43 protein-coding genes and 5 pseudogenes are annotated in these 55,448 nt (G+C 37.5%); 27 read left to right on the top strand and 21 right to left on the bottom strand.

What is annotated here, in order from left to right:
- Positions 1-142: 142 nt before the first annotated feature.
- The 3 genes from H5157_RS18245 to H5157_RS18235 all read left to right on the top strand — a co-directional run bounded on the left by H5157_RS18245 (position 143) and on the right by H5157_RS18235 (position 2,786).
- Positions 143-358: an SIP domain-containing protein gene (locus H5157_RS18245; RefSeq protein ID WP_310736857.1), complete on the top strand. Its 216-nt coding sequence runs from the start codon at positions 143-145 to the stop codon at positions 356-358.
- A gap of 141 nt (positions 359-499) precedes the next feature.
- Positions 500-1,489, top strand: a complete 990-nt coding sequence (locus H5157_RS18240) for an LLM class flavin-dependent oxidoreductase (RefSeq protein ID WP_024597585.1) — start codon at positions 500-502, stop codon at positions 1,487-1,489.
- Between the two features lie 283 nt (positions 1,490-1,772).
- On the top strand, positions 1,773-2,786 hold the full coding sequence (locus tag H5157_RS18235) for a patatin family protein (protein ID WP_024598179.1): 1,014 nt from the start codon (positions 1,773-1,775) through the stop codon (positions 2,784-2,786).
- A gap of 200 nt (positions 2,787-2,986) precedes the next feature.
- On the opposite strand, the gene H5157_RS18230 is transcribed toward H5157_RS18235, so the two are convergent.
- The gene (locus H5157_RS18230; RefSeq protein WP_024598180.1) at positions 2,987-3,418 is read right to left on the bottom strand and encodes an Lrp/AsnC family transcriptional regulator; all 432 of its coding nucleotides are present in this window, start codon (positions 3,416-3,418) and stop codon (positions 2,987-2,989) included.
- A 172-nt stretch (positions 3,419-3,590) separates the two neighbouring features.
- On the opposite strand from H5157_RS18230, the gene H5157_RS18225 reads away from it, so the two are divergent.
- From H5157_RS18225 to H5157_RS18210, 4 genes are all read left to right on the top strand, one after another.
- Entirely contained in the window at positions 3,591-4,664 is a 1,074-nt protein-coding gene (locus H5157_RS18225; protein ID WP_024598181.1) for an ornithine cyclodeaminase, read from the top strand.
- Positions 4,661-5,572, top strand: a complete 912-nt coding sequence (gene ctlX, locus H5157_RS18220) for a citrulline utilization hydrolase CtlX (RefSeq protein ID WP_024598182.1) — start codon at positions 4,661-4,663, stop codon at positions 5,570-5,572. Before H5157_RS18225 ends, ctlX begins: the two co-directional genes overlap by 4 nt.
- A gap of 121 nt (positions 5,573-5,693) precedes the next feature.
- Positions 5,694-7,100, top strand: a complete 1,407-nt coding sequence (locus tag H5157_RS18215; RefSeq protein ID WP_182725216.1) for a sodium:alanine symporter family protein — start codon at positions 5,694-5,696, stop codon at positions 7,098-7,100.
- A gap of 128 nt (positions 7,101-7,228) precedes the next feature.
- The gene (locus tag H5157_RS18210) at positions 7,229-8,281 is read left to right on the top strand and encodes a patatin-like phospholipase family protein (RefSeq protein WP_182725215.1); all 1,053 of its coding nucleotides are present in this window, start codon (positions 7,229-7,231) and stop codon (positions 8,279-8,281) included.
- A 105-nt stretch (positions 8,282-8,386) separates the two neighbouring features.
- Here H5157_RS18210 and H5157_RS18205 read toward each other — a convergent pair whose 3' ends face one another.
- From H5157_RS18205 to H5157_RS18195, 3 genes are all read right to left on the bottom strand, one after another.
- A complete protein-coding gene (locus H5157_RS18205; protein WP_024605636.1) occupies positions 8,387-10,003 on the bottom strand; it encodes a glycerol-3-phosphate dehydrogenase/oxidase in 1,617 nt (538 codons plus the stop codon).
- Between the two features lie 799 nt (positions 10,004-10,802).
- The gene (locus tag H5157_RS18200) at positions 10,803-11,771 is read right to left on the bottom strand and encodes an IS30 family transposase (RefSeq protein WP_182725214.1); all 969 of its coding nucleotides are present in this window, start codon (positions 11,769-11,771) and stop codon (positions 10,803-10,805) included.
- Between the two features lie 639 nt (positions 11,772-12,410).
- Positions 12,411-13,172: a DeoR/GlpR family transcriptional regulator gene (locus tag H5157_RS18195; protein WP_165743954.1), complete on the bottom strand. Its 762-nt coding sequence runs from the start codon at positions 13,170-13,172 to the stop codon at positions 12,411-12,413.
- A gap of 168 nt (positions 13,173-13,340) precedes the next feature.
- On the opposite strand from H5157_RS18195, the gene glpK reads away from it, so the two are divergent.
- From glpK to H5157_RS18175, 4 genes and pseudogenes are all read left to right on the top strand, one after another.
- Positions 13,341-14,822, top strand: a complete 1,482-nt coding sequence (gene glpK / locus H5157_RS18190) for a glycerol kinase GlpK (RefSeq protein WP_024591023.1) — start codon at positions 13,341-13,343, stop codon at positions 14,820-14,822.
- A 229-nt stretch (positions 14,823-15,051) separates the two neighbouring features.
- On the top strand, positions 15,052-15,783 hold the full coding sequence (locus tag H5157_RS18185; protein WP_024591022.1) for an MIP/aquaporin family protein: 732 nt from the start codon (positions 15,052-15,054) through the stop codon (positions 15,781-15,783).
- A gap of 186 nt (positions 15,784-15,969) precedes the next feature.
- A pseudogene (locus tag H5157_RS18180) lies at positions 15,970-16,308 on the top strand (patatin-like phospholipase family protein); the annotation flags it as partial.
- A 134-nt stretch (positions 16,309-16,442) separates the two neighbouring features.
- Complete coding sequence (locus tag H5157_RS18175) at positions 16,443-17,087, top strand: hypothetical protein (RefSeq protein ID WP_182725213.1); 645 nt, start codon at positions 16,443-16,445, stop codon at positions 17,085-17,087.
- Between the two features lie 144 nt (positions 17,088-17,231).
- Here H5157_RS18175 and H5157_RS18170 read toward each other — a convergent pair whose 3' ends face one another.
- On the bottom strand, positions 17,232-17,795 hold the full coding sequence (locus tag H5157_RS18170) for a YSC84-related protein (RefSeq protein WP_024596516.1): 564 nt from the start codon (positions 17,793-17,795) through the stop codon (positions 17,232-17,234).
- 149 nt (positions 17,796-17,944) lie between these two features.
- On the opposite strand from H5157_RS18170, the gene H5157_RS18165 reads away from it, so the two are divergent.
- Together H5157_RS18165 and H5157_RS18160 are read left to right on the top strand one after the other, a co-directional pair.
- Entirely contained in the window at positions 17,945-19,156 is a 1,212-nt protein-coding gene (locus H5157_RS18165; protein WP_182725212.1) for a tyrosine-type recombinase/integrase, read from the top strand.
- Complete coding sequence (locus H5157_RS18160) at positions 19,156-20,355, top strand: sodium:proton antiporter (RefSeq protein WP_182725211.1); 1,200 nt, start codon at positions 19,156-19,158, stop codon at positions 20,353-20,355. The genes H5157_RS18165 and H5157_RS18160 overlap by 1 nt, the downstream gene beginning before the upstream one ends.
- A 140-nt stretch (positions 20,356-20,495) precedes the next feature.
- Here H5157_RS18160 and H5157_RS18155 read toward each other — a convergent pair whose 3' ends face one another.
- Positions 20,496-23,543 (bottom strand): FAD-binding and (Fe-S)-binding domain-containing protein, encoded by a 3,048-nt coding sequence (locus H5157_RS18155; protein WP_182725210.1) that lies wholly within the window; start codon positions 23,541-23,543, stop codon positions 20,496-20,498.
- A 145-nt stretch (positions 23,544-23,688) separates the two neighbouring features.
- Here H5157_RS18155 and H5157_RS18150 point away from each other — a divergent pair, with 145 nt between their 5' ends.
- Positions 23,689-23,889: a PGPGW domain-containing protein gene (locus tag H5157_RS18150; RefSeq protein ID WP_182725209.1), complete on the top strand. Its 201-nt coding sequence runs from the start codon at positions 23,689-23,691 to the stop codon at positions 23,887-23,889.
- Positions 23,890-23,966: 77 nt separating this feature from the next.
- On the opposite strand, the gene ppsA is transcribed toward H5157_RS18150, so the two are convergent.
- The gene (gene ppsA, locus H5157_RS18145; protein ID WP_182725208.1) at positions 23,967-26,342 is read right to left on the bottom strand and encodes a phosphoenolpyruvate synthase; all 2,376 of its coding nucleotides are present in this window, start codon (positions 26,340-26,342) and stop codon (positions 23,967-23,969) included.
- 157 nt (positions 26,343-26,499) lie between these two features.
- Here ppsA and H5157_RS18140 point away from each other — a divergent pair, with 157 nt between their 5' ends.
- Entirely contained in the window at positions 26,500-27,309 is an 810-nt protein-coding gene (locus H5157_RS18140) for a pyruvate, water dikinase regulatory protein (RefSeq protein ID WP_007583184.1), read from the top strand.
- Positions 27,310-27,372: 63 nt separating this feature from the next.
- On the opposite strand, the gene H5157_RS18135 is transcribed toward H5157_RS18140, so the two are convergent.
- The gene (locus tag H5157_RS18135; protein ID WP_024596521.1) at positions 27,373-28,722 is read right to left on the bottom strand and encodes a class II 3-deoxy-7-phosphoheptulonate synthase; all 1,350 of its coding nucleotides are present in this window, start codon (positions 28,720-28,722) and stop codon (positions 27,373-27,375) included.
- A 953-nt stretch (positions 28,723-29,675) separates the two neighbouring features.
- Between H5157_RS18135 and H5157_RS18130 the strand changes: the two genes are divergently transcribed.
- Entirely contained in the window at positions 29,676-30,551 is an 876-nt protein-coding gene (locus H5157_RS18130; protein ID WP_182725207.1) for a DNA replication terminus site-binding protein, read from the top strand.
- Between the two features lie 70 nt (positions 30,552-30,621).
- On the opposite strand, the gene H5157_RS18125 is transcribed toward H5157_RS18130, so the two are convergent.
- Entirely contained in the window at positions 30,622-31,836 is a 1,215-nt protein-coding gene (locus H5157_RS18125; RefSeq protein WP_024596523.1) for a hypothetical protein, read from the bottom strand.
- A gap of 773 nt (positions 31,837-32,609) precedes the next feature.
- Between H5157_RS18125 and H5157_RS18120 the strand changes: the two genes are divergently transcribed.
- From H5157_RS18120 to H5157_RS18095, 6 genes are all read left to right on the top strand, one after another.
- Positions 32,610-33,848 (top strand): AAA family ATPase, encoded by a 1,239-nt coding sequence (locus H5157_RS18120; protein ID WP_182692735.1) that lies wholly within the window; start codon positions 32,610-32,612, stop codon positions 33,846-33,848.
- Positions 33,849-33,863: 15 nt separating this feature from the next.
- The gene (locus tag H5157_RS18115) at positions 33,864-34,826 is read left to right on the top strand and encodes a transcriptional regulator (RefSeq protein ID WP_182725206.1); all 963 of its coding nucleotides are present in this window, start codon (positions 33,864-33,866) and stop codon (positions 34,824-34,826) included.
- A gap of 406 nt (positions 34,827-35,232) precedes the next feature.
- The gene (locus H5157_RS18110; protein ID WP_182725205.1) at positions 35,233-38,379 is read left to right on the top strand and encodes a DEAD/DEAH box helicase; all 3,147 of its coding nucleotides are present in this window, start codon (positions 35,233-35,235) and stop codon (positions 38,377-38,379) included.
- A gap of 877 nt (positions 38,380-39,256) precedes the next feature.
- Positions 39,257-40,723 (top strand): DNA recombination protein RmuC, encoded by a 1,467-nt coding sequence (gene rmuC / locus H5157_RS18105; protein ID WP_182725204.1) that lies wholly within the window; start codon positions 39,257-39,259, stop codon positions 40,721-40,723.
- Positions 40,724-40,773: 50 nt separating this feature from the next.
- A complete protein-coding gene (locus H5157_RS18100) occupies positions 40,774-40,965 on the top strand; it encodes a DUF3185 family protein (protein ID WP_165743964.1) in 192 nt (63 codons plus the stop codon).
- 616 nt (positions 40,966-41,581) lie between these two features.
- Entirely contained in the window at positions 41,582-42,742 is a 1,161-nt protein-coding gene (locus tag H5157_RS18095; RefSeq protein ID WP_182725203.1) for an aldo/keto reductase, read from the top strand.
- A gap of 67 nt (positions 42,743-42,809) precedes the next feature.
- On the opposite strand, the gene H5157_RS18090 is transcribed toward H5157_RS18095, so the two are convergent.
- Positions 42,810-43,535, bottom strand: coding sequence for an aspartate/glutamate racemase family protein (locus H5157_RS18090; RefSeq protein WP_182725202.1), 726 nt, complete (start codon positions 43,533-43,535; stop codon positions 42,810-42,812).
- Between the two features lie 115 nt (positions 43,536-43,650).
- Between H5157_RS18090 and H5157_RS18085 the strand changes: the two genes are divergently transcribed.
- On the top strand, positions 43,651-44,532 hold the full coding sequence (locus tag H5157_RS18085; RefSeq protein WP_182715973.1) for a LysR family transcriptional regulator: 882 nt from the start codon (positions 43,651-43,653) through the stop codon (positions 44,530-44,532).
- An 86-nt stretch (positions 44,533-44,618) separates the two neighbouring features.
- Here the strand turns inward: H5157_RS18085 and H5157_RS20970 are convergent, their stop codons facing one another.
- Together H5157_RS20970 and H5157_RS18075 are read right to left on the bottom strand one after the other, a co-directional pair.
- Positions 44,619-44,786, bottom strand: a complete 168-nt coding sequence (locus H5157_RS20970; RefSeq protein ID WP_310736858.1) for a LysR family transcriptional regulator — start codon at positions 44,784-44,786, stop codon at positions 44,619-44,621.
- Positions 44,787-44,793: 7 nt separating this feature from the next.
- Entirely contained in the window at positions 44,794-45,699 is a 906-nt protein-coding gene (locus H5157_RS18075) for a LysR family transcriptional regulator (protein WP_182725201.1), read from the bottom strand.
- A 105-nt stretch (positions 45,700-45,804) separates the two neighbouring features.
- On the opposite strand from H5157_RS18075, the gene H5157_RS18070 reads away from it, so the two are divergent.
- Together H5157_RS18070 and H5157_RS18065 are read left to right on the top strand one after the other, a co-directional pair.
- Complete coding sequence (locus H5157_RS18070; RefSeq protein ID WP_182725200.1) at positions 45,805-46,581, top strand: class III extradiol ring-cleavage dioxygenase; 777 nt, start codon at positions 45,805-45,807, stop codon at positions 46,579-46,581.
- Positions 46,582-46,661: 80 nt separating this feature from the next.
- Positions 46,662-47,339 (top strand): haloacid dehalogenase type II, encoded by a 678-nt coding sequence (locus tag H5157_RS18065; RefSeq protein ID WP_182725199.1) that lies wholly within the window; start codon positions 46,662-46,664, stop codon positions 47,337-47,339.
- 61 nt (positions 47,340-47,400) lie between these two features.
- Here H5157_RS18065 and H5157_RS18060 read toward each other — a convergent pair whose 3' ends face one another.
- A complete protein-coding gene (locus tag H5157_RS18060) occupies positions 47,401-48,276 on the bottom strand; it encodes a LysR family transcriptional regulator (protein ID WP_024596534.1) in 876 nt (291 codons plus the stop codon).
- Between the two features lie 114 nt (positions 48,277-48,390).
- Here H5157_RS18060 and H5157_RS18055 point away from each other — a divergent pair, with 114 nt between their 5' ends.
- Complete coding sequence (locus H5157_RS18055) at positions 48,391-48,891, top strand: lactoylglutathione lyase family protein (RefSeq protein ID WP_002959229.1); 501 nt, start codon at positions 48,391-48,393, stop codon at positions 48,889-48,891.
- 198 nt (positions 48,892-49,089) lie between these two features.
- Entirely contained in the window at positions 49,090-49,533 is a 444-nt protein-coding gene (locus tag H5157_RS18050; RefSeq protein WP_182721306.1) for a GNAT family N-acetyltransferase, read from the top strand.
- A gap of 303 nt (positions 49,534-49,836) precedes the next feature.
- Here the strand turns inward: H5157_RS18050 and H5157_RS18045 are convergent, their stop codons facing one another.
- The 8 genes and pseudogenes from H5157_RS18045 to H5157_RS21110 form a co-directional block, all read right to left on the bottom strand.
- Positions 49,837-51,102: a hypothetical protein gene (locus H5157_RS18045; protein ID WP_182725198.1), complete on the bottom strand. Its 1,266-nt coding sequence runs from the start codon at positions 51,100-51,102 to the stop codon at positions 49,837-49,839.
- A gap of 733 nt (positions 51,103-51,835) precedes the next feature.
- Positions 51,836-52,283 (bottom strand): annotated as a pseudogene (locus tag H5157_RS18040) (hypothetical protein).
- A gap of 1 nt (position 52,284) precedes the next feature.
- On the bottom strand, positions 52,285-53,025 hold the full coding sequence (tatC, locus tag H5157_RS18035; protein ID WP_008467379.1) for a twin-arginine translocase subunit TatC: 741 nt from the start codon (positions 53,023-53,025) through the stop codon (positions 52,285-52,287).
- A 48-nt stretch (positions 53,026-53,073) separates the two neighbouring features.
- Positions 53,074-53,406 carry a Sec-independent protein translocase protein TatB gene (gene tatB, locus H5157_RS18030; protein ID WP_008467380.1) on the bottom strand — a complete coding sequence of 111 codons (333 nt, stop codon included), beginning with the start codon at positions 53,404-53,406 and terminating at the stop codon, positions 53,074-53,076.
- A 5-nt stretch (positions 53,407-53,411) separates the two neighbouring features.
- Positions 53,412-53,660 (bottom strand): Sec-independent protein translocase subunit TatA, encoded by a 249-nt coding sequence (gene tatA, locus H5157_RS18025; protein ID WP_008467382.1) that lies wholly within the window; start codon positions 53,658-53,660, stop codon positions 53,412-53,414.
- Positions 53,661-53,740: 80 nt separating this feature from the next.
- A pseudogene (gene ubiB, locus H5157_RS18020) lies at positions 53,741-53,953 on the bottom strand (ubiquinone biosynthesis regulatory protein kinase UbiB); the annotation flags it as partial.
- Positions 53,946-55,139, bottom strand: a pseudogene (gene tnpC / locus H5157_RS18015) (IS66 family transposase); the annotation flags it as partial. The pseudogenes ubiB and tnpC, both read right to left, overlap by 8 nt.
- Positions 55,140-55,142: 3 nt before the next feature.
- Positions 55,143-55,262, bottom strand: a pseudogene (locus H5157_RS21110) (DUF6444 domain-containing protein); the annotation flags it as partial.
- Positions 55,263-55,448: the final 186 nt, after the last annotated feature.

Genomic DNA, 55,448 nt, shown 5'->3' with positions numbered 1-55,448 from the left:
AAAAGTTGCTATTATTGCCTGTATAAGAAAGCTTATAGTAATCATAAATTCTATGGTGAGGGATGGTGTCATGTGGGATCCTAAAATGGTTTGAAATTAGGAATTGACACCATAGTCACTTGTTACCGACAACGCTGACGAAGTGCTACTAAGCGCGCTTCAAAATTTGCACATTACAGCAGAGCCTCCCATTGTATTTATGGCATTGGAAGCTGGGCTTGTGCGTAAAGCAAAGACATTGTTAACAGAGCAATTTAATATACCACGCGGTAATATTGTTTCCTCAGGGTATTGGAAAAAAGGCGTGGATTCAGAAGGCTATAAAAAGCTGCGCCAACGTGATGCACAGCTTGCTTGAATACCTTAGAGCAAAATAACATATACCTATTTTGCTCTAATACCACTGCGTAACTTGAATTGACCTAATAGAAGACCCATTTAAGTGTTTTATGCTAGTGATGTAATACATTGTTAGCATGCATTTTTAGGAGCTGCTATTTTGTTAAATTCCATTCCTTTTTCGTTATTAGAACTTGCCCCCATGATCAAAGGGGACAGCGTTACTAACACTCTTCATAAAAGTACTAAATACGCTCAACGTGCAGATGAGCTTGGCTTTAACCGTTTTTGGCTTGCTGAGCATCATAATATGCCAGGTATAATTTGTGCGGCCACTTCAATTTTGGTTGGTCACATTGCAGGTAATACCAAAAAGATACGCGTTGGGTCAGGCGGTATTATGCTGCCAAACCACTCCCCATTAGTTGTTGCTGAACAATTTGGTACATTAGAGAGCTTATATCCAGGGCGAATAGATTTAGGGCTAGGGCGTGCCCCAGGTAGCGATCCTGTAACGAGTCGTGCATTAAACAACGATATGAGCCGCGCAGAAAATTTCCCAGGTGAGGTAACTGAACTGCAAACATTGTTAGGTCCTTACAATGGTACGCACCTTATACGTGCTATACCGGGGGAGGACACAAACGTTCCGATTTGGTTATTAGGCTCGAGTTTATTTAGCGCGCAACTAGCGGCGCAAAAAGGGTTACCGTATGTATTTGCAGGGCATTTTGCACCGCGCTTTGTGCACGATGCAATAGCGTTGTATAAGCGCGAATTTAAAGCATCAAGCGTACTTGATAAGCCATACGTAATGCTTGCACTGCCTTTAGTGGCTGCAGATACCGACGATGAAGCGCAATATTTATCGACTACTTCTAAGCAACGTGTACTCGAACTTATACGCGGTAATGAGCTGTGGCTAAAACCGCCTGTTGAAAGCATGGACGGGTTGTGGAGCGAACAAGAACGCGCTCATGTAGAGAACTTTTTAAGTCTAAGCGTAGTAGGCGGACATGTAAGTATTAAACACAAGTTAGAGATGATAGCTAAACAGCTAGAAGTGGATGAGTTTATATTTACCAATGATGTATTCGATAGTGAAAAACGCCACCGTGCACTCGAAATTTTAATGGAAATAAAACACTAAAATATAGTTAGTTAAGCAAGCGTACACTCTGGGCTTGTTAATATACAGACATCATCAAAAGTTAAACTTTTTTAACTCATTTTATTAACTTTAAGTGATGTCTGTATTTGTTATTTAAATATTCAAAGTAAATTTGATTGCTATTTTTAGTAAATATTTTGCTTTATATACCGTTCTGTTTTTTCAATTGAACTGATTTAAACAATCAATTTTAAGATATCACTTTTGTTTTTTATAATGTAGCTATTAAACCAGACATCATAAAATTAAAGGCAGGTACACCGTGAACTCTCTAAACACCGCAACAGCTAATTCAGTTAACAAAACAGCGCAGCCAAAAGTTGCTCTGATTGCTGAAGGTGGCGGGCAGCGAGGGATATTCACAGCTGGCGTACTTGATGCTTGGTTAGAGCAAAGCTATGACCCTTTTGATTTATTCATTGGTACTTCAGCGGGTTCGCAAAACTTAACTAGCTACTTAGCGCGCCAAAAAGGCTACGCTAAACGCCTGATCAGAGGGCTTTCGCGTAATAAGCGTTTTTTTCAGCTTGGTCGTGGATTAGTGGGTAAGCATATAGTTGATTTAGATTGGTACTTTGACAAAACCACTGAAGTAAACAGAGCTATAGATTTCAAAACAGCGAAAACTAGTTTAGGTGAGCGTGAACTACTTATAACAGCCACAAATGCACGAGATAGAAAAGCTTATTACTTATCGCCTACAGGTGATAGTGGTCAATGGCGTGATCTGTTAAAGGCTTCTAGCGCACTTCCGTTTTTATACAAACAAGGTGTAAAGTTAACACCTTGGTTAAACGCAAAAGCAGCGAATGAAACACATATTGTTGAAGAGCAAGCACAGAGCGATTTTTATCTAGACGGCGGTTTAGCCGCTCCACTCCCCGTGCGTGAGGCTTACAACCGAGGTGCTCGTAAAATTGTTGTAATAAGAACGGTTGACGCTAATTTTCAAGCGCAATCTGCATGGGTGCAAAAGCTAAGAACATTTGCTATAGCATCAGGCTATTGTCCAAAAACATTGGACTACTTGATACAGCACGAGAAAGCGTATTTAGATGAGCTTGAGTTTATTGCAAATCCACCAAGTGATGTGGAAATAATACAAATTTTTGCAGACGAAAAACTACATAGCAAATTATTAGGTAGTTCAAATAACGATTTACGTTTTGATCATAAATTAGGCTTAGCTGCAGGTCGCTCTTATTTAGCGCAGCAAAGCCAATTTGAGATCAGCAATACGCATAACTACTCACAAAGCGAGTATCGTTACAATTAAGCAAATTGGATACCCAAATCATGAATAATACTGCGACTTAAAGTTGCAGTAATATTTATTTAAATGCCTTTTATTTAAATGACACCCACCCTAATTTGTACATTTATTGACCCCTGGATTCTAATTGGAAGTGCCTTGTGAATACTTAAAACATTATAAATGGGTGTCATTTAAGTATTCTTTTAAATATTAAAAATAACTTAAGTTGATGAGAGTAATATGCTCGTTTCACTATTTAAAATACCGTCTATTTCTCTTACTTGCCTAAGTACGCCATCAAACTCACTTAAATTCGCGGCCTGTATCTCTGCTACCAAATCCCAAGCACCATTGGTAGTGTGCAATTTTGTAAGTTCGGGTATACCACGCATAGTTTTAATAACTTGAGAAGTTGATTTACCAATCACTTCCACCATCATAATTGCACGAACGGCTTCGGTTTCTATGTGTTCATGCACTCTTATAGTAAACCCCAAAATAGCGCCTGAACTCACTAATCGATCTAATCTATTTTGCACTGTCCCGCGTGATACATTTAAAGAACCGGCTAAAGCTGAAACCGAAGCGCGGCCGTCTTTTCGTAATTCAGCTATTAAAGCATTATCAAGAGAGTCATAAATATAAGGAGTCATAAATCAAACCTTTAAAAGAAGTTACTGACCAAAATACATAAATTGTACATAACTGCATAGCAAAATGATAAAAATTAGTACTATTTGTGTAATTAATTGCCATATTAAATAGCATGAAGCCTCGCTAAACTTGTTTTAAATTAACTAATACATTTATTCAAGAGGTTTTATCATGAGTCATTTTATAGCACAGCCAAAACAAGGCGTTCCATTTGTTAGCGTTCAGGCAATGGTTAAGCTTATAAATAGCTTAGGGGTCGAAAACGTTTTGCTAGATCTAACACATAAATTAGAAACCGACTTTGCCCGTTGGACTGAGTTTGATAAGTCACCTCGCTATGCAGCACACTCACCAGAGGGTGTAATAGAGCTAATGCCAGTGAGTGATGGCCAAATGTTCAGCTGTAAATATGTAAATGGTCACCCAAAAAACACCTTTAGAGAACTTCAAACAGTCGCTGCATTTGGTATTTTAGCCGATGTAGATAGTGGTTATCCGGTAATGATCAGCGAAATGTGCCTACTAACAGCGCTACGTACAGCGGCTACATCGGCGCTGGTGGCTAAGTATTTAGCACCAAAAAACTCAACAACACTTACATTAATTGGTAATGGGGCACAGTCTGAGTTTCAGGCACTGGCATTTAAAGCTGTATTGGGCATAACACATATTCGTTTATACGATATAGATGCAAACGCGTCTAAAAAAGCATTTACTAATTTAAGTGCTTACGGGTTAAACGTAACTATTTGTAATAGCGCACAGGAAGCTGTGCAAGGTGCGCACGTTATTACAACCTGCACTGCCGATAAAACCAATGCTACAATTTTAACAAACGACATGATCCCACAAGGTGTGCACATTAATGCCATAGGTGGCGATTGCCCAGGTAAAACAGAGTTAGATGCTAAATTACTCGAGCGCGCTAATGTATTTGTAGAGTACGAGCCACAAACTCGAATAGAGGGCGAAATACAACAAATGAGTGAAAGCTTTGTTGTAACTGAGTTTCATAAAGTCGTTAATAAGCAATCGCTTGGCCGTACTAGCCAAGACGAATTAACTATTTTTGATGGTGTAGGCTTTGCGAGCGAAGACTTTACAGCGCTTGTATTTATACGCGATCAACTTATTAAAAGCGGTGAATTTACATTGCTCGATTTAATTACACAGCAAGCCGATCCGCGCAACTTGTTTTCGGTACTTAATACAGAGCAAACATCAGCACAAGAGCACGTAGCATGAGCCACGTAAATCAAGCTCCGAGTGCGGTTGTTATGGTACGTCCGCATCACTTTACGTCTAACCCACAAACAATGCTCGACAATGCATTTCAAAGTGAATGCTTAGCACCAAATCAAAGTGAACAAGCATATAGCGAAGTCACAAATGCAGTAAAATTATTAAAAAATGAAGGGGTAAAAGTTCACCTTTTTGAAGATGAGCAAACACACACTCCCGATTCAGTTTTTCCTAACAATTGGTTTTCAACTCATCAAAGTGGGGAATTAATAATCTACCCAATGTTTGTAGAAAACAGAAGGTTAGAATATCGAAAAGATATTATTGATTTTTTAACGGATCACTATAAAGTGACGGTTGTGACTGATTATGCGCATTTAGCGAAAGAAAATTCATTCCTAGAAGGCACTGGTTCACTGGTTATCGATCATCAAAATAAACTCGCTTACGCGGTAGAATCAAAAAGAACTACCAAGTCGGTGGTTAATACAATATGTGAGCAATTAAAACTATCACCCATAGTGTTTAACGCATATGACGAGCAAGGAACTGCGGTTTATCACACTAATGTTTTAATGTGTATTGCTACAAAATTTGTAATGATCAGTTTAAATATGGTGCCAATTGAACAACATGCACAGTTAGCTAAACATTTTTTGAAAAGCCATCATCAAGTTATCGATTTAACGCTTGAGCAAATTAATAACTTTTGTGGCAATGCTATTGAACTACAAGGTAAAAATGGTCGTATTTTAGCCTTATCGCAAACTGCGTTTAATGCACTTACACCGGCACAAATAACAGTTATACAAAAAACGGCTAAGCTTGTGCCATTACCTATACCTACTATTGAGTCGGCTGGTGGCTCAGTTAGGTGCATGATTGCAGGAGTTCATTTGCAAAATAAATAATGTATAGTTTTAAGGCAGCTTAGCTGCCTTATTTACATTAAATTTTTAGTCGATGTCGCAAGCAAAAGCCGTTATACCCAAAAAAGGGTATTAATATAAAAAATATAAGAAGGAATTAGCAATGTTCGATACCGTCGTCAAAAGCGTAAACAACCTTTTGTGGGGAGAAGGCCAGGTACTTATTTATATACTCTTGTTTACGGGGGTATGGTTTTCAGTACGACTAAAAGCAATTCAAATACTTAAATTTAAACATATGTTTAGCCTTTTAAAAGGCAGTAGCAAATGTAAAAAAGACGACATTTCATCATTTCAAGCGTTGTGTACAGGGCTTTGTGCACGGGTAGGTACCGGTAATTTAGCCGGTGTGGCGGTTGCAATTTCACTTGGCGGCAGCGGCGCTATATTTTGGATGTGGGTAATAGCCATATTGGGTATGGCTACAGGCTTTGCCGAAAGTGTACTTGGGCAAGTATATAAAGTGCGCGATAGTGGCGGCGAGTTTAGAGGGGGCCCTGCGTATTATATTCAACAAGGTTTGGGTAGCCGGGCGTTTGCAATTGTGTTTGCTGCGTGTTTGTTTTTAGGTTACGGCTTTACGTTTAGCGCAATGCAAACGAACACAATTACCGACGCACTTAATTACGCGTTTGAAGTTCCTACATTTTATTCAGGCATGGTTATTACCGTGCTAGCCGGCTCAATTATACTCGGTGGCTTTAAAGCAATTGCCCGGTTTGCAGAGCGTGTTGTGCCAATAATGGGCATTGTGTTTGTACTTGCTGCGGTAATTATTACGATTATAAATTTCCCGCAAGTACCCGCCATGCTTAAAGATATATTTTTATCAGCGTTTGGTTTACAAGAAGCAGGCGCCGGTGCAATGGGCGCTGCCATTAAAAACGGTATTCAACGTGGTTTATATTCTAATGAGGCCGGTGCAGGTAGTGTGCCGCATGCTTCAGCAAGTGCCAGCCCAATACCTAATCACCCTGTAACGCAAGGTTACATACAAATGCTAGGCGTATTTTTCGATACAATAGTACTGTGTAGCTGTACCGCGGTGATCATTTTATTAGCCGATATAGACATAAGCGGTGAAATGGAAGGCATTCGTTTAACACAAAGCGCGATGACCGCTCATTTAGCACAAGGTGGTGTTTACTTTGTAGCAGCCGCTATAACCTTATTTGCTTTTACATCGGTAGTGGCAAACTACGCCTATGCAGAGAGCAACTTGCACTTATTTAAGCTCGACAACAAAGTAGGGCGCGGCATTTACACTTTGCTTTATTTATCAATGATGTTGTGGGGCGCATCGGCCACATTAAAAGAAGTCTGGGATTTAGCCGATATTGCCTTAGGGTTAATGACAGTGGTTAACGTTATCGCTATTATACTATTAACGCCGACTATTTTGTCTGTTACGAGCGATTACCACGCACAAAGAGACAAAGGTCTAGAGCCCGAATTTAAAGTAAAAGATGTAAAAGTACAGGGCAAATGCGAAGACGGCATTTGGGACTAGTTCAGCACACTTAACTATAAAAAGCGGTTTTATGGCAACATAAAGTCGCTTTTTAATTTGCATAAATATTCACTTTCAGTGTTGTAAAATAACAGAAGCAACCAAAATAAAAGGGCACAATTTTTTAGATGATCGAGATTCACGCAGGGAAAACAGCGGCTAAAATTATTAACGAACAGGGCTTTAAACCTGAACTTTTCACCTCTTTTTTAGGTGCAAGTGGCGGTCCTAAATGGTTTACATTATTTGGCTTAGATAAATATATTTTTGGTGAATTTTTTAAAAACCGCACCCAACCACTTAATTTAATTGGCTCATCTGCTGGCGCTTTTCGCTCTGCGTGTTTTGCACAAAACGATCCTGTTGCTGCGATTGAGCGATTAGCAAAATCGTATTCGCAAACCCGATATTCAAGTAATAAACCAACACCAAATGAAATAACAATAAAAGCGCGCGCATTACTTGAAGATGTTTTTGGCGACAACGGCGTCACCGAAATTATAAATAACCCAATATTTAAAGCGCACTTTATAGTAGCTAAATCGAATGGCTTTATTGCCAGCGAAAATAAATTAATACAGTTAATGGGTTTATCAAAAAGTTATATGTTAAACCGCGTTAACCGAAAATTATTAGGCTCGCAATATGAGCGTTTTATATTTGGCCCAGCAACAAGTGACTTATCAATTACCGACACCTACAATTTTAAAACGCAAAACATAGCGCTTACTCAACATAATTTAAAAGATGCGTTACTGGCATCGGGCTCTATACCACTTGTTATGCAAGGCATAAAAAATATTGCAGGCTCACCGCAAGGTATATATCGCGATGGCGGAATAATTGATTACCACTTTGATTTAAAAATTAATAACCCAGGCTTAATTTTATATCCGCATTTTAATAGCGATCCGAAAGCAGGGTGGTTCGATAAAAATTTAAAACGTAAAGTGTCACCACTTAATTATGACAATGTAGTGATGATCACCCCATCAAAAGAATTTGTAGCGAGCTTACCCTACGGAAAAATTCCAGATAGAAACGATTTTACCGATCTTGATGCAGACACGCGTATTAAATATTGGAATATAGTTTTTAGTGAAACAGAAAGGCTAGCTGAAGCGTTTGATAAAAAGTTAAAAATGTTATTAATTTTTAAAAATAAAACTATATTTTATTAGTTGCTATAAGAAGTCAGTTAACATAATTAATTTTAATCGTGTTAACAGACTTCTTCTATAACATTTAACCCAAGCTTTTAAAGTCGTAAGAATAGATGTAAATGGTTATTTAGATATCTCTTCAATGTACTCCTGAAGTTTATTTTCAGCATTATCCTTACCAAATAGAATTTGGCAGACTTCATGTAAACCAGGATCTGAAAGAATATCTTCTTTTCTTACAACCAGTGAAATTTTAGAACGTCGACGTAAAAAATCACTGAGTTTAGTTATCATTTCCCGCTCAGCAGCGTGTTCAATTTCCACACGTAAGTACTCCGAATTCTTAATAAGGAGTTCGCCTTTTTCAGGTGCTTCACGAATTTTTTCTAGCATGTTAATCGCATTTCTGCCGTAACGTCTCCAAAACCGCTTACTAAGTACCTCTGTAGATGTTTTAGGTGTTAAACCATCCAAATTCATTAATTTTGCACGATGCATGAACTCATTTTTAACGGTGTCGTCAGGTTCACCGTACCATTTGTAATCTTCATAAGGTAACTTAATACCTAATCCAGTGACTAAATCAGCCACTTCATCGCCTACATTAATACAATCTGTTAGTTTTCCGCCAAAGATAGAAAGATATTTTTGATCACTATTTGTATCTATAGCGTGCTTGCGTGATAATTGCACCCAGTCAGCCTTACCATTACCGTCTTTTTTAATTGCTAATGGTCTAACTCCACAGCGCTCGGCTATAATATCACTTTTTGTAATTGGCTTTTCTAACTCTAATAATTTGTTAGCATTATCAAGCACAAAGTTTCGATCCTCATCAGTCACTTGTGAGTGCGGACTATGAACTTGTGTATCGGTTGTACCAATACACGTTTTTGGGCCCATGGGGATCACAAAAAACAACCGACCATCATCTGCAAAAAACGTCAGTACTTTGTTACTGTTAGTTACCTTATCAACAATAAGGTGAATACCTTTTGAAAATACATGGTGATGTGCTGTGGTTTGACTATTTGTATTGTTAATAGGATCAACAAATGGGCCTGCTGCGTTAATAATAACTTTAGAGCGGATAGTAAACTTCTCTTTAGACATCTCGTCTACTGCATTTGTAGTCCAAATATCATTAGAGCGAGTAGAGCCCTGCGAACTTACGTAGTTAGCGGCAATACACCCATGGCTCATACTAGAGCGAATAAAATTGAAAACAAAACGAGCATCGTTATCCAATAAAAAGCTGTCTGAATATTCAAATCCAGCCTCTACATTTTTTGTGTTAATGACTGGCTCTGATGATTTTATTTTTTTTGCATTGAGGTATCTAGGAGATTTAGTAAAAAAACGTCCCATAAACCAATAGAGAATAGTACCTAAATAAACAAAGAATGCCGGAAATCTAAAGCCTTTTTGGATACTTGTAAAAAAGCGAATTTCTTTAACAGTAGAAGGATAGCTACGCATTAAATGGTTTCTACTTTTACAAAGTTTATTAACCAAATTATATTCATGACTTTCTAAATATTTTATGCCACCCCAAGCTAAATTTGATGAGTTTGAACTAGTGAAACCGGCAAAATCACCTTTGTCTATCAAGGCAACTCTAGCGCCCTTAGCGGCTAAAGCGGCAGCAGATACAGCACCGTTAATACCCCCTCCAATAATCAAAACATCATAAATATCTTGGGGAAGTTTTTTAATATTGTTGTCTCTAAGTTGACTCATTTGTTGAATTACCTATTTTAATATCAAGCTATTTAGACCAGCTCAATTAAATTTAAAGTATTAATGTCCTAAACGGTATTTATCGTGCTATCAAAACTTATACTAGGCATGCAGGTAAGTAAGTATACGAGTAATAATAAAAATACTTTCGATATTTTTATTATTTAACTCAAGATTTGTTACCCAACATTTAAGTACTTGATACAAGTAAGCCTTCAAACGAAATCAATTGATCTGATTAACAAGGATGACCAAGCTACTGCAGATAACTATTGTATTTTAAGACTCTGAATAGCTATAACAGTACGAAGTTATTATTTACTTCGGTTTTCTTTTTATTAAAAATAACATTTAATAACGAACATTTGCAAACATTAAAGTACATAAATGAAAATTAGTCTAGCTATATCAAACCCACCGTAAAGCAATAAAAAACTTAGGAGTTTAATTTTTTCCGCTATAGTTTTTTGACACCCCATTAAATCAATAGTTACTACGGCGTTTTGATATCCGATAAATCAAGCAAGGCTGGGCCAGTTGGAGGTATATTGTTAGCTATCTTTATTTTTCTTGATACAACAGCTATTGCCGGCTGAAAAGCGCTTGTTATATCGATTGTATGTCTCTTTGGTTTCTTATCATTAAAGCCACAAATAGTTTTACCATCTATGGCTATAACGCCAACGTTTGTTGCTATATGTGCAGCCTGTGTCCAACGTATAAAATTTTGTTGTAATATCTATCCTATTAAAAGCATGATCATTTTATCTCGCGGATTCAAATCTGAAGTGCATAACGTTTAGGCGGCTTTAGCCGCCAAGTGATCCTGCATCAATTTTGCAGGCGTTTCAAATCCAAGTGTCTTCCTCGGACGATTATTAAGTTGCTCAAGTACTGGTATAACTTGCGCTGGTGTTACCGCCTTAAAATCTGTGCTCTTCGGCCAATACTGGCGTAGTAATCCATTCGTGTTTTCATTCAATCCGCGCTCCCATGAGTGATAAGGGTGAGCAAAATAAACAGGAACACTTAAAGCCTCTGTGATTTGCTCGTGATAAGCGAACTCTTTTCCATTGTCAGCCGTGATGGTATGAAGCGCTGACCTATATGGCCTTAATAGTTCTATCGTCGCCGCAGTGACGGCTTGTGCTGTTTTGCCTGCCACCTGCGTTGATACAGTGAATTGGGTGACCCGCTCTACAATGGTAACAAGGGCGCCTCGATGACCTTTACCTATGACGGTATCTATTTCCCAATCTCCGATACGACCTTTCTCATCAACTATTTGTGGGCGTTCTTCAATGCTAACGCGATTTTTTATTTGCCCTCGGTTTGTTTTACCATGACTGCGCTTGTGATATTTCTTACCGTGTCGGCACAGATGTAGGTATAACTCACCACCTGCTTTTTTATCTTCCCAGATATACAGATAAATGCATTCATGGCTGACAGACCGTTCACTTTCTTTACGCAACCATCCCGTTATTTGTTCAGGGCTCCACTTCTCATTAAGCTTCTGGGTAATTAAAGCCATCATTTCAGGTGTCATCTTAAGCGGTTTTCTTACACTTCTTCGGCGAAACAAAGCCCGCTCATGAGCTTGTTTGTGTCTGTAACCTCGCTTACCTGTATTTCTAGAAAGCTCTCTTGAAATCGTAGATTGCGATAAATTAGTTAGCTCAGCAATACTTTGTTGCGTAAAACCACTTTTCTTTAGAACGGCGATCTGGCATCTTTGCGCATAGGTCAGTTGTTTGTAATGTCTCATTGTAAAATCTCTTGCCGGAGAAAAAGTAGTTAGCTTATGAGCAACTGACCACTTAATCTACCCAAAACAAGTTATGCACTTACAATTTGAATCCAGGTCTTCTTAAATAACTCTCTACGTTAAAAATTATTAATAGCTGACAGAATAGGGGCAGGAGGGGGAGCAATACAGGAAAATGCAGAGAGCAATTGGAGATAACAACTCTATGTCATAATTTTTCTTTGTCATCGCGCTATTTCCTCAGCGCTATAATAGATCACTAATTTAATACAATAGGTATGACTTTTCAGATGATATAGGTGAATAGTACCATCTATAGTGTTGTGAACTGGAAGACTACTTTCAAATGAGACATATTTTTCAAGCAAATCAATCTCATTATTAGCAACGTATTCAATGTTTTTCATCCATCTTCGGTGCAGATCACACCTACAACGAGAATGAATAAGATAGCATGAAGCTTATATTCGACTTTAGATTGCAGTTATTCGTCGGATATTATTGAAAAATGTTCATCAAAAATTAATTGTATGGGACTTCTATTTATAAGAAACCTATTCGATCATGCTGTAGCTAAAATGGAAAGCTCATGATTTCCCCATGATGAGGGAAAATCTATTTAACTGTTATGTTAAGCTTTTACCGAGCGATATGCAGTTCGACATCGTGCTCATTGAGTAAAGTAAGTATACTTTCGGGTGGCTGAGCATCGGTAATAAAGTTATCTGCCTGTGAGATATTACCTAATTTTACCATCGCATACCGACCGAATTTAGAGTGATCTGCAGCAAGTAAAACTTTACGTGAATTTTCAATGATTGCCTGGGCTACGCGCACTTCACGATAGTCAAAATCAAGTAACGCACCATTTTCTTCTATGCCACTAATACCTATAATGCCAAAATCCATACGAAATTGTTTAATAAAATCCTCTGTGGTCTCACCAATAATCCCGCCATCTCTGTGCCTAACTTCTCCACCTGCGATAAGTACAGAAAAATCTTTCTTAACACCTAATATAGCCGCAACATTAAGATTATTAGTTACAACTTTCAAATTTTCATGACCAAGAAGTGCTTTCGCGATTGTTTCTGTTGTAGTGCCTATGTTTATAAATAAGGAAGAGCCATTAGGTATCATACGAACTACATGCTGTGCTATTTTTTGTTTAGCTTCTAAGTCCATGATTTTTCTAGTTTGATATGCTGTATTCTGAATGCTTGAAATGGCACTAGCGCCGCCATGATGACGTCTCAATTTATTTAAATTAGCAAGATAAGCCAGATCTCGTCTTATTGTTTGTGGTGTAACTTCATAATGACTTACTAGTACTTCAATAGAAATTGAATCTCTTTCTTTTAATAATTTTAGTATGGATTCGTGTCTTTGGTCTTGAGTCATTTTTTTCGCATTTTAAATTTAGTTAATAGTAAATTATAGGTTAAGAGCTAACAAATGAAAATCACATATAAATAATTATATATTAAAGTTGTATTTTTGTTGTATGTAGCAATTAATCCATGTAATAGTACAAAAACGAAAATAACCGAAAGTAAAAGTGAAAAAATAATGAATAACTATATCCTTTCAATTGATCAAGGTACGACTAGTTCTAGAAGTGTGCTATTTGATTTAAATGGTAATATTGCATACCTAGAACAACAAGAATTTGACCAGCACTTTCCAAAAGATGGTTATGTAGAACATAAACCAGAAGATATTTGGGCTTCTGTACAGCAAACAATGACAGCTGTAATGAAACACCTAGACCCTCAACACGATAAGGTTATTGCCATTGGTATTACTAACCAACGTGAAACGACAATAGTATGGGATAAAATTACTGGTGAGCCCGTTTATAACGCGATTGTATGGCAAGATAGACGTACGTCAGAGTTATGTAATGATTTAAGGGCCGCAGAAAAAGAAGAGTTAATTAGAAAAAAAACCGGCCTTTTAATAGACCCATATTTTTCTGCAACTAAAATAAATTGGATTTTAGAAAATTGTCCCGATGCTAGAGAAAAAGCAGAAAAAGGCGATTTAATCTTCGGTACTGTCGACACTTATTTATTGTGGAAATTGACAGGCGGAAAAGAGCACCGCACAGACGCAACGAATGCTTCGCGAACTATGCTCTTTAATATTCATACCCAAGAATGGGACGTGGAATTACTTGAACTTCTGAATGTGCCAATAGAGATGTTACCAGAAGTAATGGATTCATCAGATGATTTTGGTGTAACAGATGAACGCTATTTAGGTTACGAAGTACCTATTCTTGCAATGGCAGGAGACCAACAGGCAGCGTTATTTGGGCAAACTTGTTTTCAACCAGGAATGGCTAAAAGTACCTATGGTACAGGATGCTTTATGATGGTTAACACTGGCGATAAAGTACTTGAATCTGAAAATAGACTTCTCAGTACAGTAGCTTATAGATTAAATGGGAAACCAACTTATGCGCTAGAGGGGAGTATTTTTATTGCAGGTGCTGCAATTCAATGGCTTAGAGACGGTCTACAATTAATCCAAAAAGCTGAAGAAACAGAGTCACTTGCATGCAATACCTCACTAGATCACGGTATATATATGGTACCCGCTTTTACAGGATTAGGTGCTCCTTATTGGGATTCTAATGCGCGAGGTGCAATTTTTGGCTTAACCCGAGATACGGGTATAAAAGAGATCGTAACAGCTGGATTACAATCAGTTTGTTTTCAAACTAAAGACCTTCAAAAGTCAATGGAAGCTGATGGCGTAAGACCACAGGTACTAAGAGTTGATGGCGGTATGGTAATAAATGGCTGGCTTATGCAATTTTTGTCAGATGTTTTAGGAGCCGAAGTTGACCGTTCGACCATAAGTGAAACTACTGCTTTGGGTGTAGCTTACTTAGCAGGTTTAAAAGCGGGTGTATTCCCATCACTTGAATCATTAGCGACTAACTGGAATTGCGATAAACGATTTGTTCCTAACATGACTAAATCAAAACGTGATGAATTATATGCCGGATGGTGTAATGCGGTAAAAAAAGTACAAAGCGAATAATAAGCCGCTTAACTATAAAACCATAGCAACATATCTATTAAGGTTTATTAGTGGAGACTATTTTTATGATACCACTAAATACTCCAAGCGTAAAAATAAATAAGTTGATACTTATCTTATGGTAATTTTCAGCTGTAAAAAAGTTTCAAAATATTCATGGTTTATACTTATGCAATAGATATCATTATTGAGGGTGGTTTTATGTTTATAATTAATAAGGAATATTAAAATGTCACCTTTCTTAGCTGAAATACTAGGAACTGCACTGCTTATTTTAATTGGGGGCGGGGTTGTAGCCAATGACATACTAAAGAAAACACTAGGCCATGGCGGCGGTTGGATGACGATTACCACTGCTTGGGGACTTGGTGTTTTTATCGGCGTGGTTGTTGCCGGTCCCTATAGTGGAGCACACCTTAACCCTGCAGTAACAATAGGCTTAGCCGTAGCTGGATCATTTCCATGGTCCGAAGTTCCAAGTTATATTTTAGCGGAATTTATTGGCGCGATGGTTGGCGCTTCGTTAGTTTATGCAGTTTATAAAGATCATTTCGATGCCACTGACGATCCCACCTTAAAACGAGCTGTTTTCTGTACATCTCCAGCTATACCAAATACGTTTAGAAATATACTTAGTGAAATAATAGGGACCTTCGTTTTATTAATTTGTGTTTTTTACTTCTCTTCAGCTGAAATTGACGATGGCTCTGGCGTAAAAATAGGCTTAGGTTCAATAGGCGCTATACCTGTTGCTTTTGTTGTTTGGGGTATTGGACTTTCTCTGGGTGGGACTACTGGATATGCAATAAATCCAGCTCGAGATTTAGGCCCGCGAATTGTACATTCTTTATTACCAATAAAAGGTAAAATTGATAGTAACTGGGGTTACTCATGGATCCCGGTAGTTGGTCCAATAATAGGGAGTGTTTTAGCAGCTTTATTATATATATTAGTTAAATAATTGAAATATAGTTATTTAATTTTACTAAAAAATGATTATACACAGACTACTTTTCTGAACACACAAAAGAAAAATATAATTTATATAAGCAATATAGTTAAATAAAAAAGGGCGTGTAGCCCTTTTTTATTTAAAGCTAAGGCTATTACCAATACAAAAATATAAATAAAAAAGTATAAAAAATTTATATATCGCGACGGCGGAATTATCGATTACCACTTTGACTTAAAAATTAATAACCCAGGCTTAATTTTATATCCGCATTTTAATTCAGAGCCAAAAGCAGGGTGGTTTGATAAAAATTTAAAACGTAAAGTATCACCACTTAATTACGACAACGTAGTGATGATTACCCCATCAAAAGAATTTGTAGCAAGCTTACCTTACGGAAAAATTCCAGACAGAAATGACTTTACCGATCTCGATGCCGATACACGCATTAAATATTGGAATACCATTTTTAGTGAAACCGAAAAATTGGCTGAAGCGTTTGATAAAATACTTTCACGCCAAACTAAGTCGTAAAATTATTAAATATCATTTAATAATTGCCTGAAGATTTAAACGCTGTTAAATTCTTAGTAGGAAATGTAAAAATTAATTAGATGTATGATGAAAACTCTGTACATTTTTTTACAACTTTAAGTTTGTAGGTTTAAATGAAATATGAAGAAAAGCTTTTAGCTATTTTAAAAGAAGCTAGTGTATTAACTATCGGAGAAGCCGAAGAATTCCTGAGGTCCAATTTAGAAAAACTGCATGAAACTGGAGAGCTATCATTAGGTAATGACAAAGATCTATCAGGTAAACCTTTAGAGTTAAGGGTTAAAGAACTTTTTAAAAAAGCGGGTTTCAATATTAAAAACGGTAGAAATGGATATGAAGATTTTACTATCTCTCCAGATAATAACTTCTCAATCCAAGATAGTATTGTAATTGAGGTTAAATCTTCTAAAAATATATCTCCAAAGTTAAGTGATCTTAGACAGTTAGATGACTGGGTTTTTAACTTATCAGGTGAAGAAAATGCTAGAAAACATGGGCTCGGGTCTTCTGAGCAGTTCACTTGGAGTGGTGGTATGACTAAACATCCAACACCACATAAAGGATTATTTATCTTCAATGGCCCAATTGGACATGACTTTAATGAACGTCTTAATAAATTTATTCATCCATCACAATTAGACTTTTTAAACAAAAGAAACTTCTGCGCTATTAGTCTTAATAAACTGGTTTACCTCCTTAGTGGGGATAAAGAATCTGCTTGGAATGCTATTCATGAAACAATAGGAGAATTTAACTAAGAGACCTGACCTAAATAATTGAAACTCTCATTATCTAGGAATTGTATTTCAACCCATAAAATACGTTATGTTAAATTGAATGGGTTTTAATAAAGCGAGCGTGATTATGCAAACCAGCTCGCTTTTAAGAGAGTAATTTGGTGGTTAATTAAGCTCTGAATCAACCCAAAACTTGGTACCTTTTAATACAGCTTGTAGTGCAAGGCCATTTTCGGTTACAGAATATACAGTCACTTGATCTGCAATCGCTTCGGCAACCAATGCACCGCCTTTATCTTCATATTTAGCTGCTGCATCAGCGTTTCCGCCAAATGCCCAACCATGTTCAATAAATCTATTTAGTGCAGCTTGATTATGAAAAACCATTACAACGTTAAAATCTTTTACACCTAAACCAAGCCCTAAACCGGCTTCACCCATATTCATGTAAGTCGATTTACCAGTAAGGTTATTTTTAACTACGCCGTAACCGCCACCAAAACTGGCTAAAACAACATTTACGTTCGCGTTATCAAAAACAGCGTAACCAGCCGAATTAGCAATTTGTTTTTTAACGTCAGGTTTTTCAGCGTATAATTTATCTAATGTATTTGTTTTCATACTTTGTACAAGTGAACGTTTTTCGCTTGGTGATGCACTACCTGTAGTAGCACACCCAGTTAACGCAACAGTTAAAGCCAGTATGCTTAGTATAATTAGTTTTTTCATAATGTTTTCCTTAATAAGATATAGCAACCAACAACCATAGAATAATCACAGTATTAAAATAATTAGAGCTTTACTATGTCCAATACTAGACAGTATCGGACTTTAACGTTATTCTGTAAACCTATTATTTAATTGAATATTTATACATTATGCTTGTTGCTTTGGTTGATACGTTAAAACAATTAAGATATCAAATTGCCCATCTAGATGACGGTACTCTAAATTCAGAATACCCAGAACTTGCATCCTTTATACAGGAAGTTTACTTGACTGTAACTGAATCAAAAGCCGATCTGACATTCTTATATCAGTTTTTATATGTTTATGGCAGAAAATCAGAAGCGACTTATAGCCGTTTTCGAAATGAACTTGAACGCTTTTATTTATGGTCGTGGTTAATAGCAGAAAAATCAGTATTCGATTTAAAACGTGAAGATATTGAAGCTTACGTTGATTTTATGGTTGAACCTGATAAAGAATGGGCTGCAACTTCAGTGCAATGGCGTTATAAAGATGAGCAAGGAATTCGTAGATTAAATCAAAATTGGCGCCCTTTTATGCTAAAAGAATCGACTGCCAGCCAACAAACTTTATCGGCCATGTTTACTGCCTTAAATGTATTTTATAAGTTTGCCCTACTCGAAGAAAAAACATTCGCGAACTTTGTCCCTGTTGTTAAAAAAAATAGCCCGTATTTAGTTGTTCAATCACAAATTCAAATTCCTGATACATTAAGTGATATTCAATGGGAATACGTTTTTGGTGTAACGCGTGATTTATGCGAACATAACCCTGATTTAGAGCGAAATTTGTTTACGCTTGCCTGCTTAAAAGGTCTTTATTTACGAATTTCAGAATTATCTGAGCGCCCACAATGGTCGCCGGTGATGTCTCATTTTTGGCAAGATAATGATGGATTTTGGTTTTTACGTATAATGGGTAAAGGTAATAAATTACGAGATGTAACCTTAAGTGATGATTTTGTTGAATATTTAAAACGATACAGATTATATCGAGGTCTACCTGCCCTTCCTCGGGTTGATGAATCTGAGCCGTTAGTTCATAAAATTCGCGGTCAAGGTGGTATGACCGTAAGGCAAATTAGGCGTTTAGTTCAACAAAGTTTTGATTATGCTCAGCAATCATTACTTAATGATGGTTTTAAAGATGACGCTGAACAACTTGGCGCTGCAACTGCACATTGGCTTCGTCATACTGGTGCTACACATGATGCGCAAACCAGACCGCTCAAACATTTATCAGAAGATTTAGGCCATTCTAAAATTGCGACTACCGATCAAATTTATATTCAAACAAATATTAAAGAGCGAGCAAAATCAGGACTTAAAAGGAAAATTTAATGGAGTATTTAGTAATATCATTTATAGGCGGACTATTTTTAATTTATTCTTTAACACTTCGCCAGTTAGAAAAAACAGAAGTAACAGGCCCAATGTTTTTTGTTGTCGGCGGAATATGTTTAGCTTTTATGCTACCCAACGAAGGACATAAAATAAAAGAAGGCGTTGATCTTTTATTACCATTTATAGAGCTTACGCTAAGTATATTTTTGTTTTCAGATGCTGCTAAATCAAAGCTAAGTGTTTTAAGGCATAGTTTTCAGTATCCTAGTTTACTATTGTTTGTTGCCCTACCCTTAACATTATTACTCGGTATTGCTGTTGCTTTATTTTTCTTTGCTGAGCTTTCACTTATTCAAGCGGCGTTGCTCGCAATTATTTTAACACCTACTGATGCGGCATTAAGTAAAGGGTTACTAGCAAGTACACAAGTGCCTGAAAAAATACGCGAAGGAATAAATACTGAAAGTGGTTTGAACGATGGATTATGTGTGCCCATATTTTTAATATTTATATTACTCGCTAAAAATCCTGACTCAGCTATTACTGCAACACAAACATTAAGTGTGTTTGGCCGAGAGCTTGGCCTGGCTCTATTAATAGCTATTACAAGTATCGCTGTTTTTATACCGAGTTTAAACTTTGCAATGAAACGTCATTACTTTGCACAAAATACCAGTCCATTTTTATTACTTGGTTTTGCTATGGCTGTGTTTTCTGTCACTCAGTATTTTCATGGCAGTGGATTTATTGCGGTGTTTATTGCAGGTTTACTATTTGATAAATTTTCGACTGAAGAAGTTAGAACAGAATTAATTGAAGACTCAGAGCACATCGCAGATTTTACATCGCTAATGATTTGGTGTTTGTTTGGGTTTGTTTGTGCTTACTTAATTATCCCGAAATTAAATACTGAAATTATAATTTACGCTTTATTAAGTACAACATTAATTAGAATAATTCCTGTTATGTTGTCACTGCAGTTTACGACATTGAATATTAAAGAGCGTTTTACATTTGCGTGGTTTGGACCAAGAGGATTAGCATCAATTGTTTTTACATTGATGGTGATTGATACGCAAATAGAAAACAAATATCAAATAGCGACAATAGCAATGACGACTATTTTGTTTAGTGTATTTATTCACGGTATAAGTACAAAGCCAATTGCAGACAGTTTCGCTAAAAAATCTAAATAGCTTTTATAAAAAATAGTGAATTTTTTGACGAGGTATCAAGGCGTTTTTCCAGCCTCAAAAACGATCATTTAATTAAGCGAATGGGTATTAATAAAAAAAGGCGTAACTTATTTTTAAGTTACGCCTTTTTTTAACTTTTATTAGCTAAGTACCTGTGCGAGTAATTCAATTGGGTGTTTGGGTTTAAACTTCTCAAAACGTTTAACTTGGCTACGACAAGAAAAGCCCGTAGATAAAAGTTGTTCTGGTTTATTTTTATCTACAATTGGTTTCCAACTCATTTCGTAAAGTGCACGTGAGTTATCTTGATTTTGTGCTTCGTGGCCATAAGTCCCCGCCATTCCACAGCAACCCGTATTTGTTGTTTTTAATGTTAAACCAATATCACTGAAAATTGTTTGCCAAACATTTGCCGCTTTTGGCAGTGCAGTTGTTTCAGTACAGTGACTCAGTAATGTAAATTCGGTATCTGTATTTTGTTTTGCGCTTAGTGATTTAAACGATTGTGTTTCTAACCATTCATGGGCAAGTTGCACATTAAATTCACCACGGTTATTTTCTAAAATTGTATTATATTCATCGCGGTAGCACATAACGAGTGACGCATCTAAACCGACTAACGGTGCATTGATATCATTTAATTTATTTAAAAACTCAGCTGCATTTTTAGCTGTAACTTTAAATTCATGCAAAAAACCTTTTACGTGTTGCGGTTTACCATTTGGTTTAAAAGGTAATAGCATTGGTTTTTTGCCAAGTTGGGTTATTAAAGTAATAAAACTTTCTACTAGTTCGGCTTCGTAAAAGCTCGTAAATGGGTCTTGTACTATTAATACATATTCACTTTGTTGCTCTGCATTTAATTTATTTAATAAATCAAAATCAAATTTTTGTGTTTTAGTAATACGCTTTGAAAGTGCAGGAATACTTAACTGTGGTGTATCAACATAGCCAACTGTTTTTTTAATAACATTGCTTACTAATGATGTTTTAACAATTGGGTTTATAACTTTTGCAAACTTTGCCATTAATGGCGCGCTGTTTTCTATGTTACCAACAAGGTAATCTTTTAGCGGACGTGCATAATAACTATGATAATAATTTAGAAAGCGCGAACGAAAAGTAGGAACATCTACTTTAATTGGGCAGGCAGTTGTACATGCTTTACACGCTAAACATTCATCCATTGACGCTTTTACTTCGTGAGAAAAGTCGTAAATACCTTTTCGTTTTTCGCGGCTGTGAACGAAACGTTCCCACCAGGTGATTACTTCACCTTTGTTAAGCTGCTTTTCTACTTCGAGTAAATCTACATTTTTTGACTCTTGTAAACGAAGCCATTCGCGCATTAAACTTGCGCGTCCTTTTGGTGAATTACGACGATCGCCAGTTACTTTATACGATGGACACATAGGTGAATTTTCATCGTAATTAAAGCATATGCCATTACCATTACAGGTCATTGCATTGTTAAAACTGGTTTTAACTTCTATTGATATTTGCTTATCGAAGTGTGATCTTTTTTGTCCATCAACACTAACTAGTGAGTCTTCACTATCGATAGGAGTGCATATTTTACCGGGGTTAATACGGTTGTTAGGATCGAAAGCTGTTTTTATTTTACGAAGTTGCGTATATAAATGCTCACCAAAAAATTCAGGACTATATTCACTTCGGTAACCTTTACCGTGTTCGCCCCACATTAAACCACCGTACTTAGCGGTTAGTTTTACGACCTGATCTGAAATAGTTCTAAGTAGTTTTTCTTGTTCTGGGTCGCACATATCAAGTGCTGGGCGTACGTGTAAAACCCCAGCATCAACATGGCCAAACATACCATATTGTAAATTATGGCTGTCGAGTAATGCTCTAAATTCGACAATATAATCTGCTAAATTTTCAGGGGGTACTGCAGTGTCTTCTGCAAAGGCGAGTGGTTTTTGACTGCCTTTTACATTACCTAATAAACCTACTGATTTTTTACGCATTGCGTAAATTTTTAGTATATCGCTTTTATCACTGGTTAACTGATATCCAATAACGCCATTAGTTTGATTTGCTACGCATTCATCTAGAAGCTTACAAAGTGTGTCTACTTTGTCTTTTATATCATCGTTTGATACTGCATTAAACTCGACCATGTTAAGGCCTTGCATATCTTTATTTGGTACGTCGGTTATTAAGTCCGATACTAAATTCCAAATGATGTCTTCACGCGCTAAGTTTAAAACTTTGCTATCTACGGTTTCTACCGATGTTGCGCGTGCATCAACTAAAAACGGTGAATGACGAAGTGCTGAGTCAAAACTATCGTACTTGATATTTATAAGGGTTTTAAATTCGGCAATCGGTGTTAGGTTTAATTTAGCTTCAGTTACTATACCTAATGAGCCTTCTGAACCTGTTATTAGTCGGCTCATGTCAAAAGTAAGTAAGTCATCACTTAGCACATGCTCTAGGTCGTAACCGGTTAAAAACCTATTTAATCGTGGAAACTTAGCTAAAATAGCTGCGCGTTCATTAACTGAAATATCTAAAACTGTTTTATATAAACTACCAATTAAAGAGTCTTGCTCGGCTATAATTTTTGCTTTGTCGATATCTATTGGTGAGGTACACATAGGCGTGCCATCGACCAAATAAGTTGTAAGCCCTAAAACATGATCGCTTGTTTTTCCGTAAACTAACGAACCTTGCCCAGAGGCGTCAGTACTTATCATGCCACCAATAGTTGCCCTGTTACTGGTAGATAAATCGGGCGAGAAGAAAAAACCATAAGGTTTTAAAAAGTCATTAAGTTGGTCTTTTATTACGCCGGTTTGAACGCGTACCCAGCCTTCTTCAACATTTATTTCGAGGATTTCGCGCATATAGCGTGACAAATCTACAACAATACCTGGTGTTAACGATTGTCCATTAGTACCTGTTCCGCCACCACGAGGGCCAAAAGTTAATGATAAAAATGGGTCGCGAGATGCAGTTTGCAGTGCGAGTTGAATATCTTTTTCATTTTTTGGAAAAATAACACCTTGGGGTATTTCCTGATACACACTGTTATCGGTTGAAGCAGTAATACGCGTTGCATAACTGGCATCGGTATCTCCACTAAAACCTTGGTTTGCAATGGTACTTAGGTAATTTGCGACAAGTTCTGTCGCGGCATCTTGCTGTGTAATTGTTGCTATCATGACGGCGATATTTTAGGGCATTTGATTAATTATATCATGGTGATGGCGAATAGAAATTGAAGATTTTACAGTTTGTAACACTCTTTTAGTCGATTTTAATGCAGCTTAAATTATACTCAAGTTAACGAGTAATGAGGTGTGTTATATGAAAAAATTACTATTACAGATCATTGGCGTGTTATTTATTTTGCTAGGATTATTTTTTGCGGTTGTACCTGGCCCATCACTTATATTTTTTATGGCGGGTTTATTGTGTTTTTCGTTTTACTACCCTAAAGCGCGACACTACTTATCACTTTGCCAAAAGGCGTTAACTAAATCATGTGCTTATTTAGATAAAAACTAGCCCGTTAATTTACTTTTAATTGAGTATAAAAAATGCCAGCAATACATTGCTGGCATTTTTCATAGCTTACCTATTTATTACTTTGCTAATTTTTTAGCTAGGTATAACCATGTTTCTATCACTGTGTCTGGATTTAGTGAAACAGAATCAATGCCCTGATCTACTAACCATGCTGCAAAGTCTTCGTGATCTGAAGGACCTTGACCACAAATACCTACGTACTTGCCTTTTTCTTTAGCTGTTTTAATTGCCATAGAAAGTAGCTTTTTAATTGCTGGGTTACGCTCATCAAACAAATGTGCGATTAAACCTGAATCACGATCAAGACCAAGCGTTAACTGTGTTAAATCGTTAGAGCCGATAGAAAAACCATCAAACATTTCTAGAAATTCATCAGCAAGTAATGCATTTGAAGGCAGCTCACACATCATGATTACTTTAAGACCATTTTCACCACGTTTAAGGCCATGCTCTTCTAGTAGTTCAATTACGCGTTTACCTTCTTCAAGGGTACGTACGAATGGGATCATGATTTCTATGTTTGCCATATCCATGTCGTTTCTTACGCGTTTTATAGCTTCACATTCTAATGCAAAACAATCGCGGAAATCTTCAGAGATATAACGTGCGGCGCCACGAAAACCAATCATTGGGTTTTCTTCTTCTGGCTCGTATTGCTGGCCACCAACTAGGTTTGCGTATTCGTTTGATTTAAAATCAGACATACGCACAATTACACGCTCCGGTGCAAAAGCACAACCAAGCGTTGAAATACCTTCAACCAGTTTTGTTATGTAAAACTCTACTGGTGATTCGTAACCGGCAATCATGTCAGTAATTTCTGCTTTTAATGCATCTGTTTGCGCATCAAAATTTAATAACGCTTTAGGGTGAACGCCAATCATACGGTTGATAATAAATTCAACTCGCGCAAGGCCAACACCTGCATGCGGTAGGCGTGCAAAGTCAAAGGCGCGATCGGGGTTACCCACGTTCATCATTACTTTCATTGGTAGTTCTGGCATTTTATCAACGCGTGACGTTAGTATTTCAAAATCTAAAATACCTTCGTAAATGAAGCCGGTATCGCCTTCGGCGCACGATACTGTTACTTCTTGTCCCGCTTTAATTAAATCAGTTGCATTACCACAACCAACAACTGCTGGAATACCAAGTTCGCGCGCAATGATTGCCGCGTGACACGTACGGCCACCACGATTTGTAACAATAGCTGCTGCACGTTTCATGATTGGTTCCCAATCAGGGTCGGTCATATCGGTTACTAAAATGTCGCCTACTTGTACCTGGTCCATTTCTTTAATTGAATCAAGAACACGTACAACACCGCTACCAATTTTGTGACCAATTGCACGGCCTTCAACAAGTACATTACTTGTGCCATTTAATTGAAAACGTTCCATTACGTTTGAGTCTTCGTTTGAGCGGACAGTTTCTGGACGTGCTTGAACTATATATAGTTTGCCGTCGTTTCCGTCTTTTGCCCATTCGATGTCCATAGGACGACCGTAATGTTTTTCAATGATTACAGCTTGTTTGGCAAGATCTTGCACTTCTTCATCTGTAATCGAAAATTTATTAGAAAGCTCAGGGTCAACATCAACGATGTCTACTTGCTTACCATGTGCTTTGTCTTCTGAGTAAATCATTTGTATGGCTTTAGAACCAATATTACGACGTACTACTGAAGGTTTGTTTTTAAGGAGTGTTGGTTTATGAACATAAAATTCATCAGGGTTAACCGCGCCCTGTACAACCATTTCACCTAAGCCATAGCTTGATGTAATAAATACAACGTCTTCAAAACCAGACTCTGTATCAATACTAAACATTACGCCAGATGCTGATTTATCTGAACGTACCATGCGCTGTATACCTGCTGATAACGCTACACCACGGTGATCGTAACCTTGGTGAACACGATATGAGATTGCGCGGTCATTAAATAATGAAGCAAATACGTGTTTAATAGCGACCATGACTGAATCGATACCGACAACGTTAAGGAAAGTTTCTTGTTGGCCTGCGAATGATGCATCTGGCATATCTTCAGCGGTAGCTGATGAACGTACTGCAAATGAAACATCTGCTGCAGTATCGCCATGGAGTTGGCTATATGCTTCGCGAATGGCTTGATCTAGGTTTGGTTGGAATGGTGTGTCGATTATCCATTGGCGGATATCGGCACCGACTTTAGCGAGTGTATTTACATCATCAACATCAAGTGTATCTAGGATGTCATGAATTTTGGCGGTGAGTCCTGATTGATCTAGAAACTCATTAAAAGCATCTGCGGTAGTTGCAAAACCACCCGGTACTTGTACACCAGCGTTTGCGAGGTTTGAAATCATTTCGCCAAGTGACGCGTTTTTACCGCCAACTCGAGGAACATCTTGCATACCAAGCTCTTGATACCAGAGAACGTATTCTTGCACGGATCTTTCTCCAAAAAAAACAAATTGTAGGTCTAACTGTGAGAGTTAAGAAAGAAAACCTTTTATAAAGGCCGTCATCATTCTACACTGGCAACAGTCCTCACGTAAACCGTGGGAAACCCATTTTAGGGATTTAAACGCAATAAAAAGGTTAATTATGAGAACTGCTTTTTATATATCAGATGGAACAGCAATTACTTCAGAGGTATTTGGGCATGCGACTTTGTCGTTGTTTCCTATCGATTTTAATCATAAAACAATTCCATTTGTAGAAACTGAAGAAAAAGCACACGAAATTAAAGCTTTAATTAATGCAACCGCTGCAAAAACAGGTGAAAAGCCTTTCGTGTTTTTTACTTTTGTAAATCACAATTTAAGTGAAATTATAAAATCGGCTGATGCAGTTACGTATGATTTTTTAACTACGTATAGCGAAAAAATAGAAAAAGAGCTCAATGTAGCCCCTGTTCCAAAAATGCATCGTACGCATTCTATCCACGAAAAAAGTTATGATTTTAGAATTGATGCGGTTAACTATGCTCTTATGAATGATGATGGTGGAAATATTAAAAACTTTTCCGAAGCAGACATCATTTTAATTGGCGTTAGCAGAAGTGGTAAAACACCGACAAGCTTATACTTAGCACTGCAGTACGGCATTAAAGCGGCTAACTACCCTATTACAGAAGAAGATTTAGATAATGAAGGTTTGCCTAAATGTTTAGTCCCTTATAAACATAAGTTATTTGGACTGACGATTGACCCTGAGAGGCTTGCGGCTATAAGGCATCGACGTATGGCTAACTCTAAGTATGCTTCAATTAAACAGTGCCGTATTGAGGTGCGCGAAGTAGAAATGTTGTATAAGCGTCACAAAATAGCTTACTTTAATTCTACGCATCATTCTGTTGAAGAGATTTCTGCAAAAATACTGATAGAAACAGACTTGGAGCGACGTAAGTACTGACTTACTCATCAAATTTGAAATAAAAAAACCGCAACTAAGCGGTTTTTTTTGTATCAATAAATATTATTTACGTGCGTCTTTTAGTAAATCAGCTACTAAAAAGCCTAACTCTAATACTTGGTCGGCGTTAAGGCGTGGATCACACTGTGTTTTGTAACGCTGTGCTAAGTCATCGTCAGATAAACCGTAAGCACCGCCTGTACATTCTGTTACGTGCTGACCTGTCATTTCTAGGTGAACACCACCTGCGTATGAACCTTCAGCTTTGTGTACAGCGAAGAATTGACTGATCTCGCGCATGATATTATCGAAGTTACGCGTTTTGTAACCTGAAGTCGCTTTTTCAGTATTACCGTGCATTGGATCAGAACTCCAAATTACTTTGCGGCCTTCTTGTTGAACTCTTCTTACTAGAGCTGGGAGTTTTTCTGGCAGTACGTCTGCACCCATACGCGTAATTAGCGTTAAACGACCAGGAATGTTATCTGGGTTTAATGCGTCAATTAAACGAATTAGGTCGTCTGGGTCCATACCTGGGCCAACTTTAACACCAATTGGGTTTTTAATGCCTTTAAAGAACTCAATATGTGCGTGGTCTAGTTGGCGTGTACGTTCACCAATCCAAACAAAGTGAGCAGAACAATCGTACCAATCACCCGATAAATGGTCGCGACGTGTTAGTGCCTCTTCGTAACCAAGTAGTAAAGCTTCGTGAGAAGTGTATAAATCGGTTTCTTTTAAGCTTGGCGCAATTGTAGAGTTAATTCCGCACACTTCCATAAACTCTAGTGCGTCTTGAATTTTATCTGCAAGTTGTTGGTATTTTTCTTTAAGTGGATTTGCAGCAACAAAGCCCATGTTCCAGCGGTTAACCTGGTGAAGATCGGCTAGGCCACCTTGTGCAAATGCACGTAATAAGTTTAACGTAGCAGCACTATGATGGTATGCAGTCATTAAACGTTGTGGGTCTGGAATGCGCGCTTCTTCTGTAAACTCAATATTATTGATGATGTCGCCACGGTAAGATGGTAAAGACACGCCATTAATTGTTTCTAAGTCTGCTGAACGAGGTTTAGCGTATTGACCAGCCATACGCGCTATTTTAACTACAGGGCATTTACCCCCGTAAGTTAATACAACAGCCATCTGTAAAATTGTTTTGAATGTATCGCGAATATTAGCGGCATTAAAATCGCTAAACGACTCGGCACAGTCACCACCTTGAAGTAAAAATGCACGACCTTCGCACACGTCTTCAAGTTGTTTGAATAGGCTTCTTGTTTCTTCTGCAAAAACTAGAGGCGGAGCCGTTTTTAATTGGCCTTCAACTGATTTAAGTATTTCTTGATCTGGGTACTGTGGCTGTTGCAGTATTGGCAGCTCTCTCCAGCTATTTGGGTTCCACGATGACATAATTTTTCCTCATTCCTACATTACCTGATAAGAAGAAATTAACGTATGCAGACCCCTATGTTCAAGGACTAAATTCACTATTTTCCAATTATTTAGTTATGAGTTAAGTATAAAAGTAATTTTACTTAACTCAGGTGGTTATATAACAATCACTTTAGTTTTATTTCAAATAAACTAAAGTGATTTAAAACATACATTTAGAGTTAATTAGTTTCAATTTTAACACATTGAGAATAAATAAAGCACAAGGGTATATTATATGTATTTTACCTAAGAACACATCATACTTAAATTGCATCAAATGTACTCTTAACTTTACGCGCTAAATTAATTATTAACTAACAGGGGCTATGTGCAGGCCTAAATATATGATATGGCATTTTGTGTTGCTCATTTATATGTACTTTAAGCCTAGTAGAATAGCGCTGTTGATTATTCTGATACCAGAATATACTTACAACTGACACAAGGTAATCTGCTGATTCACCACTCACCTTCCCACCCTGCCGCCAACGTTATTTAGCAAGTTGTGATAACTAAAAACTTAACTGCCAGAGATGCCTTAAATGGCTCTCATGCAAAAATCATGTATGACATTCTAAGCTTTTGGATGATAAACCCATAGTTAAAACACGTTATAATATTAATCACTAATTAGAGAAACAACCAAAACTAACACTATTATTTAGAATACAACCGCACCAAGTTCATTTTACATTTCTCATTTATTACACTATATGGGCAATTAAGCTCTAAGCGGACTAACTCTTTAATCAATAAAACAGTACTAAATTACAGGAATAAGTAGAACCATTTACTCCAGAAAGAACACATCATACATTATTTACTTTTGATATGGTCTGAACACCTAGTATTATTTGATTAAATATTTACTCAATACAAAGTGCATGCAATAATATGAAGTTAGTAAGATGTGTTCTTTGAGGTGTGCCGTGGTTACTAAAGTGCAAATTAGGAGTCAGTTTGATTTAATGAACGAATTAACTTTAAGGTTAATTGAGGAATTAAACGAATGTGAGTTTTCCAGAGCAGAGTACTATCAGTTACCTGATGTAAGTAATTTAGATGAAAATAAGGTTCCTGAGTCCATACATGTCTCTAAAATAACTGGAGCGCCGGCTCAAAAGGCAATTTTAAACTCCTTTTCTGACATTTATAAAAAATCGGGCTTAAGCAGTCGCGTGTTAAAAAGGCACCCTGGTTTACTTGTTATTAAAAATGCAGATAAACAAGCTTTAAATAATCGTATAGCACAGGTTAACAAAGCTAAAGCTAGTTTCAAAGAGTGTATATTGGCAATTGATAATAACGATGCCCGATTTGAGGCTGTTCATAATGCAATACCAAATTTAATAACACTTGCTGCTTATCGTAAGATTCACAGTGAGAGTGAATCACCATTTTCTGTTAGGTTTACTTGGATGCACAAGCACGCAACTAAAACATTGACTAAAAAAATGGCCCTCGAAATGCTCGACAAATCAGCCAGTTATCGAAATCCAAGAATGATAGATCAACAAAAATGGCAATCACTTGTAGCTCAAGAACAATTACGGGTTGCTAGTTTAGGTGAAAAGGAAAAATTAAGAATTCGTCGCCCTACTCGTGTAAGCCCTCAAGTTAATGTGAGATACACAGCACAAAACCGCTATCATGTGAGCGCCGCATTACCATTTATTCTGATTAATCCAGAAGCAGACGTTAAACTAGGTATCTTACCTGATTATAAAAAACCCGAAGCTCATCCTCGAAAACGTGAGTATGATTTTTTAGTTGATAGGCTATATTTAGAACAAGTTGACCGATAGCTATTATGTTAAAAAGGCCACAATATGTGGCCTTTTTAGTAAATATGTACAGTCTTTAAAATAACGTTTATTATTTTTCTACTATCTCTTCTATTTTATCTTCATCAATTAACACTGCATTTTCAACAATACGTTTACCGCCTTGAATCTCAATGCGTTTGTTGTGTTTGTTCAATGTAAGTATTTCATCGCAAAACTGATCAGAGGGGTGCATTTCGTATGTGTAATCAATAATGTTACCAGTTTTGTCATCTTTGACGTTTGTAATGCTGTATTCTGATATAGCACCTTTTTCAATCAAATCTTTCATTGTGGTGGTCATATCACGACGAAGCGCTTTTAATTTATTTTCCGTAATATCATCAGTTGAATAAATAGATCCATATTTTTCCATAATAGAAAGTAATCTAAAATGATACGTTTTACCTGGAGCTGCATAACGCCAAAGGTGATACAAACGAAGCATCATCCAACGCGATAATCCCCGTTTTAGTTCTTGTGCACTATTAAAGTAATACCCTTTGTATTCAAGGTTATCAATCATGTTATGAACAAACGCATTTAAGCAGGCCACACACTTTACATTGCCACCTTGACCTTTTTTGCCACTAAAGTGAAGTGACGATAAAAAGTTCATATTTGACTCGTAAAACGAATCATCTATATCGGAGTTTTTAGTATCGGTTGCTGAATATTTAAATGAAAGTTTAGAACCTTGCAATGCTTCAAGTGACTCTTTAATAGCAGGATATGGCATTGACTGCCCTACCGCTTTGAGCTCTTGCGCTAATTCGTTCATAGAAAAAACAACCGCGTATTGAATACCGGACTTAAAATTAATTTTAACTATTTTGCCTTTAGAAGCTAAACGAATAAGTGCTCGTTCTACTTTTTCTTCTCTGTCCGATGGCCAAACAAGATACTCAATATCTTCACCATCTTTACGAGTACTGACAACAGCAGGGGTAATTTTTATCTCACCATCGTATAAAATACCATCTACTTTCTCTGATATTTTACGCGTAATGATTGTTTTTTTAGGCGCTTCTTCAAGTGGCAATTTTTTATAGCCAGAGCGAACAAAACGGCCCCACAAATCATAATGATTAAACGTGTTTGAATATGCACGTAAACCATGAGCTGCATTTTCAATAGAAATTCGCACGTCTTTGTTGTCTGTAAATAGTGCTAAACTTTCGTTATCAATTGCACTTTCCACCCCGTGGATTTGGCCCCTGAGTGTATCGGGCAAATTATCTACCGAGATGTTGACCTTTCGGCTCATTGTTCTTATTTCCATTTTTATTGCGACATCTAATAACAACACATTAAACAACAAAAGTTAAATGTTTAAGTTAGTATAAAAGTGATCTGACTTTAAATAAAACGTTTAGATCACTATTATACTAAGTAATGTATATAACTTGCGATTTCAGATCATATTTTTACTAACTAGGTCATCTCAAACCGGTTTTTTACTAACTCAGCTGTTATTTTGTCCATCACAATGGCTTTATTTTAAAATTTAGCACGACAAATTCATACGAAAATTAATATCCCTGTGGATAAAGACTTATCGAGTTAGCATAGATCTGATCTGTACCAAGTACAGATCAGATCTATACTAATTAAACGTACCTATTGACGCTAAGGTTAGTGCATAACTTTATAATTTACTTAGTAAAAAATTGATCTCAAGGGCTTTTTTTGTTCATAACCTTATGCGCAACCTGTGTATAACTTGATTTAAAAAATAAGGCTTAGTAAAAAGGTGATCTGCAGGTAGATAAAGATCTGATCTTAACCAAGTATAACGCTGATCTGCTTTTTTTTATATTGTTTATATTAATCATAATGTTATGTGTTAATTTAAGGTCCTTAACCTTTACTACCTTATATATTTAACCACCTTTAAACTTCTTTATTTATACTAAGCAATATTAAAAGTGTAAAAGTATTTTTAAATGTCTTCTTTTTAAAATGCATGTCGTCTTAAATAGTTGTTTACAGCAATTTGAATGGACATTATACTAACTGCCTAACTTTGAGGAAGAAAGTATGTCTATCAATAATAACGCGCTAAGTACCTACCGGCTTTTAAAAGCAACTGCAGAAGTAGCTGAAAAATCTTTAGAAGGTCGTATTCAGCACTATCGTGCTCATCTTAAATCAGAAGAAAAAGAATTAAGAACTTATACGCAAAAAGCAGCTGCCGATTTATTAGGTTGTAATAATCGTACTTTAAAAAGACGTCATGACAACGGTGACTTTGATGATTTAAACATAAAACGCGGCGCCAATGGTCATTATGCTTACACATTAGTAAACATTTTTGCTATGGCTGATATTATGGATATTAAACCAGATCATCGTACTGGTGATGACAAACTGCAAGTTATTGTCATTAATTCTCTCAAAGGTGGCTGTGGCAAAACAACTAGCATGGTTAATATTGCAGCAGCGCTGGCAACTACAAATATTAAGCGCTATCGCATTGGTATAATTGATTTAGATCCTCAAGGTTCTTCTTCAAGCTTTTTTCCTTCAAGCGAGCATGACCCAATTACTGTTGGTGATTTAATGCGTGATTGTATAGATTTAGATGAGGGCGAAACATGGCCTGAATTTGTTTCAAACTCATTTTTATCAACGCACATCCCAAATATTCGTGTACTACCATCAGGTATGGACGATTTTTATTTTGAGCACGAAACTGCAACATTACTCAAAGACACCTCAAATTATGAGCAAACTCGTCATTACCATAAGTTACTTGAAAAAGTAATTAACCCTGTTAAAGACGAGTTTGATATTATATTAATAGATACAGCTCCAACTCTTAACTTTATGTTTTATAATGCATTAATGGCTTCTACTGCGATGCTTATCCCTGTTCATCCAGAAGCTGTAGACTTTGATGCTAATAATAAATATTTAAAACGACTAGGCGAGATTTACCATACCGTTGCGGCACTTGGCCATGAGGGATGGGACTTTATGCAGTTTTTAGTGACCAACTATGTAAAAGGTAATCACTCACAGCGCGATATTGTTAAAGATGTTCGTAGTGCATTCGGTCGCCAAGTTATGAGTTACCCAATCAACCACAGCTCGGCGATTACTGCTAGCTCTTCGTCTTTCAATACTATTTTTGATCAAAAAGCGTCAGACAGCTTAGCAAGCCGTGAATCACTAATGCGCGCTCAAGAAAATATTAAAGATGTTGTCGATGAGCTAGAAATGCTTATTCGTTCAAATTGGCAGTCAACTCAATCAACACTCAATACCCCTAAGTAAGGATGTTAAATAAAAATGGCTAAAAAACGTAAAAATGACACCCGCTTAGATCCTTTTGCAACAGCTGTAGGAAGTAGTAGCCTTGACGCATTACTTGAACAAGCAAATGCTGGTGATGTAATTCGCATGCCAGCACCGAGCGATCCTGAGCGCCAAATTACTCTTATTTGCAAAGTGATCGCACACGCTGACATTGAATCTACAACAGGTGTGTACGGTAAAAACCGCCGTGTACAAGCACTTCTTAACGAAAAGTCAGTATCGGATATTTTACCTGCCATTGCAGAGGATGGCCGTAATCAGCACCCTGCGTTACTTTGGGATCAGGGTGATAAAAGCTTAGTCTTAGCGGGTTCTCGCCGTCGTATGGCCTGTATTTTAGGTAACGCTGATTATTTAGTACTTAGTTCAAGTGACTTTACTGAGCAAGACGCTAAAATTTTAGCTGTATCTTCAGATCAATATATCGCTCCAAGTCTATGGGAGCTAGGACAAGCTTACCAGCAAACTAAAAATGAGCTTATTGAACAAGGTAAAAAAGGATCTTACAGAGAGATTGCTGCAATTGAAGGTGTATCACACACCGCCATTGCAGATGCTGTTAAAGCGTATGAACAAATACCTGCTGAAGTTATTGCACTCTACCCTACTGCGAATCACGTGGGTCGCGAAGTGGCTAAAAAGCTCATGAGCGCAAAGGAGAGAGACCAAGAGGCGTTTAATCATCTTGTTAGTGACCTAGCTAGTGATGAAGAGCTAAACGCCATTATAAGTGACGACAAGCGTGCAATGGCAATCACCAAATGCCTAACTGCTGAGCCTCAAGCTGCTGTTAAGCGTGAAGCTGTACTTGAAAATAAGTTTGTATCGGTACAACGCAATTTAAAAAGTGGTGATGTGTCTATCAAAATCGACAATAAAGTGATGACAGACAAACGCTTAGAACAATTAACTAAGCTATTAAGTGCTTTTAATTAGTTAGTTAAATAATGATCTGTCAGACGTGTCTACTTAGTTAAATACTGATCTGACAGATTGTTTTGTTAGTAAAAATCTGATCTTTACTAGCCTAATACTACCTTAAATAATCATAATTCCTCTTCAAGATCACTTTTTTACTAACTAATCGCCCCCTTTTAGCTATTTGCTCTTGGTTTATAATTATTGTTAGTAAAATTGTGATCTATAACGTGTCGTTTAATCTTTATATTTGTATGTAGTGCCTAATATTTTGCGAAATTTTATACTCATTTTTACCTATAAACCGATTTTTTACTAAGCTATCAGCTCCAACCAGTTTATATCTTGTTAATAGTGCTTTAGCTCAGAGCACATAAGGCATATACTGGCAGAATTATTTTTAAAATTTAATGCTTAGAGTGACATGTCTGCTAACTTATCAAAAAATGATTTAATGGCTATTTTTGAAGAAATTAAAAATGAGCAGGCTACCCAGTTTCCTCTTTCTGAACGCTTTATTAAAAAACTTTTCCGCGAAAATGTCTTAGATAAAGGCAAAGAGTACTACAAGAAAGGTCAAATCACCTGGCTAGAGCATACCCCTAATTTTTCTGTTGTAGACTCTACCGTGCAAGTGGATAACGGATCATCATTTAACCAACGTATTGAGATCAGTAAAGTACCAACTGGTTATTCTGTTGATACACACTGTACGTGTAATGCAAAAACCAAATGCCGACATTTAGCTGCTATTTTGTTTAAGCTTAAAATAGAGCACTCTGGTGAATACGGTGAAGATTACTTCATTAATGATTGGTTTAGTGAATTAAGCGCTCTTAAAAGTGGTGATCAACATACACCGTCGCAAGTATTATTATTTGTATTAGATATTGAAAATAACAAAGTATTTTTAACACCTAAAATAGCTAATTTTGAGACTAAAAAGAATTACACGTTAGGCCGAAACCTCACAGAGCAACAGTTAAATAGTTTCGTAACGCCAAATGATTTACTCGAAAGTGATTTTAGATTATTTAGTTGGATACGTTCACAAAATGCAGTAGGAAGTATTGAGCTAAAAGGCCAATGGGGCTTTAGTGCCCTACAACAATTGATAGCTACTGAGCGCTTGTTTTTTCAGCGCTCTCGCGTTCCAATTAAAGCGCAATCTGGCCAAGCATTGAGTTTTAGATGGGAGCAAGATAAAGATCTATCACAATTAGTTATTAAGCTTGAGCAAACCCAAAACTGGGCTTTATTAAAAACAACACCGCCTACTTATCTCGATTTAGATCATTTAAAAGCGGGTCGTCTTCGTACCCCATTGAGTGCAGACGAAATAGCGCATTTACAAACTATGCCTGCTTTGCATGACGCTAATTTTGACAGAATATATAAACAGCTTGCCGATAACTTTGGTGCAGGTGTTATACCGCACCCTACTAACTTGCAGCCAACGTTACCTAAGCTATCTAGTAATGCTGTTTTAAAAGTAACAATGGGCGAGCAAGGTTTATCACTTTCGCTGTTATTTAAGTATAAAAATAAAAACTATTTAGCTGGTTCTGCCCCAGCAAGTACTATAAATAGCGCATTTGAAAACACCGTAACTAACGAGCTAATCAATCTAGGGTTTGAATTTTGTAAAGGGGGTTTACAAAGTGAGCTTGTATTTACAAAGCAATCTCCTATCCATTTGCATTGGCTAATATACGAAGTATTCCCTGGCTTTAAGCAGCGTGGTTGGCAAGTCAGTGTAAGTAAAGTAACAAGCCCTAATCCACAATGTGAAGTGAGTTTACATGTACACCGTGCAGCAGGGCATCAAATGCACTGCAAAGTATTGTTGTGTGACGCAAAAGCATCGCTGTTGTTTACTAATGCTGATTCGCTTTATCAGTCATTGAATCGCCAAAGTGAACTGTTTTATTACTACCCGCTTGGCCGTCAATTTGGGGTTATTAATAAGTCTGCCATTAACTTATTAAACGAATTTAAAGAACGTTTTGAATTTGTAAAAACACGTGACGAATTTAATATTCCGCTTTCGTATTTGCCTGAACTAGTAAAGCACACAGCTATTAACGTAGAGCTTCACGACGATTCACTTGAGCTATATTTACAAGAGTTAAATAATACCGATAAGGCAATGCCTAAGGTTTCATTACATGGCTTAAATGACTCAGTAACACTTCGTGAGTACCAACAGCAAGGCGTTGATTGGCTTAGCTTTTTAAAACGTCATCAATTAGGTGGTATTTTAGCTGACGACATGGGGTTGGGTAAAACACTCCAAGTTATTGCATTTTTAGCGAGTACATTTAATCGCCCACAAGCAGGCCCTACACTTATAGTGTGCCCAACTAGCTTGGTGAGTAATTGGAAAAACGAAATTACTAAGTTTGCTAAAAGTTTAAAAGTAACCACTATTTTTGGATCAAACCGTAACGATCCTTTACAACACTTAGCACAAGCGCAATGCATTCTTACTACATACCCGCTTTTAAAGCGTGATATTGCATATTATTCGCCATTATATTTTGAAAATATTATCCTCGATGAAGCACAATACATTAAAAACGATACCGCACAGGTCTCACGATTAGTTAAACGCTTAAATGCCGACTTTAAACTTTGTTTAAGTGGTACTCCAATCGAGAATAATTTACTTGAGCTTAAATCGTTACTCGATTTTGCTATGCCATCGTTACTTGGGTCTCAAGCCCACTTTAAGCAGCACTTTCAAACACCTATTGAGCGTGAAGCTGATATGCAGAGGGCTGAGCAGTTAAAAGCGTTAATTATGCCCTTTATAATGCGCCGCACTAAAGCACAAGTAGCGCAAGAGTTACCTGAAAAAACAGAGCTTACAAAAGAGTTTGAGTTTGAGCCTAAGCAAAAAGAAATGTATCAAGGCATTACACGTTCATTAGAAGAGAAGCTAATAGACTTATTTGCCGAACAAGGCGCACAAAAAAGTAAGCTTGCATTTTTAGAGGCGCTTTTAAAGTTAAGGCAAATTTGTTGCCACCCTAAATTAATAGATCCAGATACTCAAGCAGGCTCCGCTAAGCTTGAATGGTTAACAACACACTTACCGCTTATGCTAAGCCTGGGTCGTAAGATTATTATATTTAGTCAGTTTACATCGGCACTCGATTTAATAGCCCAACGCCTTGAAGAAATAAACATTAACTTTAGTATGCTTACAGGGCAAACGCGTCAACGAGATAAAGTAATCGACGAGTTTACCAGTGGTAAAACATCCGTGTTTTTAATTAGCTTAAAAGCCGGTGGAACAGGCCTTAACTTAACACAAGCAGATACCGTTATTCATTTTGATCCATGGTGGAATCCCGCAGTAGAAAAGCAAGCGACTGATAGAGCCTACCGTATTGGTCAAACTAATCCTGTATTTGTTTATAAGCTCATAATGAGTAACTCAATAGAGCAAAAAGTATTTAAAATGCAGCAAGACAAGCAAGCCCTTGTTGATGCATTATTTACTGATAAATCAATGAGCTTTACAAAGTTTGATGAGCAGCAAATGTTGTCATTAATTAAAAACTAAAAAAGATCTAAAAAGTTTTGATCTTTTTATGAACTTAATTAAAAAGCGGACGTCTATCATTATGCTTGTTGATTAATTGCAGTTAACACAAGCATCATGTTGATTTCCCATTTAGTTACTAATTTTAGTAATGATTGAGCCAGCCCATTTTGAGTTGGCTTTTTTTATGTCTAAAATTTAGCGCGCAGCACTTATTTTAAAAGTTTTTATTTTTTTATGAACTTAATTCAAAAAGACGCGTCTACTATTATGCTTGTTGATTAATTGCAGTTAATACAAGTTTTCATGTTGATTCCCTATTTAGTTACTAATTTTAGTAATGATTGAGCCAGCCCATTTTGAGTTGGCTTTTTTTATGTCTAAAACTTAGCGTTGAGCACTTACTTTAAAAGTCTTTTATTTTTTTTGAACTTAATTAAAAAAGACGCGTCTACTATTATGCTTGTTGATTAATTGCAGTTAATACAAGTTTTCATGTTGATTCCCCCTATTTAGTTACTAATTTTAGTAATGATTGAGCCAGTTCATTTTGAACTGGCTTTTTTTATGCCCATAATTTGATTTGTTTAAATCAACCCGAATAAAAATAAATGATCTTCCGCAAATTAATTTGACTTAATTATTTTGTTATCCGGTCTACTCTAATGCCTGTTGTTATATAGCCTCACCTAATAATATTAGTTATTTTGGTGATTATGTATTTAAGTTGCAGCTTGCTCGGGCACATGTTGATTATCCCTTTGATTACTTAACTTAGTAATATTTGACCAGCTTATTTTAAGCTGGTTTTTTTATGTCTGTAATTTCTTAACTCCCCTACTTCTGTTGTTGGTTATTGGTTATGATGGCATGTCTCTAAATTTTATAAGTTTATTTTATGCTCACTCAAGTACTCACTAATATTGATTGGCTAAGCGCCAGTGCTGGTGTTGCGTTAGGCGCCCTATTTTACGGCGCTGTATCAACACGGCTTCGCAAAAAGCTACATCTACAAATAAGCGAACAGCAGCAACAGCTTTCCCTGTTACAAAACCAATTTGATAATAAAGAGCTGCAATACAGCGCCTTGCTAGAAGATCATGAACTGCTAGAACATACTCACCAAGAGCAGCGCGATGAAGCCCAGCATTTTAAAACGCGTTTTAGCGAACAAGAAAAACAAAGCATTCAATACAATCATTTTTGGCGTAAAGCCGAAGGCGAGCTGGCAGCGCTTCGTGAACAATACAATCAGCGCGATGTTGAATATAATAATATGCGCACTACCCTTGAGCAAAAACAGCAAAACTTTAGCGAGCAACTCGCGCAAATTGAGCAAAGTAAAAATACGCTCAAAAAAGAGTTTGAAAACCTAGCCAATAAAATTCTAGAAGAAAAATCACAAAGCTTTAAAACCTTAAATCAAGAAAGCATTGAGCAATTATTAAAACCAGTTCAAGGCGAGCTAAAAGGCTTTAGAGAAAAAATGGAATCAATGCACGTTGAAGACATAAAACAACGGACTGCACTTAAAACCGAACTACTGCATTTGCAAGCTAAAAGCCAAGCTATAACAGATCAAGCCGACAAGCTCAGCAACGCCCTACAAGGGCAAAAGAAAACCCAAGGTAATTGGGGCGAACTCATGCTCGAAAACGTATTAGATAGTGCTGGCTTACGTGCAGGGGTTGATTATAAGCGCGAAGTGTCGTTTAACACTGAAGATGGCCGCTTGCGCCCTGATGTAGTTGTGTACTTACCACAAGGTCGCCACTTAGTTATTGATGCTAAAACATCATTAAATGCCTATACACGCTACGTGAACGCTGAAAATGAGCTAGATGCTAATCAAGCAATTAAAGAGCATGTAAACGCCGTTACAGCGCGTATTAATGAACTTGCGAGTAAATCGTACGACCGCTTACCAGGTATTAACTCGCCAGAAGTAGTGGTTATGTTTGTACCAATAGAATCAGCTTTTGTAGAAGCACTCAAATATCAAAGCGATATTTACCAACAAGCAATAGAAAAAAATATACTGGTAGCTACACCCACCACCCTGCTTACTAGTTTAAATATTGTTAAACAGCTTTGGCGTTTTGAAGAGCAAACCAAATACTCAAAAGAGCTGGCAAGTCGAGCAGAGCGTTTTTATAACAAGCTCAATGGTTTTTTATTGAGTATGGAAGGCGTAGGTAAGCAGCTTGATAAAGCGAAAGAAAGTTACGACAAAGCGTTCTCGCAGCTATACCGCGGTAAAGGTAATTTAATTAAACAAGCATCAGAGTTTAAAGAGCTAGGTGTATCGGTACAAAAAGAGTTACCTAGTGAGAGCGTAGAACGTGCTCAATTAGAATTAGATTAACCCTGATTTATTTTTATTTAGTTTATTTAAGTTAAACCTTAAGGATATTTATGAATAATAAGATTGTAGGAATTGTTTTAATCGTTATAGGTATCGCTTTAATTATGTGGGGATACGACGTGTATGATGCGGCGGCTTCGCAGCTTAGCCGTGCATTTAGTGGCGACACACCAATAGAAGCATGGGCGGGTATTATTGGCGGTACCATCTGTGTGTTAATTGGTATTAAAAAGCTCAAGTAACCTGAACTTGAATAATTGATCTATTTAAGCAGCTATTTTCAGCGCTAACTACGTTGAATTTAGTTGCAATTTGCTGCACTGCACAGTGTTACTTGGCAAGATAAAACTCTTACAGGGCTTGCCAGCAATAGCATTGTGAAAGAGTAAAATACGCCGTGTATTGCAAGGCAAACCTTCAAAAATAAACGCTTCAGTAATATTTACCCTAATTATTTCAACTACGCTCGGTTAAATTAGCTAAGTGTTGCTGCAATCGCTTTGCTAGTGAGATTATTTGTGCATCTTAAATTTATTACGGTTTTGTCTACTAATTTGTACACATCTAATAAATGTAACCATTTTATGTTGTATAAATGAGTATTAAAGCGTGCACCAATTTGGAAGTATGCTTTTTTATCAAGCTATTAAAGTGCACTGTTTTGTGCATTTAAAAGGACTATACGAGTAAAGAAAATAATCAGTTTTAAATGTTAATTCAAACGTCTGCTCAGTGTTTGTTAATTTAACTATCTTATTGATAGTATTGGTATTTGTTGTCTTCTTCTTGCTTGGGTTTGGTTGTTATTTATACTAGCTTATAGCGTAGATATTTAACCTACTCAAGGAGAATAGTCACATGGTATCTCGCAGAAATTTTATTAAAGCAGGGGCTGCTTTAAGTTTAGGCTCTATTTTTAGTGCTTCAGCTTTGGCTGAGCAACTAAAGGTAAAAATGTCTAACGGCAGTGTTATGCAAACTAAAGGATCAATAGATAAAAGCGCTGCTCTACCCACAAACGATGTTACTAACGCTAAGTATTACCGGCCGGAATCAAGAATGGGCTTGGGTGGCCTTGCCGCCGGGAATGGCTTTAATACTATATCAAGCGATACAGAAATTTTAACAATGCTAAATGCAGCATGGGATTCTGGTATTCGTCATTTTGATACGTCACCTTTTTACGGTTTGAGTTTAAGCGAAAGGCGCTTCGGTGATTTACTTCGAAACAAAAAGCGTGAAGATTATGTTTTATCCTCAAAAGTAGGCCGCCTTCTTACCCCTTCAGCAGAGCCTTTAGAAAATAGTTGGCATTGGGCTGATCACTCACCGTTTCATTATAAGTATGATTATTCAGCCTCAGGCACGCGCCGTTCAATAGAAGATACTTTGCATCGTATTGGTGTCGCCTCACTCGATATTGTCTATATTCACGATTTATCACCACAAAACAGCGATATGGGAGATGACTGGCTTAAGTATTTTGATCAAGCGGCTAAAGGTGCTATTCCTGAGCTGACTAAAATGCGTGATGAAGGAATAATTAAAGGCTGGGGTTTTGGAGTAAATACACCTCATGCTGTTTATAAAGCGCTTGATATGTCAGACCCAGATATTTGCTTACTAGCGCTGCAGTATTCAATTTTAGATCACAAGCAGGCACTTGATAAAACCTTTCCTATGCTTGATAAACGAGGTATTTCAGCAGTCATTGGTGCGCCGCTTAATGGTGGTTTTTTAGCCGGTCGTAACCGCTTTAATTACTCGCCTAAAATTCCAGGGCCTATGCAGCAAAAGTTTAATGCAATAAGCGACATTGCATCTAAACATGGGATTGATATTAAAACAGCTGCACTGCAGTTTGCAGAGGCGCCTTCAACGGTATCCTCAATTATTCCTGGGGCACGCACGGAGGAGCAAATTAAAGCTAATGTAGCCTCAATGAAGGTTACTATTCCGGATGCGTTTTGGAGTGAGTTAAAAGCTAAAAACTTGATTGAACAAAACGCGCCAGTGTAAGTTGGCTATTTAGGTGTGCTACTTAAATGCACCAGTGTAAGCACACCTATTTATAACTAATGTTTAATTAAGCCACACTTGAGAGGGTTGATTGTTGAGTGCTTATATAAGCCCAATTAACGCACTCTTGCGCTAAAATCGCGATGGTATCTAAGCATGTATCGGGTGAATTTAATACTTGTTCATTTAAAACTAGCGGTATTTCGGTGCAACCAAATAGTACTGTATCGGCACCGTGGGCTAGCATTAGCTCATAACTTTGTTTTAAAAGATTATGTCCTGAGGTTAAATCTCCTGACTTAACCGCCGTTATACCTTGCATTATAAATGTTTGCTGCTGCTCGTTAGGCTCAATAAATTTAATATTGTGCTTACTAAATGCCGTCTGATATATCCGCATATTGAGCGTGGCTGTGGTTGCTAATATCCCTATCTTACGTTTGCCCGTTGCCTTTGCGCGCTTAATAACGCTTTGTACAATACTAATGGTATGCACATCAGCATTTTGCGTTAGTGCGTTGTACCAATAATGCGCGGTATTACACGGTATAACAATGCAACTTACACCTAAGCTAGTAAGTTGGTTAAAACCCTTTTTAAGCTCAAAAAATGGATTTTCATCTTCAATACCCATTAAAAAATTTGTTCTGTCAGGAATTTGCGGGATATTCCTTATAAACATAGGTATGTGCTCTTGATCATTCTTAGCAGGTGATAACGCAATTACTTGATTCATAAATGAGGCGGTAGCCAAAGGCCCCATTCCTCCCAATATTCCTAGTGTTCTAAGCATTGTTATATTCCGATAAGTTGTTACTGTATGGGTTAAATTTATCGTGTTTTTTTTGTTTTTAATAATGCTATTATTTTACTGGCCATGCTTAAATTGCATATCTTGAGTGAGTATTATGAATATAGAGAGTAAATGGTTAGAAGATTTTTTGGCCTTATCTAATACAAAAAGCTTTTCGCAGGCCGCAAGGCTTAGGCATATAACGCAACCTGCTTTTAGTCGACGAATTAAAGCATTAGAAGAAGCCGTAGGTGCAGAGCTAATAGATAGAGAGAACTTACCAATTACACTTACCTCAAGCGGTAAAATATTTCATATAACAGCGCGTAATCTAATAAACCAAATGAATAACTCAGTGAGTATGTTAGAAGAACTCTCCTCTGAAGAAACTCACTCAGTAAAGGTTGCTGCAGCGCACTCATTAGCTACGTTTTTAGCGCTAAAGCTGTCGAACTTTCATAGTAAAAGTGATCGCAAAGTAGTCCTCAATATAGAAGCCATTGATGTTGATAAAGCCACAGCTACGCTCGAACATGGCGCATGTGACCTACTTATTGCTTTTGATAACGAACGATTAAAGTTACCTCCGTTTAGTCATCAAAAAATAGGCAGTGCAGAGTTATTGCCGGTGAGTGCCTGCAATGCAAACGGTAAGGCAATATACAATTTAGAAAGTGATGGGTTTGTACCTCACTTAGCTTACAGTTTAGATTCTTATATGGGTAGGCAGTTAGAGCCGATAATATCGGGCTCTAAACTTAAAAAAGTATTTGTATCGTCGATGACAGAGCTTTTAAAAATACAGGCTTTAGAGGGTAATGGCATTGCTTGGTTACCAAACTATGTCATTACTAAAGAGCTAAAAGAGAAAAGTTTAGTTGTGGTTGGCCAAAAGCATCATTGCGTACCTATTACATATTATGCGTATCGGTACCATGCAGCGCTTCACCCTGGCGGCGAGAGCGTCTGGAATAAATTAAAAGAGCTAAATGTATAACGCAAAAAATTACTGTAAACCCCCATTACAGTAAAATGGGCATTATTAATTTAACGCGCTCACAGTAATATGAATCTGTATTTTAATTATATTCCTATTTTATTATGGATTTTTACTTCCATAATAATTGGGTGTTTTGTCCCTTTTTTAATTTGCTTAGATAGTGACGAATTAACCATATCATGCAGTGCTGCGGCTTTGGCAAATGAGCCTTGTTGCACTACATCTACAAATAACGTTAATTGATTACTTATCGATATATCACTGTCCTAAATCCCAGTAAGGTGTATCGCCATAATAGCCACTTGCAAAATCAACAAACGCACGTACTTTACTGGGTAAAAACTGTCTGTTTGCATACACCATGTAAAGCCCCATTGGCTCGGGTTCGTAGTCATTTAAAATGCGCACTACTTTACCTTGAGCCAGTGCTTCCTCTGCTATAAATGTTGGCTGCATAGCAATACCACCACCCGCAATGGCTGTATTTAGTAGCAAATCACCATTGTTAGCCACAAAGTTACTTTCAAGCTTTAGCTCGCTTTTTAACTCATTAACCCCAAATAATCGCTTTGTGGGTTCGCTGTGGGAATAGCGTAAATAATTATGTGACTGTAAATCTAAAAGCGTTTGTGGCGTGCCATGGCGTTTTAAATAGTCGGGTGATGCAAACACCGCTAGGTGTATAGGGGCAATTTTTTTAGTTATCAACGTTGAGTTTTTTAATACGCCAATGCGCAGAGCAATATCAATACCCTGCTCTACTATATCTACATATTGGTCGGTGAGCCGTAAATCTAACTTTAAATTTGGATACTGCTTTTTAAAATCAACCAACAAACCTGCTAAATGCTTAGTACCAAACGACATAGGCGCACTAATACTAAGCACACCCGATACATTTTCGCTTAAGTTATTGAGTGAGTTTTCCATGTCTTCAATATCAATAATCACCTGCTGACAACGCTGATAATATTGATTTCCAGCTTCTGTAACACTTACTTTTCGCGTTGTACGGTGTAATAAACGCGTGCGTAGATTATCTTCCAGCGCAGAAATATATTTGCTGACTAACTGCGGCGAAATATCGAGTTTATCGGCCGCTTTTGAAAACGATCCTTCTTGCACAACGGCTAAAAAGGTCTTCATGGTGGTGAGTTTATCCATCTTTAACAATACTTTGTTGATAATGTATAAATAAGTATCATATTTATCGTCAAATTAGAAACTTATATAGTGTTTATAACTCGTTTATTTGTTTAAGGTTTTAGTATGACTCAACTTGCTTTATTTATATCTCACGGCTCGCCAATGATGGCTATTCAGCAATCGGCTACGTCAGATTTTTTTGCATCATTAGGTCAAACGGTGAGTAAACCACGTGCTATTGTGGTGTTTTCTGCCCACTTTGATGAAGCGCACGATATAGTTATTACATCCGGAGATGCGCCGCATACTATTCACGACTTTTATAACTTCCCCAAGCCCCTGTATGAAATTCAATACCCAGCACCAGGGGACCCTAAGCTTGCTAATACTATTAGTGAGTACTTTTACAAAGCGGGTATTAAAACGGTGCAAAATGCAGATCAAGGGTGGGATCATGGTGTGTGGATCCCGCTGCGCTTAATGTACCCAGCAGCTAATATTCCCATTGTTCAGGTGTCTATTAACACGCGTTTGGGCGCTCAGGCTATGTATAAATACGGGCAGTTACTTGCACCACTGCGCAGCGATAACGTATTAATTATTGGCTCCGGCGGGATTAGTCACAATCTACGTGAAATATTTAAAAGCCCTGCAACACCTAATCGTGTTCAAATGGTTGATGAGTTTACCCATTGGGTTGAGCAAAAATTAATAGCGCAAAACACCCAAGCGTTACTTAACTATTTAAATGAAGCACCTCATGCTTTATTTAATCACCCTACCCAGGAGCACTTTTTACCTCTTTTTGCAGCGCTAGGAAGTAGTGACGGTAAAGCCGAAAAAATACATGAAGACATCGAAATGGATGTTTTAGCGCTTGATGCGTATAAGTTTTATTAAATTGAGCGTTCGTTCAAAGTAAGTTAAGCTGTAAGCAAGTACTCTAAAACCAACTTAATTTATTTTATTGCGGAGCAAACATGGCAACTACACTTGCATTTGACGTATACGGTACGCTAATAAACACTCACGGCGTACTGTCCTTACTCGACGACATGATTGGCGATAACGCCCAAGCATTTTCAAATACATGGCGCGAAAAGCAATTAGAGTATTCATTTAGACGTGGATTAATGCAAAATTATATTCCTTTCTCGCTATGTACAAAACACGCACTCGATTACGCCTGCTTAGCGCACAAAACCGAGCTAAGTGAAGATCAAAAGGAGCAACTGCTAGAGCTTTATAAAACGCTTCCTGCGTTCGATGATGTAAAAGCAGGCCTTGAGCAATTAAAAGCGAAGGATTACCGTTTGTTTGCATTTTCAAACGGCGCTGCCGACGCAGTTCATACCTTATTAGAAACCGCTGGCATTAGTGAGCTTTTTGAAGGGGTAGTAAGTGCCGACGACGTTAAAACCTTTAAACCAAACCCAGGGGTTTATAGCCACTTTTTACGCGAAACTAATTCAACAGGCGCAAACACGTGGCTTGTATCAAGTAATCCGTTTGATGTAACCGGTGCCATATCGCATGGTATGCGCGCGGCGTGGATTCAACGATCTAAAGAATCTATTTTCGATCCGTGGGAAATACAGCCAAATACTATCGCAACCGACTTACTTGATTTAAAAGCAAAATTAGAAAGCGTTAATTAATTTTCTATTCCCCCTTTTGCTTATGGTATTAAGTGCCGTGGGTGTAAAGGGGGTTTACGTTTTAACTATTTACTCCCGCCTTTATTAGCTCAATTACTGTATTCATACGCTTTGCCATTGGCCTATTTCGGTGATGGCACACATAAATACTCTCGCTAATTGGATTAGCTAAATGGTGCGTTTTAATAAGCGCAGGTTTATTAAATGCGCTAACGGCATGCGCAGGTAAAACCGTAAAACCTAGCCCTAAACTTACCGGCTCCAGTATTAAACTTATCTGGTTAGAAAACCCCGTGCGTTTAATTTGATCAATATGTTCAAACTCACTGTAGTTTTCGCTCAGTAATAGCTGTGCGTGGTGTTTTGCATCGGGGTGGCCAATAAAGCCAAGCTCACATAAAACCTCCCACGTTGGGTTTTTAATATGTGCGGGGGTGACAAGTAATAAGGCTTCTTTACCAATTTTGTGGCTGGTAACTTCGCTAAGCGTCGGAGCTTGAGTTAAAAAACCTATGTCGGCACTGTGGTTTGCCACAGCTTGCTCTACACTTGTATTGGGTGCAAAGCGATAATCAATATTAAGCTCGGTATGCTTTGCCTGCAGCGCTAATAATTGGCTATAAAATTGTAGCCCACAACTACCAGGCGATTGTATTTTTACCAAGCCGCTGTAAGGCGAATCATCTTTTAATTGTTGTTCTAAAAATTGCCATTCCTTTAATAACAAGCTGCCTTGTTGATACAAGTTTTGCCCATGTACGGTAAGGGTAAATTGTTTGCCGTGGCGCTCTAATAGCGCGCAGTTTACTTGCTGCTCTAGCTTTTTAATGTGCTGACTTACGCCCGATTGGGTCATAAAAAGACGCTCGGCGGTTTGGGTAAAATGATTTACCTCAACCAAAGTACAAAACGTATTTAACCATGTTGGATTTATCATTACAAAACGTACTCAAAACGATGACTAATGATAATTTTACTTAATGTTGGTCGATTCGTAAACTAACTCCATCAACTAGCCACAAGATAAGTCACAAGTTAAAGAGGAAGCATTATGAGTCATACATATCCACGTAGTTTTTCGCACATTGGTATTTCGGTTCCCGACGTTGAAAAAGCAGTCGAGTTTTACACTAAGGTTATGGGTTGGTACACAATAATGGAACCGACTTTAATTACCGAAGACAAAAGCCCAATTGGCGAAATGTGTACAGAAGTATTTGGCGAAAAGTGGGAAAAATTCAAAATAGCGCACCTATCTACAGGGGATCGTATTGGTGTCGAAATTTTCGAATTTAAAAACCAAGAAAACCCAAAAGACAATTTTGAATACTGGAAAACAGGCATCTTTCATTTTTGTGTTCAAGACCCTGATGTAGAAGGTTTAGCCGAGCGTATTGTAGAAGCTGGCGGTAAAAAACGTATGGAAGCCCCTCGTTATTACTACCCGGGTGAAAAGCCGTACCGCATGATCTACATGGAAGACCCGTTTGGTAACATCCTTGAGATTTACAGCCACAGCTACGAGCTTATATATAGCGCAGGCGCTTACTAAACGTACCTAGTTTAAAGCACTTAGCTAAAAACAAAGGCCGCAGTATTTATTACTGCGGCCTTTTTGTTTTAGATAGGCGTGTAGATCATTATTTAAGCTAATTTAAGGGGGTATAAAAATCAATCTCTTCATTTGTTTGATTATAGGTACATACACTGATAGCTTACTAATTACACAAAGTTGTACTGAAGGAAAAATATGAAGCTGTCATTGGAAGATATCACCGCCGATAACTACGAAGCCATATGCGATTTAGAGGTTGCTAAAACACAAGAAGAATACCTAGCGTGTAATATGTGGTCGTTAGTTGAGGCGCACTACAATAGCGGGTATACCTGTAAAGCTATTTACCTAAATGGTGTACCAGTAGGCTTTTTTATGTGGGTACAAGAAACCCCTACAAAGGTTTCTATTTGGCGCTTTATGGTGGATCAAACTCATCAAAATAAAGGCATTGGGCGCAAAGCACTAGGCATGGCAATTGAGCAAATAAAAACTACTCCAGGCCTTTGCGAAATTGAAATATGCTATAACCCGAGTAACCCAATAGCCAAAGATTTTTATACAAGCTTTGGGTTCAAGGAAGTGGGCCTCGATGAGGATGACGACGATATGTTAGCGGTTATTAAAATTAGTAGTTAACTTATTCATAAGTAGGCCGTTAATTTTAAGGAATAATAGTTGTAAGATTAAATTTTCCAGCCGTGTATGTGCCTGTGTAGGTCAGATAAGCGAAGCGCCATCCGACACAGTAAAGTACCTTGCCAATTATTATCAGTATTTTATGTTGTCGAGTGGCTGGAGAGTGCCATGAGCGGACATTCAAAAGTAACTCGTTTCTGCCTTATTGCGTGTTTTAAGGCAAACCTTACATTAGAGCTAGTGTCTATGCTATAAACTAAACAGATGTGAATAAGCGCTATTCTGCGCTTCTATGAGGAGTGGTTACACAGGCCTCTTCAAAATCAGCACGCTGTGGAAAAGTAATGCTTTAATGATGTGGTTAAGACAATGAACCTCTCGGAACAGAAGCAACATCTTCCGTAGGAACTCCATAAGACTAATCTTTATGGTTTTATCTCTATTAAGTCCTTCCTTGGCCGAGCTATATGTAATGATTTGAGTTGCTTCATCATAATTATACTTGTAGTGTGCGATACCATTTCTAAGCTGGTTATCAATAGCTTCTTCTTCAAGCTTGAAGAAACAATCATCTAGCGCAGCCAGCTTCCTGCCTAAATCAACATCTGCGTACTTATCAAGCGATGTGAAATCCTTGATAAGATGACCTTTTTTATTCAAGAGCACTTCTGCAGAAAACTTGTTAAAGTCACCACGTTTGATTAGATTATTCAACCCAGCTACTAGTACCAGTTGTCTAGAGTAAACCTCTGCTAAGTCCTTATAGACATTGTTGCAAGACTCGAAGTTAGTTGTCGATACCCTAGCAGGGACATTGCCAAATTCTTCGGCTTTGTAGTCATAATACAGAGCTGGTCGTAGAGGAACTTCAAGCTTGATTAACTTAGGGTACAAGCTCAAAGTTTCATGGTGAACGTTCTTCAAGAAGCCAGTGCTAAGTAAACTATCAAAGAACTCATTCAAGTTGTCTTGATGGTCAGTGTAAAGGCTAAGAAGCACTTTCGGCATTTCGCTACTAAGTTCTTTACTATGCTCATAAACGGTCAATGGAGAAGACATAATTGAAGTAGCGGAATACAGGGCAGCAATTACATCCTGAGCTTTATGTGATTTCAGCTTTATGAACTCTAACTTCTCAAGACTCTTAATGACTTTTTCAAATCCTTTTACATTCCCTTTCATGTATTGGGACGCTAGACGTTTTAATGTTCGGTGATGTTCTCCTAGCTGGTTTATAAGCTCCAAGCGTCTAGATAGATCGGCAAAAGATTCTTGTCCAATTTCGCTAACCACATGCATAAACGTAGTGTCACCTTGTTTGTACTCACCAAACCTAGTTGGGAAATCAAGATGCAAGTCAATAAAGACATTTTCGCCAGTGAAAGGAGCTTTAAACTCCTTTATTTCTGTTGCTCCCTCAAGGTCATTAGAGCCTAATGTAAAACTAATACGCTCCCCACATTCGGGGCACGCAAATTGGAGTGGCTGAACTTCTCGGTTGGAAAAACCTATGCGGCAATCAATCAAAGTTTCGCAGGTCTCACATTGATAGCGTGTACAAACATTCATCGGTTCAAACTCTTAATTTTTGTTTAACTAAATAGTCTCAGCTATTCTGTCAGTGTCAAGCTATGATTTAGTTTGATTGAAAAAGTGCGATGTAAAATGTTTTTGATAGTGTCGTGCTGAGTTAAAAAGCCCACTGAGGGGAGCGCTGACAACTCCCCAAAAATCGTGACTGTCCAAAGATGATTTTGATCGACCGTCTGCTTATCGCTCTTTTGAGGCATTCGCCTAAACACGTTTTGGGGCAGAAATGAGTTTGGCAACATCGCCTCTGTTAGATTCCAATCAGCACAGAAAGTACTACCTCTATAAGAACTATGCTTTAGTTCAGTTCACCCTTACAACCGCAGATATTAACCATTAAAGGAGATGTTACACTTTTAAGTATGCATAACATTAATGTTTGAAACTTTTTTGCCTTCCCAGTCCGCCTTTCGTGTCAATAGAAGGTATGTATGACAATAAAGATCAAAACTTAGATTCAATCAACGTGCCTATCCAAAGAAAAATTGTGACAACAAAGATTGAAACTCACTTTTGGACATCTTCAACGCTGGCGAGAGTGTTTTATCTTCTTGTAACTGAGTTTTAGTTTGCTCAACTATTTCAGTGATATTTATGCTGTTTAAATTCATTAAAGCTAGAGCGATAGGGTAATAGCTCTAGCTTGGCATACTGGCAGGATCAGTCAATAGCTAAAAAAGATCCTTAGAAAATAATTTGTCTTGGTGAATAGTTACAAAGAATTAAATACACCACGACTAATAACCACGTTGTCATCTTCTTTTAGCGTTATGCCGTCAGATCCAATTTGGCGCCATTGTTGGCCGTTTTCTAGAGTAATAATTAACTCACCATAAGCTGCTTCTTTAATGGCTGATACAGTTGAGCTAATAGAGCTGTCATTTTCTTTCGCAATATTTTTATGCTCTGAAACCAAACTCTTCTGCTTGTGTTACCGCTACAGCAACAGGTGCGGTGGCTTCTGTATTTGTTGGTGAGAGTGTTTTATTTACAGTAGGCTTGCTCAGCGGTTTACCGGCAACCGTATTATCGTAACAAAGCAGGCGGTTAAAGTCGTTTTCAATAAAGCTACATGCTTGCAGTGCTTGCTCGTTAATAGCTGTGGCTGCAAAAGTCGGTGCGCTTAACAAAACTAATAGTGAGAGTAGTTTTTTGTTCATGTTATTCCTCAGATTCTTGTTGTGGTTTAGCGGTATAAAATTTAGCTAAAATTAGGCCTAGCTCAAACAAAATAAGCATAGGTAGCGCTAATAAAGTTTGTGACAATACATCGGGCGGTGTTAAAAACATCGCTACTACAAAAACACCCACTACAATATAGGGACGTTTTTCTTTTAAGCTTTGCGTTGTTGTAGCGCCGCTCCAGCACAGCAGCATAATGGCTACTGGAATTTCAAAAGCGACACCAAAGGCAAAAAATAGTTTTAGTACAAACCCTAAGTAGCTACTAATATCCGGTGCTAAGGTGAGCATTGCAGGACCCGCACTGGTAAAAAAGCCTAAAATAATTGGCAGTACTACAAAGTAGCAAAAGGCAATACCACCATAAAACAAAAAGATGCTTGAGGCGAGTATTGGCATTAACATGCGTTTTTCGTGCTTATACAATCCCGGAGCTATAAAACCCCAAACCTGGTGTAATATCCACGGAATAGAGGCAAATAATGCGACAAATAACGTTAGTTTAAAAGGGGCAAAAAATGGCGCTGTGACATCAGTTGCTATCATGGTTGCAGTGTTTGGCAAATGTGAAATTAATGGCGCTGCAACAAATGTATAAATGTCGTTTGCAAAATACACTATTGCAATAAAAATAACTAAAATGCTTAATAGTGATTTAATCAGCCGATCGCGTAATTCAATTAAATGCGCGACAAACCCCGATTTTACTTCCTCAGCCATTATTTTTTATACCATTTAGTAAGTTGACCACAAAGTGAGAAATTAACTTCACTTTGTATCATCAATATTTTGCTTATTAGAGGGATCGATTTGATTTTTTTTATAACTGTGGGTCACAGACTGAGCGGCCTGTTGTAGTTCAGTTAGTGAACTTTGTAGTTCAGGACTTAAATCGGTTAAGTTTTGTTGCTCCGCTTTTTTAAGGTTTTCGTGTAATTCGTGCACACGCAACTCTTCGCTCACTTCAGCTTTCACTGAGTTAGCAAGCGACTTTGCAGTTTTTATCCAGCGGCTTACCGTTCTAATTGCTACAGGTAAACGCTCTGGACCAAGCACTACTAAACCAACAATTAAAACAACAATTAGCTCCCACATCCCCATGCTAATTAAACCTTGTTATTGTCTTTATTTTTTTCAGTATGGGCAGAATCAAGCGGTGCACTTTCTTCTGATTTTTGAATCTGCTCTGGCTTTTCTTTATCTGTATTTTTTTCGTCAGACATTGCTTTTTTAAAGCCTTTAACTGCTCCACCTAAATCCCCACCAATACCGCGTAATTTTTTAGTGCCAAACAAAAGTACAATAATTGCTAATACAATCAATAACTGCCAAAGACTAATACCGCCAAATCCCATGTTTATCTCCCGTTTTCATAATTATAAAGTGTATATTTTAAATACTAATTATACGCCTAAAAACGTAAATAGCACTTAGTTTATGTGCTACGCCATGCTGCTATAAAACCAATAATAGCGCTACTTATAGCGATACTTGCAGCAATTAAATCGTGCTGTAAATAAAATAATGCCGCAATAACCATAGCCGCACTGCTAAACAAACCTAAAACCAAAGGTTTATGAGATCCCTTCGGAGCCTGTACTTGAATTTGTGGTGGACGTTTTAAGCTTTGATAAATGTAACTATTCAGCCTCATCTGAAATGAATATATCAGGCAGCTGATTTTTGAATAATAACTCAAGGGCTAGGCTTGCAGATACATATTGTTTTCTGCAAGTCGATAAATAGCTTCTCAGCAAGCAGAACATTTCAGCTCCTTGCTTACTTCTAAAACACCCCGATATTTTTTGATGAACCTTGGTCATCCTAATATCATTCTCGCCTTGGTTGTTGGTAAATGGCACGCCACTGCTCATCATGAAACGTAAAACATCATCTTGATAATCTCTTAGTCGTTCCAATAATGCGCGGGATTTGGTTCGCTTTAATCGGCCTCGCTGACCTTTCACTCGGCTACTTTTATCTGGTGGTGGACATTTAGCGTCACCTTGAAGCAATATTTTTTGATATTGCTCACGATATTTCTGTTTAGCCCCTTTATCTAGGTCGGGATTATCTATTTGAGCTTTATTCATTTCTTTAAGTAAGGTTTGCATATCCTTCGCCCATTGCATGCCGTCTTGCTCCCAAGCCCTTTCTAATTCTCGGATGTGGTGAGCATTACATAATGCATGTTGGCATTGGGTATATTGATAATATGGCTTCCAATGGTCATGACATAGCACACCGGTAAAGTGCGGTAAAATACCGGCCTCATCCATCGCTATTTTTCCTCTTTTTTCATGAGGATAAAAATAAGTCCACCAAGTCGTTGATGCACCATGAAGCCATCGCCGTTTACCGCCGATATTAATGCCAGTCTCATCAACATGCAAAGTTTGATACGGGCTTTGTAATGCCGCTTTGATGATACCTTCTGCGCCCGATGACTTTACCAGTGCCGCTGCTTGTTCATTAAAGTTAAATAAACTGCCGGCACTGATCGGAATACCTAGTTGGTCACTAAAGTATTCTTCAATGCGGTTATAAGGGAGTAATTGATATTGTGATAAGTAAACCGCATGAGCTTTCACACCAACACCATATTGAATAGGACCGTTAACACCTTGGGGGAATTCACCAACAAACCGCTTCCCTTGCTCATTCTCAAGGATTTGAGCCTGGTATTCGGTCACCACTTTACTGATATCTATATCGACGACTTGTCGCTTTTGAAAACCCACCTCACGATAGTGACCTTTAGGTAAAAAATCTCGGTCAACTAAAATGACTTGTACCTCATCAGGTGTTTCTGTTTGAGTCAGCGTTTTACCTACTCGGCCTTTTTGTCCGCCAGCTGATTTTTCTGACTTCTCTCTCGTTGGCTTTGTACGGTTGATATCTTTTGATGGAGGAATGCTACTATTTTGACTATTAAGTCCTAATTTACTAGCTAGCATAACAACGACAACAAGAATGAGTTCAATAGACAAAAACGCTTCAGAGCCGAATGACAGCTCTGTGCCATAAGCGGACACTCATAACCTTAGTCACTTGTTAAGTGTTCTTTTCTGGGGCGAAGGTAAATATTATATTTTGTACTACTTTCTTGTCTGCTTCACTTAGGTACGAAATATCAAACGGTT

Origin of the sequence: Pseudoalteromonas sp. SG43-3 (genome assembly GCF_014164385.1) — a bacterium.
Taxonomy (GTDB): Bacteria; Pseudomonadota; Gammaproteobacteria; order Enterobacterales; family Alteromonadaceae; genus Pseudoalteromonas; species Pseudoalteromonas distincta.
Note: the sequence above shows the minus strand (reverse complement) of the source record. Positions and strands in the feature narration are given on the sequence as shown.

Bases quoted from the DNA above. Each gene is read 5' to 3' on its own strand.
- H5157_RS18230 (WP_024598180.1), bottom strand. From the start codon at position 3,418: ATGACTCCTTATATTTATGACTCTCTTGATAATGCTTTAATAGCTGAA.
- H5157_RS18225 (WP_024598181.1), top strand. From the start codon at position 3,591: ATGAGTCATTTTATAGCACAGCCAAAACAAGGCGTTCCATTTGTTAGC.
- ctlX (WP_024598182.1), top strand. From the start codon at position 4,661: ATGAGCCACGTAAATCAAGCTCCGAGTGCGGTTGTTATGGTACGTCCG.
- H5157_RS18215 (WP_182725216.1), top strand. From the start codon at position 5,694: ATGTTCGATACCGTCGTCAAAAGCGTAAACAACCTTTTGTGGGGAGAA.
- H5157_RS18210 (WP_182725215.1), top strand. From the start codon at position 7,229: ATGATCGAGATTCACGCAGGGAAAACAGCGGCTAAAATTATTAACGAA.
- H5157_RS18205 (WP_024605636.1), bottom strand. From the start codon at position 10,003: ATGAGTCAACTTAGAGACAACAATATTAAAAAACTTCCCCAAGATATT.
- H5157_RS18200 (WP_182725214.1), bottom strand. From the start codon at position 11,771: ATGAGACATTACAAACAACTGACCTATGCGCAAAGATGCCAGATCGCC.
- H5157_RS18195 (WP_165743954.1), bottom strand. From the start codon at position 13,172: ATGACTCAAGACCAAAGACACGAATCCATACTAAAATTATTAAAAGAA.
- glpK (WP_024591023.1), top strand. From the start codon at position 13,341: ATGAATAACTATATCCTTTCAATTGATCAAGGTACGACTAGTTCTAGA.
- H5157_RS18185 (WP_024591022.1), top strand. From the start codon at position 15,052: ATGTCACCTTTCTTAGCTGAAATACTAGGAACTGCACTGCTTATTTTA.
- H5157_RS18175 (WP_182725213.1), top strand. From the start codon at position 16,443: ATGAAATATGAAGAAAAGCTTTTAGCTATTTTAAAAGAAGCTAGTGTA.
- H5157_RS18170 (WP_024596516.1), bottom strand. From the start codon at position 17,795: ATGAAAAAACTAATTATACTAAGCATACTGGCTTTAACTGTTGCGTTA.
- H5157_RS18165 (WP_182725212.1), top strand. From the start codon at position 17,945: ATGCTTGTTGCTTTGGTTGATACGTTAAAACAATTAAGATATCAAATT.
- H5157_RS18160 (WP_182725211.1), top strand. From the start codon at position 19,156: ATGGAGTATTTAGTAATATCATTTATAGGCGGACTATTTTTAATTTAT.
- H5157_RS18155 (WP_182725210.1), bottom strand. From the start codon at position 23,543: ATGATAGCAACAATTACACAGCAAGATGCCGCGACAGAACTTGTCGCA.
- H5157_RS18150 (WP_182725209.1), top strand. From the start codon at position 23,689: ATGAAAAAATTACTATTACAGATCATTGGCGTGTTATTTATTTTGCTA.
- H5157_RS18140 (WP_007583184.1), top strand. From the start codon at position 26,500: ATGAGAACTGCTTTTTATATATCAGATGGAACAGCAATTACTTCAGAG.
- H5157_RS18135 (WP_024596521.1), bottom strand. From the start codon at position 28,722: ATGTCATCGTGGAACCCAAATAGCTGGAGAGAGCTGCCAATACTGCAA.
- H5157_RS18125 (WP_024596523.1), bottom strand. From the start codon at position 31,836: ATGAGCCGAAAGGTCAACATCTCGGTAGATAATTTGCCCGATACACTC.
- H5157_RS18120 (WP_182692735.1), top strand. From the start codon at position 32,610: ATGTCTATCAATAATAACGCGCTAAGTACCTACCGGCTTTTAAAAGCA.
- H5157_RS18115 (WP_182725206.1), top strand. From the start codon at position 33,864: ATGGCTAAAAAACGTAAAAATGACACCCGCTTAGATCCTTTTGCAACA.
- H5157_RS18110 (WP_182725205.1), top strand. From the start codon at position 35,233: ATGTCTGCTAACTTATCAAAAAATGATTTAATGGCTATTTTTGAAGAA.
- rmuC (WP_182725204.1), top strand. From the start codon at position 39,257: ATGCTCACTCAAGTACTCACTAATATTGATTGGCTAAGCGCCAGTGCT.
- H5157_RS18100 (WP_165743964.1), top strand. From the start codon at position 40,774: ATGAATAATAAGATTGTAGGAATTGTTTTAATCGTTATAGGTATCGCT.
- H5157_RS18095 (WP_182725203.1), top strand. From the start codon at position 41,582: ATGGTATCTCGCAGAAATTTTATTAAAGCAGGGGCTGCTTTAAGTTTA.
- H5157_RS18090 (WP_182725202.1), bottom strand. From the start codon at position 43,535: ATGCTTAGAACACTAGGAATATTGGGAGGAATGGGGCCTTTGGCTACC.
- H5157_RS18085 (WP_182715973.1), top strand. From the start codon at position 43,651: ATGAATATAGAGAGTAAATGGTTAGAAGATTTTTTGGCCTTATCTAAT.
- H5157_RS18075 (WP_182725201.1), bottom strand. From the start codon at position 45,699: ATGGATAAACTCACCACCATGAAGACCTTTTTAGCCGTTGTGCAAGAA.
- H5157_RS18070 (WP_182725200.1), top strand. From the start codon at position 45,805: ATGACTCAACTTGCTTTATTTATATCTCACGGCTCGCCAATGATGGCT.
- H5157_RS18065 (WP_182725199.1), top strand. From the start codon at position 46,662: ATGGCAACTACACTTGCATTTGACGTATACGGTACGCTAATAAACACT.
- H5157_RS18060 (WP_024596534.1), bottom strand. From the start codon at position 48,276: ATGATAAATCCAACATGGTTAAATACGTTTTGTACTTTGGTTGAGGTA.
- H5157_RS18055 (WP_002959229.1), top strand. From the start codon at position 48,391: ATGAGTCATACATATCCACGTAGTTTTTCGCACATTGGTATTTCGGTT.
- H5157_RS18050 (WP_182721306.1), top strand. From the start codon at position 49,090: ATGAAGCTGTCATTGGAAGATATCACCGCCGATAACTACGAAGCCATA.
- H5157_RS18045 (WP_182725198.1), bottom strand. From the start codon at position 51,102: ATGAATGTTTGTACACGCTATCAATGTGAGACCTGCGAAACTTTGATT.
- tatC (WP_008467379.1), bottom strand. From the start codon at position 53,025: ATGGCTGAGGAAGTAAAATCGGGGTTTGTCGCGCATTTAATTGAATTA.
- tatB (WP_008467380.1), bottom strand. From the start codon at position 53,406: ATGGGGATGTGGGAGCTAATTGTTGTTTTAATTGTTGGTTTAGTAGTG.
- tatA (WP_008467382.1), bottom strand. From the start codon at position 53,660: ATGGGATTTGGCGGTATTAGTCTTTGGCAGTTATTGATTGTATTAGCA.